Below are 57,671 nucleotides of genomic sequence, written 5' to 3'. Positions count from 1 at the left end.
CGTCAGTGGGTTCTTGCACCACCCAATGCGTCGCAATGTCGAGTGCGGCACGTAAGTCATTTTGTTCAAGGGCAATATTTAAAGCGCGTTGTTTAATGGTCGTGGAATTACTTTTAATCGCAAGGACCGTATAATTATGCAATGCCGTTGCATTATCTTGGTAGGCCAGTGCAAATTCGGCAATCATACTTTGTTGAATTGCATCATAATTAGATAGCGAAAATTCTCCAGCTGCTCTAAGATGAGCACTAGATGCCATGCTACCGACGAGTAAGAATGTGGTAGAATATTGCTTAATTCTCGCGCCGCTCAGTCGGCAATGTGTTTGACGCAATTTTTCTTGATCCAAGTATGCTTTTTATGACACCGTTATTGCACAATAGCATAAATTTAGCGAAATGATGATCTGATATGTCTTTCTTTGCATTGGGTGTCAACCATCAAACCGCCTCCGTAGAGTTGCGTGAACAAATTGCATTTAACCCTGAAAAGTTAACGCAACTGCTTGAGCAACAAGGCCAAAACCATGACTTAAATGAAATGGTGGTGGTGTCTACGTGTAACAGAACAGAAGTGTATGCTATGTCTGAAAACTCAGATATGGTATTAAACTGGCTCGCCCAAGCAAATGGTATAGATGTTAAACAACTGTTGAATCATGTATATCGTTATGAAAATGCGCAGGCCGTGACACACTTAATGCGTGTTGCAAGCGGTTTAGACTCACTTATGCTTGGTGAGCCGCAAATTTTGGGACAGGTTAAATCTGCACTGTCGCTCGCTAAATCGGCACATACCGTTTCCCCGCACTTAAACCGAATTTTTGAATATGCTTTTTATGCAGCGAAGCGTGTACGCTCGGAAACAGCCGTTGGCAGTCATGCTGTATCCATGGGCTATGCTGTTGCTCAGCTTGCTTTGCAAGTTTTTAGTAAACCTGAAAAGTTGACGGTCATGGTGGTTGCTGCGGGTGAAATGAATAGTTTGGTGGCAAAGCATTTGGCTGAAATGGGAGTCGCAAAAATCCTGATTTGTAACCGTACCCGTGAGCGGGCTGAAAGTTTGGCTCAGGAAATTGCACATCGGGTAGATGTTGAAATTATTGAGTTTGATCAACTGGCGAACAATCTTTCACGCGCAGATGTCATTTCTAGTTGTACGGGAAGCTTGCATCAAGTCATTCATTATCCAGATGTGAAGGCGGCCTTAAAAAAGCGTCGTTATCAACAAATGTTAATGGTGGATTTGGCTGTTCCGCGTGATATAGACCCGAAAGTTGAAAGTTTGGATGGCGTCTATTTATATGGCGTGGATGACTTGCAATCGGTGATTGATGAAAACCTTGCTCAGCGTCGTCAGGCGGCGGTTGAAGCTGAGGTGATGGTGAATCAACTGGCAACGGAGTTGGTGACACAGCAAAAAGTCAATCTAGCAGGCGAAACCATTCATGCCTATCGCGAGCAAGGTGAACGGTTAAGACAAGAAGAATTACAACTCGCATTAGCTCGTATTGCAAAAGGGGAACAAGCAGAACAGGTGATGCAGGATTTTGCACATCGTCTGACACAGAAATTACTGCATCCAACCTCGATTATGCTACGTGAAGCAGCTAAAGCTGAAGATCCAAGTTATTTTGAACATATGCAAAATTGTTTAAATGAGACTTTTGCTAAACGACGTAAAACTAAAAAGTAAATCCAAATACAAAAATCTAATAGGTTTAAGTAATTAGTCTTAAGCCTATTTTTTTGGTCAATTCAAAGAGTTTATGTTTTAAATTTCGTGTCTCAATTAATGAATTTGGGGCTTTAAGTTTAAGTTTTAAATATTTTTCTTCAAGCGACAGGGCATATTCGCTGGCCAGTTTATCGGCCAGTTCTGGTGTTTTGGTTAGTTCTTCAATGTTGGTGCGCTGCATAATATCGGCAATTGCATTGGCATAACGGCTACACGCACCCAAAACATAATAGGTTGCCAGTTCTTGGTCATCGGGCAAATCATCAAAGATGCCATCTAAGACTTGTAGCACATGTGCCAAAAGTTCATCTTCAGGTAGATAAGCGCGCAAGGTTTCAAAGTGAATATACAAAAACGGATGATGGATCAAAACGGCGAGCGCGAAGTCTTCATCTTTGGTGCGAATATTAAATGACAACGAGGCGTCGTTGCTAACTTGAGGCGTCCAACGGCGACCAAAACCGAGTTTTTCTTTAAAGGATTGGTTCAATAAATAACGGAAAGAGCCCGTTTTTGGCAATAAATCTGTCAGTTGACGCAACTCACTCATGACCTGACTTTTGCCTTCAGGACTACTGATGTCATGGTTCTGCGTCAGGTGGGCAAAAACAAAGTCTGAAAGTAGAGGAGCTTGTTGCAATAGTTTATTAAAGTTTTCAATACCTTCACGACGAATCAATGAATCAGGATCATGATCACTCGGTAAAACAAAAAACTTCAGTTCACGACCATCATTGAGTAAAGGCAACGCAATTTCTAAAGTACGACGTGCTGCTTTTTGTCCTGCCAAGTCACCATCGAAGGCGATGGTAATACGGTTGTTTTGCTTAAACAGAATATTTAAATGTTCGGTGTTACTGGCAGTCCCTAAAGTCGCCACGGCACCTGCGATGCCATACTGCTGTAGCGCAATCACATCCATATAGCCTTCGACCATTAGCCAGTCTTGAGCCTTTTGTTTGCGACCTTCATATAAACCATAAAGTAACTGGTTTTTATGAAATACCTCAGAGTCTGGTGAGTTGATGTATTTGGGTTTGATTTCGTCATTCAGGGCACGACCACCGAAGCCCACTACACGACCTTTGGCATCACGAATCGGGAAGATGACGCGGTCACGGAGTAAGTCAAAGTCCCGTCCACTGTCACTAGTACGAATCAATCCGAGTAGCTTTAAGCCTTCGATATCTTGCGGGAAGGCTTTTTCTAAGTGTTGCCAGTCTTCAGGGGCATAGCCTAAACGCCAATATGCAATAGTATCTCGACTGAGTCCACGTTGTTTAAAATACTGCTGTGCGGTACGACTATGTGGGAGTTGTTGTTCATAGTACTGTGCAATATTTTCTAATAGGTCGTATAAATTACCTTCTTGAACAGGGGCGGTGTTAAAGCCCTCAAAAGCTTCAAAATCTGCATAGCTCTCTTGGTAGTCCATGGACTGAAATTCAGCAAATGGATCATGTTCAACCTGAAATTCGGCTTGTGCAGGAGTACGTTCAACCTTAGCTTCCGTCGCTTCTACTTTGGGTTGTTCGACAGGTTTGGCTTCACGTTTATATACCAGTTTTTTCGAGTCACGATTGTCTTTAGGCAGTTCGATGCCTGTTTGACTCGACAAATCCTTCATCACATCTATAAAACTACGACTGTCGATGTCCATTAAAAAACGAATGGCATTTCCATTGGCCTGACAACCAAAACAGTGAAAATACTGTTTGTCACGGTAAACGTGAAAAGATGGTGATTTTTCCTGATGGAATGGACAACAACCTGAATAGGTACGACCTGACTTTTTAAGTTTCACCCGTTGACCAATCAGGTCGACAATGTCGGTCCGATCTAGAATTTGATCAATAGTATGTTGAGGAATAGCCATGTCGAGTCGTCAATCGCTGAAGTCTTTAGAAACGTGAAAAAAATAGAGAGATGGATGCTTTAAAAATGCAAAAAACCATCAAAGTTAAATTGTTTTGTATACCTTTTGAGCGTTTTGATCAAGCGAAAACAGCATAAAACAAAAGGGCAAGTATGATAACTTGCCCTTTGTAAAATAGCGAATATTTCAAATGAATTATTCAGCTCCAGTGCTTGCGTTGTCTGGTGTTTTAGGACGGTCGAGTAAACCGAAGCTGATGCGGTTGGTAAAACTGCGCTCAGTCATTTCTTTCGGTTGTTCAATTTTTTGCTCAGAACTATTTTGCTCTTCACGACCAAACACACCTAGAGTTGCACGGTTGATCCAACTTGCTTCTTTACGTGCTGCGCGTAAGTTTACTTCACCATTTGATTTTACTAAATTTGGATAATTCAGTTTGAGTACATCAATGTACTGTTGAGCGGTTTGTTTATCGCCCAATTGCGTATAAGAGTATGCCACTGTCGCTAAAGCTTCAGGTATTTGCGGGCTTTGAGGATAATGTTCAATCACCCATTGCGAACGCTCTAATGCTGCAACCCATGCTTTACGTTTGATATTAAAGCGTGCTGCATTCATTTCACTTTCAGCCAATTCATTGCTGATAAACTTCATACGCTGAGCTGCATCTACCGCATAAGTGCTTGAAGGATAGCGACGAATGAAATCTACAAAGTTTTGATAAGCAACTTTCAAATAACTCACGTCACGGTGTGACTGCTTTAAAGACGTATAGCGTAGTAAACCATCATAGTTTTGCTCCATATTGGCTACACCACGTACATAGTAGGCATAGTCCACGTTTGGATGTTGAGGGTTTAAACGAATAAAACGGTCAGCCAGTGCAATGGTGCCTTCATAATCTTTCTGCTGGAATTTCACATAGAGCAATTCAAGTTGTGCTTGTTGTGCGTATTCGCCTGTTGGATAGTATGTATCTATGGCTTCAAGGTGTTTCGCAGCATCGGTATATTGACCACTTTTTAGTGCTGTTTCTGCTTTTTGAATATAAACCTGTTCACTCGATTGTGGACCGGTATCTACCACTTCTTTCTTGGGATTGCTGCTACAGCCTACCATTGCCGATGCAATGCCAACCGTAAGAGCAAGCATTGTCATTTTATAATGTGGTAGCGACATAAAAATTCCTCTGTTAATGCGGGCAATGAGCTACAATTGCACTATTAAATCACTTTTGTTTGAATGATCAAATGACTCAAGCACAATCTTCCGATCCAAATTTCCCTGAAACTGATTTCAATTTACTTGAAGATTCTGAGGATGCAGATAACCATACTTCAAGCTCTACTGCAACACGTTTATCGTTGCAATTTCAACTGGATGAATCTTATCTCGGACAGCGTATAGACCAAGTTGCAGCACTGATTTGGAGCGACTTTTCGCGTGAAAAGCTCAAACAGTGGCTGAAAGAAGGCCATTTGTTGGTAAATGGTAACAGTGTCAAACCTAAATATAAATGTGAAGGATTTGAACTGTTAACCCTTGAAGTTGAACTAGAAGCACAAACTCGTAGCCTGCCTGAAGATATTCCACTGGATATCGTCTATGAAGATGATGACATTATTGTCGTGAATAAACCCGTTGGTATGGTGGTGCATCCAGGTGCTGGAAATTCATCAGGGACCTTGGTCAATGCATTGTTACATCACTATCCAAAATCGTCAGAACTGACTCGTGCGGGCTTGGTACATCGGATTGATAAAGATACGTCTGGTTTGTTGGTCGTTGCAAAAAACTTAGAAGCACAATTTTCACTGAGCAAGCAGTTGGCTAAAAAGTCGGTCTATCGCGTATATGACTTAATTGTATATGGCAATGTAATTGCGGGTGGTACGGTGGATGAACCGATTAAGCGTCACCCTGTGGATCGTGTCAAAATGGCGGTACTGCCAGGTGGTAAAGATGCAGTAACACACTATAACGTGAAAGAGCGCTTCCAACATTTCACCCGTATCCAAGCCCGTCTTGAAACTGGACGTACGCATCAAATTCGTGTGCATTTTAGTTATATTGGTTTTGGTTTAGTTGGTGATCCTGTGTATATGCCACGTGTACGTGTGCCTGCAGGTGCATCGGAGCTTTTAGATGAGACTTTACGTGGTTTCAGACGCCAAGCGTTACATGCAGCAGAGCTCGGTTTGAAACATCCTCGTACAGGGGAAGAAATGCTGTTTAAAGCGCCGTGGCCAGCAGACTTGGCGACCTTAGTCGATGTACTACGCACGGAAAATAAAGCTTACTGATTTATAGCTGAATCATCATAAGGACAGTATATGCAATTTGTTCAAGGACTTCCGGCAGGTGTTTTTGTGGGACAAACCCGTGTGCATCATGATCGTGCTTTAGAGACCACTCAAACTGAATTGCAAGGTTTTAATTTGGCTTTGCATGTACAGGATGATGCCGCACGGGTGCAACAGCATCGTATGATTTTGCTTGAAGAGTTTGCAGGCTATGGGGTCGATAAAATCACATGGATGACGCAAACTCACAGCACTATATGCCGTGTAGTGAATGAACAAATTGACTTTGATGCTCAAGAAGGGGATGGTTTGGTGACACGGCGAGCAAACCATGCCCTGATGATGATGACTGCAGATTGTTTACCCGTAGTTTTAGGCAATGCTGACGGTACCGAGGTTGGGAACTTACATGCAGGTTGGCGTGGGTTGGCGCATGGCATTATTGAAAATACCATTGCCAGTATGAACACTCAGCCGACATGGGCTTGGTTGGGTGCAGCTATTAGCCAATCATGTTTTGAAATTGGCGCTGAAGTTAAAGATGCTTTTTGCTCAAAATATGCTGCGCTTGAATCTGCATTTCAAACAGGTGAGCAAGCTGGAAAGTATTATGCTGACTTATATGCAATCGCAAAATTCATTCTAAAACAGCATGGGATTGAAGTAGTCTCTGGCGGTGATCAGTGTTCCTTTAGCCAGTCGGATGAGTACTATTCTTATCGACGTCATGCCAAAACTGGGCGTATGGCGACTTTTGTGTTTATGCAATAGTTTTGGCGTGTGATCAAGTGCTTGGCTGTTTTAATCCTTGTACTTACTCCCCACTCAGCGAGTGGAAGTGTTAAACTTAACTCAATTCTTTGCTCTTAAAAATTTCCATGTCTGTACCTGATCTTGTTTCTGTTGCACCTGTTCATGTGTGTGTGGTTTATCATAGCGCCTATGGTCATACGGCGAAAGTCGCTCAGTATATTGCACAAGGTGCAGAGCAGGCGGGTGCTGACGTGCATTTGATTTCTGTTGCTGCAGTACAATGGGACTTGTTAGATCAGGCCGATATTATTGTAATGGGTTGCCCAACCTATATGGGGAGTCTCACAGCGGCACTAAAACAGTTTATGGAAGATTCCTCTAAGCGTTGGTTAGCACGGGCTTGGCAAGGAAAATTAGCTGCAGGCTTTACCAATGGTGGTGGCTTAAGTGGCGATAAACTGGCGGTATTACAACAGATTAATCTATTTGCAATGCAACATGGTATGTTGTGGGCAGGTTTACCGTTTATGCCGACGGGACGTAGCCAACACGATATTAATCGGATGTCGAGCTTTTTAGGTTTGATGACTCAGTCAGACAATGCCAGTGTTGAAATAACCCCACCCGAAGGCGACTTGGAAACTGCTCGAAAGTTCGGAAAATATTTGGTTGAGCTAAAAGCGGATTATTAACAGTCCCAATAAGAAAAAACCTCCACATGGGAGGTTTTTTCTTACTTATGCATAATGCGGGCTTTATCGCGTTGCCAGTCACGGTCTTTTTCCGTGGCACGTTTGTCATGTAGCTGTTTGCCTTTCACTAAAGCAATTTCTAATTTCGCACGTGGCCCTTTCCAATAAGCAACAAGCGGAACGCACGAATAACCTTTTTGATTCACTGCGCCGAGTAACTTATCGAGTTCACGACGGTTCAACAGTAACTTACGGGTACGGGTCGCTTCAGGAACAATGTGCGTAGATGCACTGAGTAAAGGCTGAATCTGAGCACCGAACAGGAAAGCTTCGCCATTTTTAAAGGTAATATAACTCTCAGACAACGTCATACGACCTGCACGTAACGATTTCACTTCCCAACCTTGCAGTGACAGGCCAGCTTCAAATTTTTCTTCAATAAAATAGTCGTGACGTGCACGTTTATTTTGTGCAATCGTCCCACTGGTATTTTTTTTAACTACAGTTGCTTTCGCCATAATCAATTACTTCCAACAATGTACCTATTGTGCCTTAAAGCAGGGTTAAGGTGAAGTTTTTTCAAATTTATGGAGTTTCTTCACCTATAAAACAAGTTTTTGCTAAAATATGGCTCTACAAAATCAACAGAGTAAAAATGGATGTCTAAAACTCGCGTCATTTATCCGGGGACTTTTGATCCAATTACCAATGGTCATATTGATTTGGTCACACGTGCATCACGTATGTTTGATGAAGTGGTGGTTGCCATTGCCATTGGTCATCATAAAAACCCTGTCTTTAGTTTAGAAGAGCGTGTGAGCTTGGCCAAAGCATCATTAAGCCATCTTGATAATGTTGAGTTTGTAGGTTTTGATGGTTTGTTGGTGAATTTCTTCCGTGAACAAAAGGCAACGGCTGTGCTGCGAGGATTGCGTGCAGTGTCTGACTTTGAATACGAGTTCCAGTTAGCTAATATGAACCGTCAACTTGATTCACACTTTGAGGCGGTGTTTTTAACGCCGTCAGAGCAGTATTCATTTATTTCATCGACGTTGATTCGTGAAATAGCACGTTTAAAAGGTGATGTGACCAAGTTTGTACCACAAGCTGTGGTTGCAGCTTTTGAGCGTAAACATCAACAAGGTTGGTAGAGTGTCTTTATATATAACCGATGAATGCATCAATTGTGATGTTTGTGAACCTGTGTGCCCCAATGAAGCCATCTTCATGGGGGAGCTGATTTATGAAATCAATCCAGACTTATGTACAGAGTGTATCGGACATTATGATAAACCCCAGTGTCAATTGTTCTGTCCAGTGGATTGTATTCCGCTTGATCCTAATCATGCGGAAACTGAAGATGAGCTCATGGATAAATATAAAAAGCTGATTGCTCAAAAAAGCGCAAGCAATTAAGTCTAAGATTTGATACTATGCGCCTCGAAGTGAGCCAGACGATCGCTGCTGTGGAGATCTCCGTGATTGAAGCAGGGGAGGAAAGTCCGGGCTTCATAGGGCAAGGTGCCAGGTAACGCCTGGGCGGCGTGAGCCGACGGAAAGTGCAGCAGAGAGTAGACCGCCTTCATTATGGTTTCGAGCAATCGAAATCGGAGGTAAGGGTGAAAGGGTGCGGTAAGAGCGCACCGCATGGCTGGTAACAGTTCATGGCATGGTAAACCCCACCGGAAGCAAGACCAAATAGGGATCCTTTAGGCATGGCCCATGCTGGATCCGGGTAGGTCGCTTGAGCGTATGAGTGATTGTACGCCTAGAGGAATGATCGTTCTCGACAGAACCCGGCTTATCGGCTCACTTCAACAAATTTTGATCAATTAAGCGCGCAAGGTACTTGACGTACTGGTGAGAACACCACATAATGCGCGCACAGTTTACGGCTATGTAGCTCAGTTGGTTAGAGCACCGCACTCATAATGCGGGGGTCACAAGTTCAAGTCTCGTCATAGCCACCATTTTTATAGATCATGCTCTCAGCATGATCTTTTTTTTTGTGGGAAATAAAGGCTGTAAAACTGTTTTTATTGACTGGTTATTTCTGAAGTGGCTTTGTGGTTTGTTGTACTGTTATTTCGATATTTAAAGCAAAGCTGTGACTGCGGACATTTATGATCTTTTTAAAATTTCCCCTCGCAGTTCATGTTTTCAGGCGTTAAATTGATCTGCATCTGTAAGTTCTGAATGTGTTGCCAGTTGGCTTGATGTTCGGGCAATGCAAAAATTTGATGATCGACTAAATTGAGTTTTTTTAAAGAGATGTGCTGACTTGCACAGTAGCGTCCTTCGGCTCTTTCTAACGCTAAGTTTTGCTGTGCTGTTGGACTTAAGCGATCTGCGGTTAGTATTTGTTGTTGTCCTTTGGCATAGTTGACCAGTATCTCTCGGTCTTTTAGGCTAAAGAGTAGATTTGAGTTGATATAGGCCGCTACATCACGCCGTACACCGTTATAGTTGGTGATCATGGGGGAAATCAGCTGACAACTGCTCAATGCTACAGTGCTCAGGATGATGAAAAGACTAAAGTCTTTTTTCATTATCTTTCTCGTAAATATGTTTAAGTTAAATACAGCTTGCAGCATAAAAATAAGTTTAAAAAGAGTGGTTTGCTGAAAAATTGCTAGTTTAAAGTGTATTTGTTTATGGAATAACCATTTGTGTGTAAAAAGGGTTGACGCTTGTCTTTGAACTTTGCATAATGCGCGCACAGTTTACGGCTATGTAGCTCAGTTGGTTAGAGCACCGCACTCATAATGCGGGGGTCACAAGTTCAAGTCTCGTCATAGCCACCATTTTTATAGACCAAGCTCTCAGCTTGGTCTCTTTTTTTGTGTGTGAAAAATATATTTTTATTTTTTAAATGAAAAATAGCCCAAACATTTGTTTGGGCTGTTTTGATTGGGGGATAGCTTATACGCCAGCTTTCCATCCATTTACGATTGGGTAGCGACGTTCACGACTAAATGCACGTGAGCTGATACGTGGCCCAATTGCACCTTGGCGGCGTTTGTATTCATTGAAGTCAACCAAGCGAATCACTTTTGCAACCACTTCAGCATCAAAGCCTTTGGCAATGATGTCATCTTGGCTTGTATCTTCTTCGATATAAGCATACAAAATGGCATCCAGTACATCATACGGCGGTAAAGAGTCTTGGTCTTTTTGATCTGGACGTAGTTCTGCTGAAGGTGGACGAGTAATCACACGCTCAGGAATCACGGGCTTGTCCGAAATGCTGTTACGGTATTTCGCAAGTTCAAACACAATGGTTTTATACACATCTTTCAATACGGCAAAACCACCCACCATGTCGCCATAGAGCGTGCAGTAGCCCACAGCCAATTCTGATTTGTTGCCTGTAGATAGCACTAAATTACCAAATTTGTTTGATAAACCCATTAGCAGTGTACCGCGGGCACGTGCTTGCAAGTTTTCTTCAGTTGCATCCGCAGGGCTGTTGCCAAAGAACGGATAAAGTGTTTGCATAAAGCTGTTCACAATCGGGTTGATTTCAGCAATCCCGAAAGTTACCCCCATACTTTTTGCTTGTTCAGCTGCATCTTCTACACTGATTTGAGCGGTATAGGTATATGGCATCATCACAGCTTGCACTTTGTCTGCACCAATTGCATCGGCAGCAATGGCAAGAGTCAGAGCGGAGTCGATCCCGCCTGATAAACCAAGAATCACTCCAGGGAAACCTGAGCGCTGTACATAGTCACGGGTCGCCATCACTAAGCTTTGGTAAATCTCGGCCATAGTGTCTAGAGCAGGCGGTAGCGCATTGACCTTAAAGGCTTGTTGTTCTGCTTCATATTCCGCGAAATATAGGGCTTCTTTAAAGCTTTCTGCTTGAAGTGTAATAGAACCATCTTTAGCGATTACAAAGCTTGTACCATCAAAGATCAGGTCATCTTGACCACCGACTTGGTTCACATAAACCAAGTTGAGGTTCATTTGTTTCGCAAGGGCAGACATGGTTTCAATGCGATGCTGAGGTTTACCTACTTCGTATGGTGAAGCATTTAAAACCAAAGCCGTTTCAACATTCAGTTGTGCCAGTTGTTGTACGGTTGAAAGTGACCAAACATCTTCACAAATCAACACACCAAACTTATGTTCAAGATATTCAAAAACAAGGTGTTGATGTCCTTCAGTGAAGTAACGCTTTTCATCAAACACGCTGTAGTTTGGCAAGTTTTGTTTGTTATACACACCTAAAACCTGTCCATCTTTCATGACCGCAGCGGCGTTATAGCGTTGACCGTCTTCAGTTTGATTGACAAAACCAAAGACCATCACAATGTCTTTTACTGTTTTAAGTTGTTCAAAAACTTGTTGCGTGCGTTTGGTTAGGCTTGGACGTAGAAGTAAATCCTCTGCTGGGTAACCAATGCTCGAAAGTTCTGGAAAAATAATTAAATCAGCATTTTGTTTTTTTGCTTCATTGGCTTGTTCCACCATTTTCAGGGCATTTGCTTCGAGGTTGCCAATGTGCGGAGAGAACTGTGCAAGTGCAATTTTAAAACTTTTCATTTCCAACTAAATCCTATACCTATAGGGATATATACACGACGATTGAGTTTGTTATAGCTATAAGTTCAACGTAGTGCAATTGACGAAAAACAAATAGAAGTATTAATCAATAATAAGTGCGAATACTATATACGAAATGCGATTTTTTTTAAGGGATATTCTAAAAAAAATCCGTAAATGTCCTTAAAAAGAACAAATTATTCTAATGTCTTTATGGAGTGTGATTGTGTGGTTTCAACCGCTTTTACAAAAAATACAGCAAAAGTTTGAACTTAAAAACCGTCCTCTGACTGAAGCAGAAAAAAAGCTCGCGAGCAGTATTTTCGGGAACAGTCTGAACATGGATTCGGTTCGAATTATCGCACATCGAGCAGTGCTGCCGCATTATGCGATTAGCCCGAATGGACATGTCTATTTTAATATCAAAGACTGGTGCGAAAACTTTGCCGATCAACCGATTCATCAACAAGCTTGGTTGATTCATGAGCTGACGCATGTTTGGCAAATTCAGCAGGGACTCGCTGTAGTCCGTAAGGCGCTTTTTAACCGTCAATACCGTTATGCATTAAAACAAGGGAAGCAGTTTTTAAGCTATGGCATCGAACAACAGGCGCAAATGGTACAAGACTATTTTCTTAAAAAACACTATGGTGAAGAGTGCTCGGCCTATGAGCAGTGTATTCCCTTTGTGGCACACAAAGCCTCGTTCTGACCCCGATAGATAAATCTGTGGAGTGATTGTTAGACAACAGATTTTAAAGTCATAAATTGCAAATTATTTGAAGAAAAATGCCAGTGGCATAGGGGATGTGGGCTCTTATTTTGAATGCAAAGCACAGGTAAAAAATCGTGAGATTGAGCCTGAAAACGAGCTAAAAATAAGAAGGAATGTCCTATGTGTATCGCTCTTCCATTAAAAGGTAAAGCCAACCGATTTTTTGCGGGACCAGTATTCGATGCTGAAAAACAGTCTGCGATTATTCCGATTCGGCATATGAAATTTGACTTTGAAGCGGAGAAAATTGATCCCAAATTCTACCTAAATGCCGAGTTGGCCAGTGCTTACTTTGCATCACTCTCGATCTTTCTGACCTATGGTGAGGACTTGGTGATTGATACCGCCCGTTATCACCGCGATTTCCTCACTGACCCTGTATTAAAACAACGTGTGACGTCTTTGATCGGTCAGGAGGCACTGCATTCAAAGTTACATGAAGAATTGAACGATACTTTCAAACAGGTGGATTTGCCGGTTGGCATTTTTCGTTATTTAGCCGAAATCGTTTTTGACTACGGTTTTAACCGTTTACCACAACCGATGAAATTATCTTTGATGGCGGGCATTGAACATTTTACCGCAGTGCTGTCCGAATACATGATGAATCATGAAGAGATTTTCTTCGATTCTCAAGATGAAAAACAACGGGCGATTTGGATGTGGCACATGTTAGAGGAATCTGAGCATAAAGACATTGCGTATGATGTGTTTCAATCGCTTTCCAATAATTATGCTTTGCGTATTGCAGGCTTTTTTCCAGCGCTTATCACCATTTTACTGCTGATTTCTGTGGCGTCAGTTTTTGTCCCGTTTTATCGCAAACCGTCTAATTTGCTGAGTCTCAGTTATTGGAAGGATGTGCCGCGGAGTTTCAGTCTGTTGTTTGGGCTAAAACGGGGTGTTTATGGCAGTAGCTGGACGCATATTTTTGACTATTTACGTCCGAGCTTTCACCCGAATGATTATGATACCTCTGCATTTTTAGATTATTACAAAGAACGTTTACTGCATCCTGAAACAGGAGTGCTCACACCGTACTTCACCAAAGAATTTACTCCAGTACTGAAATCATAGAAGGTGGCGATGACATGGGACTGTTGAATAAAAAAAATAAACCAAGTCAAAAAGCCTACGCTGTCGTAACGGGTGCAGGCAGTGGAATTGGCCGTAGCTTTGCACTGGAATTGGCCAAGCGCGGTGGTGATGTCATCTGTGCGGATATTGAATTAAGCTCGGCACAAGAGACGGTAGATTTGATTCAGTCAATGACATCTTCGTCAGCCTATGCGGTGCATTGTGATGTTGGATTAAAAGAATCTGTAAACGCTTTGGCGGAGCAAGCGGAACAGCTTTTGGGACATCCTGTCACCTTGCTCATCAATAATGCAGGAGTTGGGCTAGGTGGTAGGTTTGATGAGGTGTCGCTGGAGGATTGGCAGTGGTGTATGCACGTCAACCTGTGGGGGGTAATTCATGGTTGCCACTACTTTGTACCCAAATTTAAACAGCAAGGTTTTGGTGCCATTATCAATGTGGCATCGGCAGCGAGCTATACCGCAGCTCCTGAAATGACAGCGTATAACGTGACCAAGTCTAGTGTTTTGGCACTATCGGAAACACTAGCTTCAGAACTTCATACTTATAACATTGCAGTCAATGTGCTGTGTCCAACCTTGGTGCCGACCAATATTATGAAGAATGGGCGTTTGCCGAGTCGCTATTCTGGACTGGCTGACACACTGCTGATGAACCATGCGTTTACCACCAGTGATGCTGTGGTCAAAAAAACATTAAATCGCTTAGATGCAGGCAAGCTTTATACCATTCCACAACCTGATGCCAAATTGTTTTGGTGGATGAAACGCGCATCGCCAAGCTTATACGTCAAGCTTTTAGGTCTGGGTTATCCACTGTTTAATCAAATCACAAAATAAGAACAGAGAAAAATGAATATAGAAATGCAATTAGAGATAGAGCAAGCAGATGTGCAAGAGCCGTCTGATCAAATGCAAGATCAAACGACAACGTCAAAAAGTGCGGAAGCTCAACCTAAGCAGGCTCGTAAAAAGGCTGTACTTAACCCTAAAGCCGTACATACATACGATACTATTGTTGTGGGTGCTGGGATTTCGGGCATTGCTGCGGCTTATAAAATGAAACAAGTCGGCTATCAGGACTATCTGGTATTAGAAAAAGCGGAGAGCGTTGGTGGCACGTGGCGTGATAATAATTACCCTGGCTGTGGTTGTGATGTACCTTCGGCGTTGTATTCATTTTCCTTTGCACCTAGTCATCAATGGAGCCACTTATTTGCGAAACAACCTGAAATTTTAAGTTACTTGGAACAGGTGGTTGAGCAGTTTGAGCTGCAAGACAAAATCCGTTTTCAGCATGAGTTGCTCAGCGCAAAGTGGAATGAAGAGGCGAGTATTTGGCAACTCAAAACCTCTCAGGGGGCATATCAAGCACGAACCGTGATTTTTAGCACAGGGCCGATTACAGAACCATCCTTACCTAACATTAAAGGGATAGCGGGATTTAAAGGAGAAATGTTCCATTCAGCCCGTTGGAAGAATGATTATAACTTAACGGGAAAGCGGGTTGCCGTGATTGGAACTGGCGCATCGGCCATTCAGTTTATTCCACAAATTCAACCGTTGGCGAAGGAGCTGATCGTATTTCAGCGAACTGCGCCGTGGGTTTTGCCCAAAGCGGATATGCAACTGAATGCTAGCGTGAAATCGCTGGTGGCCAAATTCCCGATGATTCAGCAAGGTTGGAGGAAGAGTGTTTCCAGTATTTTAAATGGGATCAACTTTGGGCTACGTCATCCTTCACTGCTTGAGCCAGTCAATTTTTTAAGCCGTCAATTATTGAAATTGCAAATACAGGATGACGCCTTACGTAAAGCTGTAACACCTAACTTTTCGATTGGCTGTAAGCGGCTTTTATTTGCCAACAATTATTATCCAGCACTGCAACAAGACAATGTCACGCTGTTGCCACAAGGTTTGGTTGAGATTGATGGGCAGACTGTCATTGCTGCAAATGGTGAGCGATTTGAGGTCGATGTCATTATCTGGGGAACTGGTTTTGAAGTGGCACACCCTCCGATTGGACAACGGGTATGGAATGCTCAAGGTGAGCGATTGGCCGACCTTTGGAAGGGCAGTTCTCCAGAAGCGTACTTGGGGACAAGTTTGGAAAATGTGCCGAATGCGTTTTTGGTACTGGGGCCAAATATCTTGGTGTATGACTCTTTTATTGGGATTGCTGAAGCGCAGATTCAGTACATTGTAGATGGTCTACTAAAAATGAAGCAGCAAGGCTTTAAACGTATGATGGTCAAGCGAGATGTTCTGCGTTATCACAATGCCAAGGTGCAAACTCATTTGAAAACCACAGTATTTAACCGAGGTGGTTGTTCAAGCTATTATTTAGATCAAAATGGGCGTAACTTCGCGGCTTGGCCGTGGTCCTTGGCTGAGTTAAAGCAACATTTATCTGCACTTGAGCTAAAACACTACGATGTTGTTAAAGCTTAGAGTAGCTTTATTAACAGTAAAATCGCCTGAATTTGCACAGACTGCGAATATTCAAATGATGTTATTGATACATTGTTGATTTGAATTACGCCATATAAAAAAACCACCCATGCGGGTGGTTTTTTATCTATCAACGCAGACCGAATTAACGGTTGATGTCGCGTTGAACTTCGCCAGTGTAAAGCTGACGAGGACGACCGATCTTGTACGGACCGCTGTGCATTTCTAACCAGTGGCTGATCCAACCAACAGTACGTGCAAGCGCGAAGATCACTGTAAACATTTCTGTCGGGATACCAATCGCTTTAAGGATGATACCTGAGTAGAAGTCTACGTTCGGGTATAAGTTACGTTTGATGAAGTACTCATCAGAAAGCGCGATACGTTCAAGTTCCATAGCAAGAGCAAGCTGTGGATCGTTGATGCCAAGCGCACCAAGAACTTCGTCGCAAGTTTCTTTCATTACTTTCGCACGTGGATCGAAGTTTTTGTACACACGGTGACCGAAGCCCATGAGTTTAACTTCTTTAGTTTTCACTTTTTCCATGAAGTCAGCAACGTTCTCTACAGTGCCGATTTCATCAAGCATTTTAAGAACAGCTTCGTTCGCGCCGCCGTGAGCAGGGCCCCAAAGTGCAGAGATACCTGCAGCGATACATGCGTATGGGTTAGCACCAGTAGAACCAGCTAAACGTACTGTAGACGTAGAAGCATTTTGTTCATGGTCAGCGTGAAGAGTGAAGATACGGTCCATTGCTTTAGCAAGGATAGGATCTACTTTGTAATCACGGTCTGCTGGAGTAGCAAACATCATGTACAAGAAGTTTTCAGCGTAGCTTAAGTCATTACGTGGGTAAACGAATGGTTGACCTACAGTGTACTTGTAGCTCCACGCAGCCAAAGTAGGTACTTTAGCAATTAAGCGGATTGCTGTAATTTCACGGTGATCAACATTTTCGATGTCTAAGTTGTTGTGATAGAACGCAGAAAGCGCACCAACTACACCAACCATGATCGCCATAGGGTGAGCATCGCGACGGAAACCATTGAAGAAACGGCTAACTTGATCGTGAACCATGGTATGGTTACGAACTTTAGCATCAAATACTTCTTTTTGCTCAGCTGTTGGAAGCTCGCCATTGAGAAGTAAGTAGCAAGTTTCTAAGTAGTCAGCTTTAGTTGCTAACTGGTCGATTGGGTAGCCACGGTGTAAAAGCACACCTTTGTTACCGTCGATGAAAGTGATTTTAGACTCGCATGCAGCAGTAGCCATAAAACCAGGATCAAAAGTGAAGTGACCTGCGGCCAATACATCCTTAACGTCGATTACATCTGGGCCCAATGTGCCGCTGTAAATTGGTAATTCAATTTCTTTGCCATCAAGCTGTAAAACGGCTTTTTTGCCAGTTGCTTCAGACATTCAATAGATCTCCTGTCCTGGTGAATGTTTTATCTGACTCGAAATACTCATCTTTTAATGCACGAATCAGACGGATTAAAAATTTGCTCTAAGAGTAGAGAGTACTGAAATTTTGTCAATTATACTTATGGATAAAATGATAACTGCCGAGTTTATAGTTAAGATTTAATCCGTTAAAATTTGCATAAAATCACAGCACCGACACACTATAATAAGTTAATTCATGGAGCAAGTGCATAAATAAAAAATGTTGCTGGTGGAATTGTAAGCAGTTTTATATTCAAAAAAGTTCTTTAAAAGAGTAAAAAATCAAGTTGCAGTGTATTTACATTTATTATGATTCTCGTAACTTACGATAAATTTTTTACTGAAAATGGTGCTTTATTACTCATTGTTAAAAACAATAAATTCACTCAAAAAAAATATTTATTTGTATAAAAAAACAGCTTATTTACCATTTCGAAAACGATATATCAGTCACTTTTTTTATTTAAATGCATAGGGTAATTTTGTTTTAATTAAAATTTATTACGAGATATTTCAAGCTTGTAAGATATTAATCCATTGCACCAACATCATGCAGATTTATACCATTATATTAAAATAAAATAATGAACATTTTATATAAAAATAAAAAATGATTAAAATAATGCGATGAAATTTGTGACTCATAAAGCCAAATTTTTTTTGTTCATCTTTAGTCTAAAGTTGTTTTTTGTCGGTTTGGAGAAGGATTGTTCTTATGAAATTTATGTTTAATTTATAAAAACCAATCATATAGCTTAATAAAAAGCATAGAAGTGGATTGAGAATGGTATTTTTACACATGTTAATGATTCTTATTTAAAGAATTTTTATGCAAAAAGGCAAAGGGCATTGTTTGTATTTTGACAGTTCACGTCTTATAATTCAGTGTCGTTTTAAGTTCAAACGCTATTTAATTTAGAGTTTTAAAGTAGCTGCTGAACAATGCCAGCTTTCCTTCGAATTAATTCCAACAAACTCCGGATGGAGTTTTTACTTACAGGATGCCCGCTGTGAAAAGCAACAGACCTGTCAATTTGTCCATGGGTCAAGTTTTAGAAGTAAACTTAAAATCCCCTGTGGCTATTGCATCAATCTTACACCGTCTATCAGGTGTCATCGTATTTTTACTCGTACCGGTACTTTTATGGATCTTAGACAAGTCTTTGTCTTCGCCTGAAGGTTTTGCTCAAGTTCAGGCTATTTTTAATAGCTTCATTGTGCGTTTTGTCGTATGGGTATTTGTAGCCGGCTTAATTTTCCACTTTATTGCGGGTGTTAAGCACTTACTTGCTGACCTAGGTTTTGCTGAAGAGCTACAAAGTGGTCGCATCGCAGCTACTATTTCATTGATCTTGTCTGCAATTGGTATCGTTGCGGCATTTGTATGGATTGTTATCTAATGAAAAGTGCTACTGGTTTAACGGGTTCAGGTTCTCGCGATTGGTTTATCCAACGTGTAAGTGCTGTCGTATTAGCGGTTTATACAGTTGTTGTTCTAGGTTGGATCCTATGCAATGGCGGTTTTAGCCATGAACAGTGGTACGGCTTTATGATGACAGCTCCAATGAAGATCTTATCTTTATTAGCCGTCTTATCTCTTGTTGCACATGCTTGGATTGGTATGTGGCAGGTATTCACGGATTATGTGACTACTCGCCAAATGGGTCCTTCAGCTTCAGGTTTACGCCTTGTACTGACTTCAGCAGTAATTATTGCTGTATTTGCATATGCGATCTGGGCAATCCAGATTTTTTGGGCGAATTGATAGGAAGAGATCATGGGCGCTATAACCCCTAAAGAAGATTACACAAATATTCCACACGAAACTTTCGATGCTGTCATCGTTGGTGGTGGTGGTTCTGGTATGCGCGCATCTTACCAACTTGCTCAAGCTGGTTTGAAAGTTGCTGTTTTAACTAAAGTATTCCCAACTCGTTCGCACACTGTTGCAGCGCAGGGTGGTATTGGTGCATCTCTTGGCAATATGCAAGAAGATAACTGGCACTACCACTTCTACGACACTGTTAAGGGTTCTGATTGGTTAGGCGACCAAGACGCAATCGAGTTTATGACGCGTGAAGCGCCGCAAGTGGTTTATGAGTTAGAACACTTGGGTATGCCATTTGACCGTAACGCAGACGGTACGATTTACCAACGTCCATTTGGTGGTCACTCTGCAAACTACGGTGAAAAAGCAGTGCCACGTGCCTGTGCTGCTGCTGACCGTACAGGTCACGCACTTCTTCACACGCTTTATCAAAGCAACGTGAAAATGGGCACTCAATTCTTTGTTGAATGGATCGCGCTTGATCTGATTCGTAACGAAGCGGGTGATGTTCTTGGTGTAACAGCAATCGACCAAGAAACAGGTAAAATTGCAGTATTCCAAGCCAAAGCAACATTATTTGCTACAGGTGGTGCAGGTCGTGTTTACCGTGCATCTACCAATGCTTATATCAATACGGGTGATGGCCTTGGTATGGCGGCTCGTGCAGGTATTCCATTGCAAGATATGGAATTCTGGCAGTTCCACCCAACGGGTGTGGCTGGTGCAGGCGTATTGTTAACTGAAGGTTGTCGTGGTGAAGGTGCAATCCTTCGTAACGATGCGGGTGAGCCGTTCATGGAACGCTATGCACCAACTTTAAAAGACTTGGCGCCACGTGACTTCGTATCACGTTCGATGGACCAAGAAATTAAAGAAGGTCGTGGTTGTGGTCCGAAGAAAGACTATATCTTGCTTGATATGACGCACTTGGGTGCTGAAACGATCATGAAGCGTCTTCCATCTGTATTTGAGATTGGTAAGAAATTCGCGAACGTGGATATCACGAAAGAGCCAATTCCAGTTGTACCAACAATTCACTACCAAATGGGTGGTATTCCAACGAATATCCATGGTCAGGTGGTTGTGCCTGAAGGTTCTGAAACTGAAGCATTTACAGCACATTATGATAAAGATAGCGATATCTATTCAACTAATGCGGGCGATCGTAACTTTACCAAGCCTGTGAAAGGCTTCTATGCAATTGGTGAGTGCTCTTGCGTATCTGTGCATGGTGCAAACCGTTTGGGTACGAACTCACTACTTGACTTGGTTGTATTTGGTAAAGCTGCAGGTGAACACATCATCGACTACGTGACTAAACACCACGGTGATGAATACCAACCGCTTCCTACGACTGTACTTGAGCAAACTGTTGCGCGTATCCGTAAATTGGATGACTCAACATCAGGTGAAAACGCTCAAGAAGTTGCAGATGCAATTCGTGACATCGTTCAAGACCATGCAGGTGTATTCCGTACGACTGCGCTTCTTGAAGAAGGTGTGAAGCAGATTCTTGCGATTGAGCCGCGTGTACGCAACATTCACTTAAAAGACAAATCTAAAGTATTTAACACTGCACGTGTAGAAGCTTTAGAAGTTGAAAACTTGTATGAAGTGGCAAAAGCGACATTGATTTCTGCTGCTGCTCGTAAAGAGTGTCGTGGTGCGCATACAGTTGTAGACTTTGAAGAGTCACCAGATCACCCAGCTTACCCGTATGGCCGTCGTGATGATGAGTGGATGAAACACACATTGTGGTTCTCTAGCGATAACCGTCTTGAGTACAAGCCTGTACGTTACAAGCCATTATCGGTTGCTGCAATTCCACCTAAACCACGTACATTCTAATTGGGAGAAGTAAGATGAGTAGAGGTACTCGTACATTTAATATCTACCGCTACGATCCTGATAAGGATAAAGCACCGTACATGCAAACGTTTAAGCTAGAGTTGACTGATAAGCACCGTATGTTGCTTGATGCACTTCTTGCATTAAAAGTTCAAGATGAATCATTAACATTCCGTCGTTCATGCCGTGAAGGTATTTGTGGTTCGGATGGTGTGAACATCAATGGTAAAAATGGTTTAGCGTGCCTTTGGAACCTAAACGATTTACCAGAAGTGATTACAGTTCGTCCTTTACCTGGGTTGCCAGTAGTTAAAGATTTAGTTGTGGATATGAATCAGTTCTACGATCAGTACAACAAAATTCACCCATTCTTGATCAACAACCAACCTGCGCCACCGAAAGAGCGTTTACAGTCTCCTGAAGATCGTGAACACTTAGATGGTTTATATGAATGTATTCTTTGTGCATGCTGTTCAACATCATGTCCATCATTCTGGTGGAACCCAGACAAGTTCTTGGGTCCTTCAGCGTTGTTGAATGCATACCGTTTCATCATCGACTCTCGTGATACAGCAACTCAAGAGCGTTTGGCTCGTCTTGACGACCCGTTCTCGCTCTTCCGTTGTAAAGGTATCATGAACTGTGTATCAGTATGTCCTAAAGGTTTGAACCCAACGAAAGCAATCGGTCACATCCGTAACATGCTTTTAGATGCTGCTGGTTAATCTTTAGACTGATATATTGGTCACAAAAAGCACACCCATGAGGTGTGCTTTTTTATTTTTGGTTAAAAATTTTTCTATTGCGTTAAATTTTTATGAAAAGACCGAAGTTGGCATTATTTTTGTTTGTAGTGTGCGACTTTTACTGGAAATGCACCAGATCAGTGAAAAGCACAGTGATTTAAAACAAATGTCATAAATAAGTGCAAGGATGAGTCTGCAAAAAAGTTATGAAGGTGTTAAGATGGGGCTTGTAAATGAGAGGGCATATTGAAAGATGGTGCTCTCTTTTCGTATGTGTTTTTTAGAGTAGACTTTGGTCTACGTTGAAACTCATTTTTATTTAAAGCACCATATATTAGATGAAATTTTGATATGTGTATTTCGCCAATTTATGAAAGGTATATGTCAAAAAAATCAATTGAAATATAGGGAGTATGCTAAAATTTTTGCACATTTATATTTAAAAAATGTGTGTTAAATATGTACATTAATTCAACATTTAAGCTGGACCAGAACGCGTATAAATGAGTGGATTAGTCGCTTTAGAAAAAATAATGTAAGGCTTTATTTTTTCTAAGTCGATTTGCAAAAAATTGCTCGGTTTTGGCCGGGTATGAATGAGTGATGATGCCGCTGAGGGCGTTATGATTCATTGTCACATTGGGTAATTCTAATGTAGTGATAACGCCTCATGGCATACGCCTTATGGGGACTAATGTCATGTTACCAATTTGACATTAATAATCATGGGGTTGCTTAAAAAGCATCCTGAAATGTTTTTGCAATAGGAAATGGGTCCACAAATGCAAGAAGTTGCTGACGCATTGCGTCTTGACACTGAACTTTCCGCTGATAGTGCAGCGTATATTGAAGAACTTTATGAGCAGTACTTGGCTGCACCAGACTCAGTAGAAGCTGACTGGCGTGCATACTTCGATAAATACCCGAAAGGTGATCAACCACACAGCAATGTACGTGAGCAATTCTTATTACTAGGTCGTAATTCAAGTCGTGTTCAAGCAGTGGTACAAAGTTCTGTTAGTACAGAACATGAACGTCGTCAAATTGGCGTACTACAACTGATCGCAGCGTACCGTAACCGTGGTCATCAAAAAGCAAAGCTTGATCCTTTAGGTTTAGCAAAACGTGAAATCGTACCTGATCTTGACCTTGCGGCACACGGCTTAACCCAATCTGATTTTGATACTGTATTCAATACAGGTAATCTTTTGATTGGTAAAGACGAAGCAACTTTAGGTGAAATGGTTCAAGCCATGGAAGCGACGTATTGTGCTTCGATTGGTGCAGAATACATGCACATTGTTGATACCAAAGAAAAACGTTGGATTCAACAACGTCTTGAAGGTGCACGTGGTCAATTCAATTTTACAGCAGATCAGAAAAAACACGTATTAGAACGTTTGACCGCTGCTGAAGGCCTAGAAAAATTCCTTGGTAATAAATACGTCGGCGCAAAACGTTTCGGCGTGGAAGGTGGTGAATCTTTTATTCCAATGGTTGATGCTTTGATTCAGCGTGCAGGTTCTGTAGGTTGTAAAGAAGTAGTCATTGGTATGCCACACCGTGGTCGTTTGAACCTTCTTGTAAACATTATGGGTAAAAACCCAGCAGACCTATTTGGTGAGTTCGAAGGTAAGAGCTTACATAAAAAAGGTTCTGGCGATGTGAAGTACCACCAAGGTTTCTCTTCAAACGTAATGACTCCAGGTGGCGAAGTTCACTTGGCATTGGCGTTTAACCCATCGCACTTAGAAATCGTTGGCCCTGTGGTTGAAGGTTCAGTACGTGCACGTCAAGTTCGTCGTAAAGACATTGGTGGCGATGACGTATTGCCAGTCATTGTTCACGGTGATGCTGCATTTGCAGGTCAAGGTGTGAACCAAGAAACCTTCCAAATGTCACAAACACGTGGCTATACAGTGGGTGGTACGGTTCACATTGTGGTGAATAACCAAGTTGGTTTCACAACATCTGACCCACGTGATGCGCGTTCTACAGAATACTGTACGGACATCGCGAAAATGATCCAAGCACCGATTTTCCATGTGAACGGTGATGATCCTGAATCAGTATTGTTTGTTGCGCAATTGGCACATGACTTCCGTCACACTTTCCGTAAAGACGTTGTCATTGACATGTTCTGTTACCGTCGTCGTGGTCACAACGAAGCGGATGAGCCAGCTGCAACTCAGCCAATGATGTATCAAGTCATTAACAAGAAAACGACAACCCGTGCATTGTATGCAGATCAATTGGTTCAAGAAAGCATATTAGACCGTGCTAAAGCAGATCAAATGGTAGAAGACTATCGTTCTGATCTAGAAGCAGGTAAGCATGTTGCCAATGCGTTGGTACTTGAGCCAAATACAAAAATGTTTGTAGATTGGGCACCGTACTTAGGACATGACTATACAGACGTATGGGATACCACATGTTCTGAAGACCGTCTAAAAGAACTGGGTCGCAAAATGCGCGAGCTTCCAGAAGGTTTCGTGATGCAGCGTCAGGTTGCAAAAGTGATTGATGATCGCTTAAAAATGCAAACTGGTGAAATGCCATTGAACTGGGGTGCTGCGGAAACTTTGGCTTATGCATCTATTTTAGATGATGGCTATTTGGTTCGTTTGACTGGTGAAGACGTAGGTCGTGGTACTTTCTCACACCGTCATGCAAAACTGCATAACCAAGTTGATGGTTCGACTTATATTCCGCTTTGCCATATCAAAGAAAACCAACCACGTACAGCGATTTATGACTCATTATTGTCTGAAATGGCGGTGTTAGGTTTTGAGTATGGTTATGCAACGACTCTGCCTAAGAGCTTGGTGATTTGGGAAGCACAATTTGGTGACTTCGCAAACTGTGCACAGGTTGTAATTGATCAGTTCATCGCATCAGGTGAAACCAAGTGGGAGCGTGTATGTGGTTTAACGCTACTTCTTCCTCATGGTTTTGAAGGTCAAGGGCCAGAGCACTCATCTGCACGTTTAGAGCGTTTCTTACAGCTATGTGCTGAAGACAACATGCAAGTGATGACACCGACTACACCTGCACAGATTTTCCATGCTTTACGTCGTCAAGCGATTCGCCCAATTCGTAAGCCAATGATCATCATGTCACCGAAGTCTTTGCTTCGTCACAAGCTTGCAACGTCTACTTTAAGTGAACTTGCAAATGGTACATTCCAAACAGTGATTGATGAAATCGACAACATCAACAAAGCAGACGTAACACGTTTAGTGCTTTGTGGTGGTAAGGTTTACTACGACTTGCTTGAGAAACGTCGTGAGCAAGAGTTGAATAACACTGCAATCGTTCGTATTGAACAATTGTATCCATACCCTGAACAACGTATTGCTGAAGTTCTTGCTCAATATCCAAATGTGAAAGATATTGTTTGGACCCAAGAAGAGCCGAAGAACCAGGGCGCTTGGTTATTCATTGCACCGCGTCTATATGATGATGTAATGAAATCTGCGAAACCAGTACGTATCAGTTATGCAGGTCGTGAAGCTTCTGCTGCACCGGCTTGTGGTTCACCATATTTGCATGCAAAACAACAAGCTCAGCTCGTAAATGACGCTTTAGCGATCGTAGCTGAATAACAGGAGATTCTTAGTAATGGCAACCGAAATTAAAGCACCGGTATTCCCAGAGTCAGTTGCTGACGGAACAATTGCAACTTGGCACAAACAACCAGGTGAAGCAGTATCACGTGACGAAGTGATTTGTGATATTGAAACTGACAAAGTTGTTTTAGAAGTTGTTGCTCCTGCTGACGGTACAATTGCATCCATCATTAAAGCTGAAGGTGACACTGTTCTTTCAAACGAAGTGATTGCAGAGTTTGAAGAAGGTGCTGTATCTGGCGCGGCACAAACTGAAGCTGTTCAGTCTGAAGCGAAAGTGGAAGTTGCTGCTGCACAAACTCAAGCAGGTGCTGCGCCTGTTGTTGAACGTGCTCAAGTTGCTGATCAAGCACCAGCAGTACGTAAAGCATTGACTGAGTCTGGTATTCCAGCAGCAGATGTTGCAGGTACAGGCCGTGGTGGTCGTATCACGAAAGAAGATGTAGCAAATCATCAAACTAAACCAGCAGCTCCAGCTGCAGCGCCTTTAAGTGTTGCTGTGGGTGAGCGTGTTGAGAAGCGTGTTCCGATGACACGTCTTCGTAAGCGTGTTGCTGAGCGTCTACTTGCTGCAACTCAAGAAACTGCAATGTTGACTACGTTTAACGAAGTGAACATGAAGCCAATCATGGAAATGCGTGCACAATATAAAGATGCGTTTGAAAAGCGTCATGGTGCTCGTCTTGGCTTTATGTCTTTCTTTGTTAAAGCAGCAACTGAAGCACTTAAACGTTATCCAGCGGTTAATGCTTCAATTGATGGTGATGACATTGTTTACCATGGTTACTATGACATCGGTGTAGCAGTATCTTCTGAGCGTGGTCTAGTTGTACCTGTGCTTCGTGATACAGACCGTATGAACTATGCTGAAGTTGAAAATGGTATCCGTGATTACGCTTATAAAGCGCGTGATGGCAAATTGGGTATCGAAGACATGACTGGCGGTACGTTCACGATTACCAATGGTGGTACATTCGGTTCATTATTATCTACTCCGATCTTAAATACGCCTCAAACAGCGATTTTGGGTATGCATAAAATCCAAGAGCGTCCAATGGCTGTCAATGGTCAAGTAGAAATCTTACCGATGATGTATTTAGCGCTTTCTTATGACCACCGTCTAATTGATGGTAAAGAAGCGGTAGGCTTCCTTGTAACAATTAAAGAATTGTTAGAAGAACCAGCTAAATTGATCCTTGACCTTTAATCTAAAGAATAAAACATGGGCTTAGGGCGATCCTCTAAGCCCATTTTTGGAGATAAACATGTCTCAACAATTTGATCTTGTTGTAATTGGTGGCGGCCCTGGCGGTTATGAAGCAGCGATTCGTGCTGCGCAGCTTGGTTTCAAAGTTGCGTGTATCGAAAAACGTGTACACAAAGGTAAACCATCTTTAGGTGGTACTTGCTTAAATGTGGGTTGTATCCCTTCTAAAGCATTGCTTGATTCTTCACATCATTATGAAGATACACTCCATGGCTTAGACGTTCATGGCATCACAGTTGAGAATGTACAACTTGACCTTGCTAAACTTTTAGCGCGTAAAGATAAAGTTGTAGATAACTTGACAGGTGGCGTTGCTCAATTACTGAAAGGTAATGGCATTGAATGGTTACAAGGTACTGGTAAATTACTTGCAGGTAAAAAAGTTGAATTCGCACCATTAGATGGCGGTGAAGTACAAGTTTTGGAACCTAAATTTGTCATTTTGGCAACGGGTTCAGTTCCTGTAAATATTCCAGTGGCTAAAGTTGATGAAGATCTTATCGTAGATTCAACGGGCGCATTAGAATTCCAAGAAGTTCCTAAACGTCTTGGTGTCATTGGGGCAGGTGTTATTGGCCTTGAACTTGGTTCAGTATGGCGTCGCCTAGGTTCTGAAGTTGTTGTATTTGAAGCAATGGATGCATTCTTACCAATGGCTGATAAAGCGTTGGCAAAAGACTACCAAAAGCTTTTGACTAAACAAGGTTTAGATATCCGTATCGGTGCAAAAGTTTCTGGTACTGAAATCAACGGTCGTGAAGTGACTGTTCAATACAACCAAGCGGGTGAAGACAAAACTGAAACTTTCGATAAGTTAATCGTTTGTGTAGGTCGTAAAGCTTATGCTGAAGGTTTATTGGCTGAAGACTCAGGTATTAAGTTGACTGAGCGTGGTCTAGTTGAAGTAAACGATTGGTGTGCAACGTCTGTTGACGGCGTATATGCAATTGGTGACTTAGTCCGTGGTCCAATGCTTGCGCATAAAGCAATGGAAGAGGGTGTAATGGCGGTTGAGCGTATGCATGGTCATGCTGCTCAAGTAAACTATGACACCATCATTTCTGTGATTTATACTCACCCTGAAGCGGCGTGGGTTGGTTTGACTGAAGAACAAGCCAAAGAAAAAGGTCACGAAGTTAAAACTGGACAATTCCCATTTGCTGTAAATGGTCGTGCTTTAGCTGCGAATGAATCTGCTGGTTTTGTGAAGTTTGTTGCAGATGCAAAAACTGACCGTCTATTAGGTATGCATATCATTGGCCCAGGTGCTTCTGATATTGTTCACCAAGGTATGATTGCACTTGAGTTTGTATCTTCTGTTGAAGATTTACAATTGATGACTTTTGGTCATCCTACTTATTCAGAAGTGGTTCATGAAGCTGCACTAGCAGTGGATGGTCGAGCGATTCACGCAATTCAGCGTAAACGCAAATAAGATAAAAAAAAGAGCGACTACGGTCGCTCTTTTTTGTTTCAGGTGGTTGTCTTATTTTGCAGAATCATCTAAAAATAAAGAGAAGAAGTTTTTTAAAAAATCCAAAATGTTTACTGTGATAGTAAACAGCTTCGGTGCAACAAAAAGTAAATAAGTAGTAATAAAAAGGTTAGTCGATGAATTTACATGAATATCAAGCTAAAGCGCTATTGAAAAAGTATGGTATGCCAGTCCAAGAAGGCGTACTCGCAACCACTCCACAAGAAGCAGTTCAAGCCTTTGAACAAATGGGCGGCAAGTTTGCTGTAATGAAGGCACAAGTGCATGCAGGCGGCCGTGGTAAGGCAGGTGGTGTAAAAGTTGTTAAGTCAGCAACAGAAGCTGCAGAATATGCAAAGAGCATCATCGGGACCAACCTCGTTACCTATCAAACAGATAGCCATGGTCAACCTGTCAACAGTGTGCTTGTCGCGGAAGATGTTTATCCTGTAGAGCGTGAACTGTATTTAGGCGCTGTGGTTGACCGCTCAAGCCGTCGTGTGACTTTTATGGCATCGACTGAAGGTGGTGTTGAAATTGAAAAAGTTGCAGAAGAAACCCCAGAAAAAATTATCAAAGTAGAAGTTGATCCTTTGGTTGGCTTACAGCCTTTCCAAGCACGTGAAGTTGCATTTAAGTTGAATTTGAAGGATGGACAAGTAAATCAATTCGTCAAAGTGATGTCTGCGGCATATCAAGCCTTCATTGAAAATGACTTTGCTCTTTTTGAAATTAACCCACTTTCAGTACGTGAAAATGGCGATATTTTATGTGTAGATGCCAAAGTTGGGATTGACTCAAATGCTTTATATCGTTTGCCTGAAATTGCGGCGCTACGAGATAAATCGCAGGAAAATGAACGCGAGTTAAAAGCATCTGAATTTGACCTGAACTACGTTGCACTTGAAGGCAACATTGGGTGTATGGTCAATGGTGCAGGCCTTGCGATGGCCACTATGGACATTATTAAACTTTACGGGGGGCAACCTGCGAACTTCCTAGATGTGGGTGGTGGCGCAACCAAAGACCGTGTAATTGAAGCGTTTAAAATTATTTTGGCAGATACCTCTGTGCAAGGGGTGTTGATTAATATCTTCGGTGGAATTGTACGTTGTGACATGATTGCTGAAGCGATTATTGCAGCGGTTCAAGAAGTAAATGTAACTGTGCCTGTGGTTGTTCGTTTAGAAGGGAACAATGCTGAATTGGGTGCCAAATTACTTGATGAATCAGGTTTAAAACTTATTTCTGCAAATGGTTTGTCAGATGCCGCAGAAAAAATCGTTGCTGCAGTAAAAGCGTAAGGAGTATCAATATGAGCGTATTAATTAATAAAGACACCAAAGTATTGGTACAAGGTTTTACAGGTAAAAATGGTACTTTTCACTCAGCACAAGCGCTGGATTATGGAACAAAAGTTGTTGGTGGCGTAACACCTGGTAAAGGTGGCACAACGCACCTTGATTTACCTGTATTTAACACGATGAAAGATGCAGTTGCTGGTACAGGTGCAGATGCAACTGTGATTTATGTCCCAGCTCCTTTTGTCTTGGATTCAATTATTGAAGCAGTGGACTCAGGTGTTGGACTGATTGTGGTGATTACCGAAGGTGTGCCAACTTTAGATATGCTCAAAGCTAAGCGTTATCTTGAAACCAATGGTAATGGTACGCGTTTGATTGGTCCAAACTGTCCAGGCATTATCACACCAGGTGAATGTAAAATCGGGATTATGCCAGGTCATATTCACCAATCTGGTAAGATCGGAATTATCTCACGTTCTGGTACCTTGACCTATGAAGCGGTTGCACAAACGACGAAACTTGGTTTAGGGCAATCAACTTGTATCGGTATTGGTGGTGATCCAATTCCAGGGATGAACCAAATTGATTGTTTGAAACTGTTCCAAGACGATCCGCAAACTGAAGCAATCATTATGATTGGTGAGATTGGTGGTACTGCTGAAGAAGAAGCAGCTGAATATATTCAGTCTCATGTGACTAAACCTGTCGTTGGTTATATCGCAGGTGTAACAGCGCCGAAGGGCAAACGTATGGGACATGCTGGAGCAATTATTTCGGGGGGTAAAGGGACTGCTGAAGAAAAATTCGCGGCATTTGAAAAAGCAGGAATGGCTTACACGCGTAGTCCCGCAGAATTAGGCTCTACAATGTTACAAGTACTTAAAGAGAAAGGTTTGGCTTAAGCACAGACTTAAAGCTTTAGAGAATCCCCAAAATTGGGGATTTTTTTATTATTTCATAGACATATCTAATAGAGTCCCGTAAAAAATCTCCGTTTTTCTTACATTTTTCATGACGAAAATTGGTTGGATTTCACTTACTACGAAAATACAATGTGATTGAAGTCACATAATTTAATTATGTGGTGATCTTTATTTACATAGTGTGAAAAGTATATGAATTATAAAAAGCCAATATGGATGATTTGTATTTTAGCTAGCACTTGCCCTGTAACACTTTTGCAAGCAGCAGATAACATTGATCAACTCCGAGAAGAGAGTGTTGTTTTGATTCGATCAGGTCAAGTTGATCAAGGTCTTGAACGGTTAAGGGCTTTATTGGCACAACAACCACAAAATCAAAAGCTCATTGCAGACTATATGGTCAGTGCCTATGCGCATCAGAAAGTAACTGCATCAGATCTAGCCCATTTACAAGATATTAGTGTTCAACGTTTTCCTGAATATGCATGGTTAAGTGTTGTGAAGGCTCAGCGTGATTTAAGACAGTTCAATACCGCTGCAAACTGGGCTGAAATGTTTTACCAACAGAGTAAACAACAGCAATGGTTAGTGTGGCAAGTTGTATTAAATGCAGAGGCTGGACAAACGGTTCAAGCAAAAAAATTACTGGCACAAGTCAAAACAGAACAGCTCAGCCCTGACTATTTAGCACAAATGTCATATGCCTACCGCGTTCTGAGTATGCCGGTTGAAGCATTGGAAAGCTCAGAGGCAGCACTGAACCAACAGGTCAATCCTGATCTACAAGAGCAATATGTTTTAGCCCTGATGGTGAATAGTGCTTATGTTGAAGCTGAGGAATATATTCAAAGTCATGGTTTAAATGAATTACGTCCAAACTTGCGTCATAGTGTAAAGCTTAATGAGTTTTCTCAACGTATCCAAAATGCAATTCAGTCCCAGCGTATGTTGACCTATCGTGATCAAGGTATGCAAGCCTATAACAAGCTTGATCAAGTGATTGCGGCAATGCAGCGTTATGAAACTGAGTTACCCGAAGATCAGGCGCTTCGTCGCAAGTTTTATTATGACTACAGCTATGCTTTAAATGCACGACAAGCATCTCATGAGGTTTTAGCTGAATTAAAAAAAGTGAATTTGCCAATTGCGGATATGCCTGCTTATGTACGTCATGCTGCAGCAGACAGTTATTTGAGATTGCGTCAGCCTAAGCAAGCGGAAGTGTATTATCGCAGTTTATTATTAGAAAAAAATTATCCTAATTACGACGTCTATGCAGGTTTGTATTATTCTCTGATTGAACAAGAAAAGTTTAAGCAAGCTGATCAGTTGATTGTTCAGATGGATCATTTATTACCGACTTTTAAATACAGCAATGCAAAAGGTGTAAATAGAACTACACACGATGACCGTTTTGAATATTTGGGTTTAAAAGGTCTGAACTATGCCTATCGTAACGAACATGCCAAAGCTGAACATTATTTTGAGCAGTTGGTGGCACAAGCACCTAATAATGTGAGTTATCAAAACAATCTTGCTTTAATTCAGCGTTGGCGAGAAAAACCAAAACTATCTGAAAGTAACTTATCCCAACTACAAGGGGTAGAGCCGATTGATCAGGCAACGCGTATTAACCATATGCAAAATAATCAAGCTCTTGGAAATATTCAGGCTTGGCGTGCTCAGAATGCAGATTTAATGCAACGCTCACCTTTAGATACAGGGGTTCGACTTAGCCAGAAAGAGTTGAATGACCGTAATCGACCAACTATTCAGCACCAAAGTATGCTTTCAAAAAGCAAATCTGACAGTCGTGACTTACTTGGGCAGTTAAAAGGTTCGCGTGAGCGCGAGCATCAAACGCGTCTGAATAGCCCTTGGTTTTATGATAACTATCGTGCTTATGCTATGCAGGACTATCGTTGGTCTGAGTTTGATGACGGCAAGGTGAAAGATAATCGGATTGGACTTGGACTTGAATGGGCATCAAAACGAAAATCAGCAAGTATTGCATTATCGCAGACTACAAACGGAGATCGTCTAGGTGCTGAACTACAATGGTCACAGTGGTTGAATGATCATTGGAACTATCATTTGGCTTATAACAGCCAAGCCGATATTCCCTTACAAGCTATACGCAATGGTGATGAAGGACAGTCTTACAGCTTGGGTTTTGATTGGCAGCAGAATGAGTCTCGTAAGGCAGGGGCAACTTATCAACTGACGGATATTGATGATAACAATACGCGCCAAGAAGTGGCTGCCTATTTTAGGCAACAGATTTATCAAGCACCACATCATATTACGCAAGCCATTTTACGGGGCTATTACGGTCAAAATGATGATGTCCGCGTGGATTATTTTAATCCTGAGTCGAATTACAGTTTAGAAGTCGGCTTAGAGCATGAGTGGATGACATGGCGTCATTATGATCGCCATTTTAGTCAGCACTTTGAAGCAAGTGTAGGGACGTATAAGCAAAAAGACTATTCGGCAGAAGCAATTTATAACATTTATTACCAACATGATTGGCAACTGTCGAGAACATGGAAGCTCAATTACGGCATAGGTTGGGGAATCCATCCTTATGATGGTGATTCTGAGAAACGTACTTATGGGGTGATTGGCTTTGAGGGGCGCTTCTAATGAAAAAATTCATCAATATATTAATCGCAATGAGTTTAACGGGAACACTCTTTGTTCCAAACCTTTCATATGCAGAATTGCAAAAACCTAAACAAATTAAATTACAAGATAATCAGTTTGTGACTTTAACTTTTCATGATGTACGGGATGATGTTGCAAAAAGTGGTGATCGTGATGTGTACGCGATTAGCACCAAAAATCTGGCGCAGTATCTAGAATGGATACAGCGTGAAGGATGGCAGCCAATTCGTCTAGAAGATATTTGGCTGGCAAGGCAGGGGAAAAAAATATTACCTAACAAGGCTTTACTATTAACTTTTGATGATGGGGCATTGAGTAGTTATAACCGGGTTTTTCCACTGTTAAAGCAGTATAAAATGCCAGCAGTATTTGCAATACCAACCAGCTGGATTAATGGTAATACCAAAGATGCCTATGAGGCATACGGTGTAGGCAACTTAATGACATGGCCACAAATGCGTGAAATGGCTGCATCAGGTTATGCTGAATTTGTATCTCACTCTGATAATTTACACCGTGGCATTTTGGCGAACCCACAGCAAAATATGGAACCAGCAGCCATTACTCGTCAATATTTTGAAAAACAAAAAACTTATGAAACAGAGGCTGAATATCGCAGTCGAGTGGTTGCCGACTTAAAAAAATCAAAACAGGTATTAGATCGTGAGCTGGCTATAAATAGTCGCGCTATTTTCTGGCCTTATGGTGCAGTCACTGCGGAAAGTGAAGAATTGGCAGCTAAAGCAGGCTTACCGATGTCTTTTAGTTTAGGTAGTGTTGCTCCTCTGGCAGACTCGGTAAAAACATATCAACGTGCTTTGATTATGGATAACCCAACACCTGAAATGATTAATCAGGAAATGTTGGAGTTTTTGAATTATGTCCGAGCACCTTATAAGCAGCGGAAGAGTTTTTTGCGTTTTGATTTAGCAGAAATGCAATCGGTCGATAATGAGCAGTTTAATCAGAAACTCGGACAGTTATTGGATCGTGTCGATGGTTTAAAAACCAATACCTTGATTCTTAAAGCCGTGTCAGATAGCAACGGTGATGGAAAAATTGATGCTGCATATTTCCCCAATCGGCAGTTGAAAATGCAGCAAGATATGCTGAATCGTGTGGTATGGCAGTCACGGACACGTATTGCTAACCGTGTTTATGCCGAGCTCCCAATCAGCTTGGAAACTGAACAGAATGTAGACCTTGCGATGTTGACGGCTGACTTGGTAAAGAATAATAGCTCGATTGAAGGGTTAATGTTGGATACGGGTTCGATGCTAGACTGCGCGATCGGTCAGCAAAAATGGACTCCTAATTGCGAAGCTCAAGTAAATCGCGTCTTCAAAATCAAAGAGCGAACCAAGGAGCAGGCAAAGTACTATGCCAATATCAGTAATAATTACCAAACAGCGCTGAAAGTTAATTTAGAACAAACCCAGTTAGACGGTTTAAAGCCTTTATTAGACTATACCTTAGAGTATGCAGATTTTCTTTATGTTGAGCTAGATCCTATCCAACAACCAGAGGTATTTAATGCCTTTGTTAAACAACTTAAAACTTTGAATGAAAAAGAGCAGCAGTATTTGATTGCGAGCTTTAATGTCCCAACTCCGCTTAGCACCCAACAGGTAAAACAGCTCAAAAAGAGTTATCAACAACTGAGAAGTTTAGCGATTCAAAAAGTAGGTGTAAATAATTACAGCTTTAATCTTGCGGAGGTGATTCATCAAAATTTTTATCTTGAGCTGAGTTTAAATAGCAGCCCATTGAATTACCGCGATCCATTTACTCAAAAAGTTTTGGAGAAAAAATAATGCAATGGTTATTTAATTTAAGATTTAGCGACTACTATTTTGGTTTTGCATTTTTATATCCACTCTTTATGGCTTGGCTATGGATTGCAGGCGGAATATGGTTCTATTTAAAACGTGAATATCGGGAGAATGATGTTCCACAACCAAGTGAGCATGCCTGTAGTATTTTGATTCCTTGTTTCAATGAAGAAGATCAAGTTCGAGAAACCATTAAATACGCTATGCAAACGCAATATCCTGACTTTGAAGTGATTGCGATTAATGATGGCAGTAGCGATAAAACTGCTGAAATTCTAGATGAGTTACAGCAAACCTACTCACGTTTACGTGTGGTGCATCTGGCTGAAAACCAAGGAAAAGCTTATGCACTAAAAGCGGGAGCTATGGTCAGTCAGCATGAATATCTGATTTGTATAGATGGTGACGCTTTATTGCACCCACATGCTGTGCTATGGATGATGCACCATTTAACACGATTTCCACGTGTGGGGGCTGTGACGGGGAACCCTCGAATTATCAACCGTTCAAGTATTTTAGGCAAAATTCAGGTCGGTGAGTTCTCATCTATTATTGGTCTCATTAAACGTTCACAACGGACTTATGGTCGGATCTTTACAGTGTCTGGGGTATTGGTCGGATTCCGTAAAACTGCTTTGGATCGTATTGGATACTGGCGTGACGACATGATTACTGAAGATATTGATGTGTCATGGCGTTTGCAATTTGACCATTGGGATCTGCACTATGTGCCAAATGCACTCGGCTATATTTATATGCCAGAGACCTTTATTGGCTTATGGAAGCAACGTTTACGTTGGGCGCAAGGTGGAATAGAGGTCTTATTGGCCTATAGCAAACAAATGTTTAACTGGCGTTTACGCCGTATGTGGCCAGTCGCGATTGAGTCTATGATCAGTATCCTCTGGGCCTATGTGATGTTCGGTATCATTATTTTATATCTCTACGGTTTGTTTTTTCCATTACCTGGTGAGTGGGCGATTCAGTCCTTTATCCCGCAGTGGTATGGGGTAATTTTAGGGGTTACCTGCCTTATTCAGTTCTTTGTCAGTTTGATGATTGATAACCGATATGATCGTGGTCGTATTTTGAGAAATTATTTTTGGGTGATTTGGTATCCACTGTTCTTTTGGCTGTTAACCATGATGACAACGGTTGCTTCTGTACCGAAAACCTTATTGAAAACGCAAAAGCGTGCTCGATGGGTGAGTCCAGACCGTGGTTTTAGAGGAGAGACCAAAGATGCAAAAAACTGAAAACTTTAAAATAATTACTGATGAAAACTTACTAGACATCCCTAGCTATATAGACCGACCAGAATATGTTCGAAATAAAACAGCAGGTTATAGTCTGTTGGCGCTTGGGTGGATCACTTGGATGTGGTTGTTTTTACCATTACTCACAGTTCTGTTTTGGTTATTTGAAGGAAGCTTGGTTTATGAGCAATTGATTGTGGCAGAAATGCCACGGAAGCCCTTGAATCTGTTTCATTTAACAGGGTTGATTACGTTTTTCATTCTGTGTCTGTTTATTTGGGCGAGTTATAATTGGTATCGGTTTCATAATAATGAAAAGCGCTTATTTCCGAGCAATGTCATGCCATCTGAACTTGCGCATAGTTTTCGTGTCAGCACGACAGATATTAAACGTTTGCAATATGCAGACAACATTACCTTACACTACAGTGAGGATGGTGAACTGACTACTTATGATCTAAATGATCAGGCGAAAACACTGGATTCAAAGCCGCTGCGTGTGGATGTTGTTGTACAAAATCATCTGGATAATAACCAAAATGCTTAACGCCGTGTTGTTTAAGTAACTGCATGGTTTCAGCGAGCTCAGCGCTGGAAATTTTCTGATTATTTTTCCAGTTGATGGCTTGAAGTTCAAAAATAGTACGATCCAAGTTTGGGTCGTATTTTTTGGCCTGAGCAATCAGGTCCAAGTAAAATTGACGATGATTCGGACTGTCCTCCATATAAGGCATCGCCATAATTGCATTATAGTCATAATAGGCTAGGGTACTGGCTTGGGATTGACTAAACCACTGTTCGCTCTTTGGATTGAGCACAACTGGTGCATACATGTTACGAGCGGTGAGTAAATTTGGCTGCTGTTTTCTTAAAACTTGGCTTAAGCCCGCTGCAAACTGGTCCAAATAAGCAGTTTTATACTGTGCAAATTTAAACTGTTCAGGGTGCTTTGGATCACGGAGCATAGATAGATCTTTAAATCCCCATACTTCATACATTTTTTCGGCTACGATAGATACATCTTCATGATCATTAAGGGTTATGTCGTCATGGTACAAAATGCCGTCGACTTTATTTCTGCTTATAAAATCATTGAATATCTCAGTAACCAATTTCATATTCTGAGGCTCAAAGGGGCTGATACGAATATAAGCATTTGATACTTTTTGACTATTTTCCACATATTGTAATTGGTCTTGTCGAGGAAATTCCCATGCTATGAGAGGAAACCATGCATAGACTTGCTTTACCTGAGTTTGTTGTCGAATTTCGCGCAAAACTTGCGGGAATAAATTATCACGCGTTGGAATATGTCTATTTTCAAAATAAACTTGGTCTGCCGAACCGTTAGCATCAGGATCAGCAAAGGCTTGTAAAAAAATAGTATTTGGTTGGATCTGTTGTATACGCGCAATTAATGCTTGGATGTTTTGCTGTTGTTGGGTTTTATCTGGATCGAAGACATAGTCTAAATCAATATGCATAATACGCATTTGATCTATTTTTGTTGCGGTAGAATGTTGAATATTTTGTGCTTGATACTCCGCAACAATGGTATCTATTGGGTGATTTTTGATCAGAACGGGAGGTGTTGGTTGATGTATGACATTACATGCGAACAGGGGCAGTATGGTTATACAGGTGAGTAATATGTTCAGTTTTTTATGCTTTAAAAAATAAACCATGGTGTTTCATGAAAAACAGAGTATGAATAAATACTGTAATCGAAAAGCCAAGCGTGAGGGGCGTTTTTATGTATGCTTGTGTGAGCTTAAATTTGTAGGTAGATTAAACCGTAAGGCATTAGAACTCTTGCAAAAGTTAAAAAATGATCATTCATTGGCAATAAAATAAGTGTTGAACATCACTTCTCTCTTGTTGAAAAGGTTAGAATGAAGGCGGATTCTTCCTATAAATCCTCTCTCTAGCCCTTTCCTTTACAAAGGAGAAGGAACTTTCATTGTGATTTCAATACAGCTCAAAAAATGAATGATGCAAGAAATCCATTGTATGGCCATAAGCTGCTAAAGCTGTTGAACAAAAACAGTGAGGATTGCAGCTAAAGCCAATGTCATGGATATTTCGTATTGCTTGCGATCGCTATTTTATTGAATGGCTGTGTTATATTCTTTATTTATATACTAATTTTTCGTAGAACAGTATTACAGATGTTGAATTCCATTCATTTGTGCTTTTGTCGTTTTTTATTGTTGTTATGGTTACCGATTAATACGGCCTATGCTAAAAATGAAGATGTCTATTTGGTTGAGTTTATGGGCGATGAAATCTTTCATCATTATCAGGACTTAGCGGAACAACATGAAGAAGAAGAAAAAAATTATACACTGATGAATAATGATTTTTATGAGAATGAGTATATCCGAGTATTTAACTATACAGCCTACAATGTAGATAGTTTGAGCCATAAATTAGGGACTGGAGAGTTTCATAGTTCTGATTTGGATGCGCTTAGCATTTCATTTGGTTATGGTGTTGAAATTAAGGTTAACAAAAGAAATAAAATTGGATATGAGTACCTTTCAAGTTTTCCCTATGATCGCGGGCAGTTGATACGGATTTTTTGGGTGCGACTGTTTTAAAGATTGCGTGTGAATACAGAGTGTAGCTCAAATAGGTTCAGCATATTCTCAATAAGAATGCTTGCATAGGCTCCGTATAGGAGACTTTAAACATCAAAAATATGATGTTAGGTTTCGGCCAAACAGTGCTTTAATTTCAGTAGGGATGAGGGCAGTTTGGAATTTAAATCAGATGTTTAGTGGATTTTTTAAAATGTCTGTTTCCCTCTTTTAAGCGATAAAGCTGTGATAACGGAATAAAAAACGCGACCCATCGTCGCGTTTTTTAGATATGAAAATTTATGCACTTTTTACATTTTGTGGTTTTAAACTTTGGGTTAAGCCATTAATGTCACCGCCTTGAATCCCTAGTTCATTCATTAAACTATCAATCAAAGGTGCTTGAGTGCGATAGCGTAGGGCACTGTTTACCACCTGATCGGACAGTGCTACAGAGGATTGTTCTGTGCCATCTGCGGATGTTGATGATACTGTGCCTACATTTCCTAAGCCATTGACTTGTAAGATCTTAATGTCATCAATGTTTTCCATTGGTTTAACGCTTTCACGAATGATTTCTGGTAAGTATTTCAATAGCGCCAAACGAATTTGCATTTCCACCTGTTCAGGGGACAGTACATTGTTGGCTTCATTCACTGCACGTGTACCATCGGCATCGACTTGGTATTGTTTTTCCATCGCCTGCGCTAAAAGAATTTTGGCATCTGATTCACCTTTAGCTTTTAAGCGAGCTTGCTCGGCTTGAGCTTCTGCTGCAATACGAACTGCTTCGGCATCATCTGCAGCGGCTTGTTTACCTGCTTCAGCAGCCACGGTAATCGCAATTGCATCTTTCTCAGCGGCTTGTTTTGCAGCGACCAATTCAACAGCTTTTTGACGCTCAGCACGTTGTGTTTCACGGACTGTAATCACTTCTTCTTCAGCTTTAACCGCTTCAGCACGAGCACGGTCAGCAGAGGCTTTGGCTTCGGATTCTTCACGCGATTTTTCAGCAATTGCAATGGCACGAGACTGCTCTGCAAGTTCAATAGTTTTCTTCTGTTCAACCTGAGCTTGTTCAATAATTTGTGATTTTTGAATATTTTGACTTTCTACATCTCGTGCAGCGCTGATGCGTTTTAGTTCAACTTCACGTTCAGCTGCAATACGTGCCTCTTCTGCTTCACGTTTTTTCACAGCTTCTTGAGAAGCAATCTCGGCCAGTTGTTCTGCACGACGAACCGCAATTTCACGTTCTTGTTGTAGTTTTGCGTATTCTTCTTCGCGTAAGATCTGCAAACGTGCTTGTTCTGCTTCTAGGTTTTTGGTTTTAATGGCAAGGTCAGCATCTTGCTCGATGTGATTTCGTTTACGACGGCGGTCTTCAATGGTTTCAGTTAGCTTGGTTAAACCCTCAGCATCGAAGGCATTTTGCGGGTTAAAATATTTAAAGCCTGTTTGGTCTAGACCTGTTAAAGACACAGTTTCAAGTTCTAAGCCGTTTTTATGCAAGTCTTCAGACACCACTTGTTGTACTTTTTGCACGAAATCTACACGTTTTTCATGTAACTCTTCCATCGCCATTTCTGCGGCAACGGCACGCAGTGAGTCGACAAATTTACCTTCGACTAAGTTTTTTAACTCATTCGGCGACATGGTTTTTTGACCCAAGGTTTGCGCGGCAATTGCAATCGACTCAGCCATAGGCTTTACACGAACATAGAATTCTGCCATCACGTCGACGCGCATACGGTCACGAGTAATTAGTGCTTGGTCATCGGCACGACGAACTTCTAAGCGCAGGGTATTCATATTGACAGGGATAATTTCATGTAGGACTGGTAGTACAATTGCACCTCCACCTAAAATGACCTTTTCACCACCAAAACCAGTACGAACAAAAGAAATTTCTTTGCTTGAACGACGGTATAAACGGGCAATAATAATGCCGATAATGACGAGGGCAGCAAAGATAATCCCTGCAAGAATAAGAATGTTATAGAGATTGTTTGTGAGCATAATGATCTCGATTTTATTTAAAGTTATAAATGAAGAATTAAAAAGTGACTAAACGGAAATGGCCTTAAAGCCAATATGGGTTTTTTGGGTCAAAATGACTTCTTGACCTTGTGAAAAATGAATATCAGCTTCGGGTTCAACCATAATATAGTGGGTTTGTCCAAATTGGTCTTTTACGCGTGCCTGCGCAGGCGAGTTGACTTTCGCTTCTCCCAAAACAATCAAAGCTGTGCGACCAATCAGCTCTTCACTATAAATGGCTGTGGTTTCATCTTGAGGTAAAATCTTGGCAATCAGCATTGCACTATAGCGAATGAAAGGCATCGAGACGACAAGACAAAGTGGTGCGATAATCCATGCACTAAAATATGTGGCAGTGAAGCTCTGAATTATGGATTGCAGAATAAAGCCAGTTAAACTATATAAAGTCAGAAAGATAATCAGCCAGACCAATAAAGGAACACGACCGATAAAGAGCCAGTCTAATAAAGCATTCAGCCAGCCCTGATCAGCATCTAAAGCAATATCAACATCTTTAGACGTACTGAGATCATCGGGTAAGAATTGGTCGAGTAAACCTTGTGAACCTCCACCAAAAACCAATAAAATCAGTTCCAGAAGCCCCAATAGAAACATGAGGCATAAACAAATGCTAAAAATTAAATTAGAAGGGTGAGTAAATAATTCCCACATTTGAAAGATTCTCTATTTTTATGCTGTTGTCTGTTAAGTATAAATTTTTAAACAAAATTGTATTAAAACTGAACTTTAGCATAGCACCCAAATTAATGAATGTCTAAGCGAGTTACAGCATAAATTGGCAAGAGTTTGCATGTTGTTTTATAAAATTCAGACAAAAAAATACGCAATGATTGGGGTTTTCATTGCGTAGAACTACGAATCTGTTGTTACACAGTTTCGGTAAAAAGGAGAAATGTTATATCTCAGAGGTTAATCTAAGCTATGAAGTTATAATAATCGCTGAGGACGGTTATTTCATGAGTATTCACGTTAAGTACTGTAAATTTAGGTTAACAAGCGACGTAAAATGTCACTTTTAAGTTGAAAATAGCTTATTTTACATTCAAAAAAAGCCTTTCTCAAAGAGAAAGGCTTTTAGTTGCTCATTGAAACGTATTTTAATTGCGAATCACTTTAGAAGTGAAATACGCCTAAACCAGATTTCACTTCATCTAAAGTTTGTTGCGTAATGTCGCGACATTTGTCTGTGCCTGTTTTCAAAATATCCATGATGTAATCAGGATCTTTTGCAAGTTCCATACGGCGTTCACGAATTGGGGTAATCAGTTCCTTCAACACGCCTTCAAGGCGTTTTTTCACAGTACCATCACCTAAGCCACCCCGACGATAATGTGCTTTGAGTTCTTCAACTTCTTCTTTGTTTGGATCAAAAGCATCTAAATAAGTAAATACAATATTGCCTTCGACTTGACCTGGATCTTCAATACGTAAGTGGTTCGGGTCAGTGTACATTGCATTAACTGCTTTTTTGATGTCTTTATCTGATGCATCAAGCACAATCGTATTACCCAACGATTTAGACATTTTGGCTTTGCCATCAAAGCCTGGTAAACGGCCTACGTTCGAAAGTAGCGCTTTACACTCTGGAAGTAATTCTTGACCAATTTGGCGGTTTAAACGACGCACGATTTCATTGGTCTGTTCGATCATTGGAATTTGGTCTTCACCCACAGGTACAACCGTTGCTTTAAATGCAGTGATGTCTGCTGCTTGTGCAACTGGGTAGCATAGGAAACCCGCTGGGATATCACGCTCAAAACCACGCATCTGAATTTCAGATTTGATCGTGGGGTTACGCTCTAAACGAGATACGGTCACAAAGTTGAGATACAACATGGTCAGTTCATTCAGTGCAGGTAAGCTGGATTGCACACAAATGGTGGTTTTGGTTGGGTCAATACCCACGGCTAAGTAATCAGTAGCAACTTCAATAATATTGCGGCGTACTTTTTCAAAGTTATCAGCATTGTCTGTGAAAGCTTGCGCATCTGCTAAGAGTAAATGCTGATGGTGAGAATCCTGTAAACCTACGCGAGAACGTAAAGATCCTACAAAGTGCCCTAAATGAAGTTGTCCCGTTGGACGGTCGCCTGTCAAAATCACAGGACGGTTGTCTTGATTACTCATTACTTATTTCCAAAGTCGTCTTAGCGACATGCTATTTTCAAAGAATGCAGACATTGTACGGCATAATCTTTTTGAATGTCAGTGTTAAAAAAATGGGAGCGAAAAAAATATAAAATTCAGGCAAATTTCAAAAAACAAATATTCAAAAGGCTAAATCACAGATTAAAATGTCAAAATTCTTAAGATGGATAAAAATAAATGGCGAGTAGCTTATTAATATTACTAGACGATATTGCCACGATATTAGATGACGTTGCTGTCATGAGTAAAATGGCAGCGAAGAAAACAGCAGGGGTTCTTGGTGATGACTTAGCTCTAAATGCGCAGCAGGTGAGTGGAGTTCGTACTGACCGTGAGTTGCCTGTAGTTTGGGCGGTGGCCAAAGGCTCATTTATTAATAAACTGATTTTAGTCCCTGCTGCGCTGTTGATTAGTGTGGTTGCCCCGTGGTTGATTACGCCTTTACTTATGATTGGTGGTTTATTTCTATGCTATGAAGGGGTGGAGAAAGTTTTACACAGCCTGCATCATAAAAAAGCCAAAACTGAAGAAGAAGCCAGTCATGAAATAGCAGCGATTGAAACGGATTTGGCAACTTTTGAAAAAGATAAGGTCAAAGGGGCGATTCGTACCGACTTTATTTTGTCGGCAGAAATTGTGGTAATTTCATTAGGAACTGTAGCTGCTGCTACTTTTTCGACCAAAGTCATGGTGCTATCCGTAATTGCTATCATTATGACAGTAGGGGTATATGGTTTTGTCGCAATGATTGTCAAAATTGATGATTTGGGATTGTATTTGACTGAACAGGCGTCTTCTGTGAAGCAAAGTATTGGTCGTGGTTTATTGGCTTTTGCACCGAAGTTGATGAAGACTTTGACCATTGTGGGAACGATCGCGATGTTTTTGGTGGGGGGGGGCATCATTTCGCATGGTGTGCCTTTATTACATCATTTCACTGAAGGTTCAGTGGATTATGCTGAACATATCCCAACTGTGGGTAGCATCGTAGGTGCATTGACACCAACATTGATAAATCTGGTGATTGGTTTTGTGGCGGGTTTGATTGTTTTAGCTATCGTAAGTTTGATTAAAAAAGTTTGGCCGACGTCAAAAAAGGCATAAACTGAATCAGTTAGGCATGAATTAGAAAAAGGAAGCGTGCTATGCGTTGGAAGGGACGTCGAGTCAGTAGTAATGTAGAAGATCGTCGCGGTGGTGGCGGTGTTAAAGCAGGTGGGATCAGCATCTTAGGGTTGATTGTGGCATTTGTGGCATGGAAGTTTTTGGGCGTCGACCCACAGCAGGCGTATCAAGCCACCAAGCAAGTGACGGCTCAAACGGGAACATCTGAAACTCAAGGTTTGGAGAATCCGACACCTGACCAGCAAGAGGCTATTGAATTTGTTGGGACAGTACTGGCAGATACCGAGGACACGTGGAGCCAAGTGTTCCAACAGCAGTTAGGGCAGCAATATGTCCCACCGAAGTTGGTGATGTTTTCTGGCGCGGTGAATTCAGGTTGTGGTACTGCTCAATCTGCGATGGGACCGTTTTACTGCCCTGCAGATCAAAAAGTATATATCGACACCGCTTTCTTTAAAGATATGCGTACGCAGATGGGGATTGGTGGTGAACAAAACCAAACCGAACTGAACCGTCAAGACCAAGCGGGTGACTTTGCTCAAGCTTATGTCGTCGCGCATGAAGTCGGGCATCATATTCAGACGCTTTTGGGTATTTCTGAACAGGTGCAGCAGGCACGTGCGCAGGGTTCACAAACTCAAGGCAATGCTTTATCAGTACGCCAAGAGTTACAAGCTGACTGTTTAGCGGGTGTCTGGGCGCATCATAATAATCAACGTACTCAGTTCTTAGAACAGGGTGATATTGAAGAAGCCATGGATGCTGCAAATAAGATTGGCGATGATTACTTGCAAAAGCGTGCAACTGGTCAGGTTGTGCCAGATAGCTTTACCCATGGAACCAGTCAGCAACGTATGAAATGGTTTGAGACAGGATTCAAATCTGGCCAGCTCAACAGTTGTGATACCTTTAATCAGGCAATTTAAGCTATTTGTAATAAAAAAGGCGATTAAACGCCTTTTTTATTTCGATATATTGGATTTTTATCGGTTTAAGAATTGTTTAAAGTTTCGTGCAACACGCACGCTTACATAAAGTGCGATGAGTGCAAATAGCAATACACCAAAAATCACATACTTTAAGTTACTCACATCGGCACGGTAAAATTGTTGAATCTGCTCTGCTGTGTAACGCAACGTTTTGATTTGCTGAGTACTAGTGTCGAGATAACTGACTTGTTGGATATAATTAAACGGACCTGCTTTGAAAAGTTCAATGGATTGAATTTGACGGGTATGTTGTTCGTTGTAGTCATCCACACAAATGTCAGTTAAATAATGATCGCAACTGAGTTTAGCAATATAGCCTTGATTCGCCACATGCAAATAAATATGCTCATCTGGGGCTTTATTATTTGAAAGTAAAACCAAAGTTTGCTCAGGGCTAGAGTTCATTTTAAAACTTTGTGCTGCGGCAAAATTCTGGTCTGCTTGCCAGATATCTTTGCCTTTAGCAAAACAAGTCAAAAACAACGCAAAAGTTGTTAAGAAAATAATCAGTGCGAAGAACATTCGAAAGACTGTTTTAAAGGTGAATGGCATAGGAGATCAAACTTTAAAAATGGGGAAGATCACGCATAAAAGACATGCATCGGCACTATGTTAATTCATCATCAAAAGAAATGTTAAAAAAATTATTTTTTTCGGGCTTGGGATGTAAAAATGATTAGAATATTTTGACGAAGCATGTTTATGGCATCATTATTTATGGTCTAAATAAGGATCTAAAGTCGTAATCAGCCCCACCGCCCAATTTGGAAGTTCAATGGGAAATTATTTTTTTCTACAAGTTTTTACCGTTATTTTTGCATTATCTATTGCAACCACTATTTTTAATAAACGTATTTTAGGTTTTCCCCAAGCCATCGGCGTGCCGATTGTTTCTGCTATTTTTGTCTTTATTTTGCAGTGGGGTGCAAGTCTGCTAAGTGGCAATCAGTTTATAACCATCAATATTCATAACATTGAAGATGCTGTACGGCACATTGATTTTTATGACTTTCTAATCAATGGTGTGATCTGCTTCATTTTGACCTCATCCGCATTGAAGTTCAAAGTTTCAGATTTACGTAGTCATTGGAAACCGATCAGTATTTTAGCCAGTATTGCGCTGGTATTGTGTGCCGTGTTCTTTGGGGTGGCGCTCTATGGTTATCAGTTCCTGATTGGGCAGCATGTCGATTTATTGGTACTTTTACTGTTGGGTGCCGCATTGGGTGCAACGGATCCGATTGGGATCAAAGGCGTGCTCAGTTCTATACGTGCACCACATCATTTAATGGTCAAGCTCGAAGGCGAATCACTGTTTAATGATGCGATGTGTATTGCCTTGTTTATGACTTTATTAAATGTCTTACAAGGTGAAAACTTTACTGTTATAGGTGTATTACAGACCTTACTCTATGAAATTTTTGTCGCTGTTATTATTGGTTGGGCATTTGGTTTAGGAATTCTGCGTTTACTGCGTGGTAAGCACGAAATGGAATCCCTCATTTTAACCACAGCACTCTTGGCTTGTGGTTCGTATTTGGTTGCATTGTTTGCGCATGCCTCAGCACCGATTGCATGCGTTATAGGTGGTTTGATCGTAGGGAACAAGTGGAAAGAAATTTTACAAGAACGTGAAATACGTGAAGTAAACCATTTTTGGCATACGGTTGAAGGGATTATTAACTCGTTCTTATTTACCTTAATTGGTTTGGAACTGTTTATTTTAGATCTCAGTTTTAGTTTGATCTTTGGTGGCATCGTCGCTTTTATTATTCTGCATGCTTCACGTTTTGCAGCCAACTATTTATCTTTTGCTTTTTTCCCATCTTTCCGTAAGAAAAGCTATAACGGTAGTTTGGCTATTCTGTCATGGGGTGGGGTGCGTGGGGGAATTTCTCTAGCGCTGATCTTAGCTGTTGCCAACGTACCTGAGTTGAGCGAATACAGCAGTATCCTGATCGGCTATACCTTTATCGCAGTGTTGCTCTCAGGGGTTGTTTGTGGTTTGGGATTACCGGCAGTTATGAATGCTTTTTACTACAATCCGAATGAGGAAAAGACTGGTTTTAAGGGCTGGTATCAACGATTATGCAATAGAATGAACCGTAAAGGGTTTAAATACATCATAGGTGAAGATACGCAAGGCAATGAAACTATTATCGTTTATCAGCCAGAGGCCTTGATTGATATCAAAGCCGATGATGGTATTGCAGCAGTGCATAATCCTGAGCGAGTCCAAGAAGTGAAACGTTTGGAAAGTCCTGATAATTTTTAGTTATTTGGCTGTACTAATACCATAATTGAGACATAGATGTTCTTTTATACATTTAATAGATGATGAAACGTATTGAGTTTCATTTATATCAAGCATTTTCAGAGAATATTAAATTTCAATGAAAATGCTTTTTTGTTTGATTACTTTTGATTTGGGACAGAAATGGATTAGATGCAGTATGCGTGTAATGGTTATTTGACTGTATTAGAGCTCTTACAAAAGTTAAAAAATGATTATTCACTGGCAACAAAATAAGTGTCGAAAGTCACTTCTCTCTTGGTGATAAGGTGAGGATGGAGGGATATTCTTCATATAAATACTATCTCTAGCCTTGCCCTTTAAAAAGGAGAGAGAACTTTCATTATGATTTCAATACAGCTCAAAAAACGACTTATGCAAGAACGCTATTAATCTGCTCGTATTGTGGATGGTGAGCCGTAAATATAAGGATGAGTAAGAGAATAAAAAGATGGTATGTGAAACGAACTAAATGACACAATCGAATAAAGTGGCACTTACAGGGGTGTAAGTGCCAAATCGAGTTATTCTGTTACTTCTACAGTCACGCTATAGGTGTAGGTTTGAGCGGCAGGTTGTTTGGTACTGTCTGGGCTTGCTTCTGGATAGGCTGTCGTAATTAAATAAATACCAGCTTCATTAAATTTAACATCCACTTCACCTTTAGCATTGGTTTTTACAGGTGGTTGGTCGCGTTTTGCATTTGGTTGGTAACTACTTGCACCTTTAAATACATCAACCTCTAAGTTAGGAACGGCTTTGCCATTCATCAAAACTTGTGCTTTTAATGATTCGCCTGTAAATAGCTCATTAGGATGAGTTAAAAACTTAAACTCAAAACCTTTGTTTTCAACATTCGGGATTGGGCTTGGTTTGCCTTTCGTCACAAAACTTTCAGCAATATAGATATTGGTTGTTTGTACGGTTTTTGCATTTGCAGGAACTTGGTCTTCCGCAACAAAACGAGGCGGCTGATTTGCAGGGGCTTGTTGAGGGGCTTTTTGTTCAGTATTTGCTGGCGGTTGTTGCATTGGTGCTGCATTTGCAGGACGTGGTGGGCGTACACGTAGCCAATGCCCATCAACTAAAGCGTATTTGGTTGGGTTACCCGTCGCCTCTTTTGTACGAATCCGATAGGTGCCGTCGTCGTTTAAATTGAACTCAGCGATATTAAATTTTTTCAGTTCTGCTGCGGCGTTGATTGATTCAGTTTTACCATTGGGATTTGTAACTTGATAACTGGTTTTGAAGTTACGGCTTGGAACAAAGAATTTTTCTACAGTGATACTACTTTGGAAACTTACACTATCAGATTTACTATCAAATACTTCTGGCAATAAAAAAGGGCTAGCGGTATGAGCAAAACTTAATGTTGGTAGCGCAGACAGTAATGCAATCGTAATGAACTGACGCATGAGACTTCCTTATAAAGATAAATAAGCAAAAATGGCAAATATTTGTGACAATTTACTTGATAACGAGTATCAATTTCAATATTATTTCGATAAATTTTTAATCAGCCATCTGAAAAAATAGATGATCAATTAAAAGTTATTTCCCTTGTTTGTGTAGCGTCTAAATTTTGATTGATCTTATTGATTTTACTGAAAATATGGTCAGTATTTAAACTGTGATATCGCTAAACACCAGATGAGCATTAAGATAGAGTTAAGAACATTACTTTAAAATTTATACAGCACTAAATTTGAAGTAAGTCTTGGAGCATGGAACCCCTAGTATGTCATCAACTCAACAACTTTTCCGCCCAGTACAGATAATCTTCCGTTTATCACCGTTGATGGCAGCGTTGGCTGTATTCATGTCACCAATCACAGCGATTCAAGCCAATGAGCAAAGTCTCAGTGAGAATGTGATACAACAATCAGAGTCAGTTCAAGCCCCAAGTTATCGTTTCCATCAAGATCATGTGCTAGGCACTTCTTTAGATGTTGTGGTTACGACATCTCAGCAACAAGATGCAGAAAAGGCATTACAAGCGATTCAGACAGAAATTGCTCGACTTGATCAAGTTCTCTCGGTTTGGCGTGATGATAGTGAAATTAGCCAATTAAATCGTGAACACCAAATTTCGGCTTCATCTGAGCTTTATGATGTTGTCGCAGCTTGTGAACAATGGCGCAGTGCAACGTGTGGCGGCTTTGATGCACGTTTGGGGCAATTGACCCAGCTATGGGAACAAAGCAATCAAGTTCAACGTTTGGATGACAATACTCAAGAATCATTATTGCGTCAGTTACAAACTCAGAGTATTGAACTGAATCCTGTAACCAAGCAGATTAAAACACCATCAGCAGTTAAAATCGCACCTGATGCTTATGCCAAAGGTTATGTGATTGACCGTGCTTTGTTGGCGGCAAAACAAGCTGTGCCACATTTACAAGGGATTCTGATTGATATTGGTGGTGATATGCGTATTTGGGGGCAATCACCTCAACAAGCAGGCTGGAAAGTCGGCATACAAGACCCGAATGAACGTTTTGATAATGTTGCGCCAACTCAGGTACTCAACCTGAAAGATCAAGCAGTGGCTTTTAGTGGTCAAGGCTATCGTGGATTCGCAGATCAATCACATTTGTTAAACCCATACACAGGGCAACCGATTCAGAACGTTGAACAATGTGTTGTGGTTGGACAATGTGCTGCTGATTCAGATGCATTGGCAACGGCATTAACCGCAATGCCTGCGCATGAAGGCATGCAATTGATTGAGCAATTGGTGGGTTATGAGGCTCAACTTGTTGCAACAGATGGTACACGTTATCAAAGTTCAGGCTGGTCATCATTATTAGATGCCAATCAACCTGCTTTAATGCGTCATGTTGCAGCGAATGGCGCAGCAACCGCTTGGCCAAAGGGCTATCAAGCTCAAGTAGAAGTGAATATTCCAAAGATCGCAGTAGATAACTACCGTGCACCTTATGTTTCAGTTTGGGTCACGGACAGTGATAAAAAGATTGTGCGTACACTGGCTGTTTGGGGTAAAGATGAGAAGTGGATTAACTCTAACTATGTTTGGTGGCGTCGATATGGTCGTCAAATGCCAAACCTAGATGCAGTTGCAAAACCTTCACGTCAACCAGGACAATATAAATTGGCATGGGATGGTAAAGACGAAGCGGGTAAAATGGTGAATGCGGGTAAATATATCATTCATATTGAAACCTCGCGTGAACATGGTGATCACTCTTATCAAACCATTGAGTTGAATGTCACACCAAAATCAGCGACACAAACGCTTCCTGCTCAAGCAGAAATTGGTACAGTTAAACTGAATTTCCAACGTGGTGCTTAATTTCTAGCATCACTCCATCTATGAGGCTAGTCCCTTGTATCAACGCCGCGATTTTTACCGCCATGCACGTTATGTGCATGGTTGGCTTTCTGCCTTTGCCTTTATCGTTTTGATCTTCTTTGCTGCCACAGGTCTATTTCTCAATAACCCTGATTGGTTTAAATCAAAGAATGAAGAGCAGACCACCACATTCACTTTGCCGCCAACACTGGTTGAGTCTCTGCAAAAACAAGAGAACCCAAGTCAAAGTATTGTTGAATATGTTCGTACAAAACAACCTTTGATTGGTCGTTATAAAAGTAGCGAAGTGATGGATGGTGAAGTGATGATTCGTCTCGAAAGCCCAGCAGGTTCAACAGATCTATGGGTATTGCTCGACAATGGTGATGTTGAGATGACGCAGAAACCAGCCACTACTGTTTCACTATTGAATGATCTGCATCGTGGAAAAAACGTTGGAACAGCTTGGCATTGGTTAATTGATATCAGTGCAATCATCATTATTTTATTATCGTTGGCAGGCTATATTCTGTTCCTGACCATTAAAACCCGTTTAGTGACGCATCTGCTTTTAACAGCATGTAGTTTATCGGCAATTATTTTGCTCATTTGGTCTGCTATTTAAGGTGAAAGGATGACTCAAGCTGTACTGACGATTATTGTGATATTGGCAATATTATTGAGCCTACATCTTTTTATAATCGTTTGGTTGTTATGGCAACAACGTCATGCTAAGCAAAAAGCGAATCAAGATCACCCTGCTTATTTAGTGGTGTATGCCAGTCAATCGGGACATGCTGAATCTTGGGCAAAGCATACGACTGAGCAATTACGTTTAATTGATCATCACACTACAATTCGAAATATTCAAGAATTGAGCATTGCTGACTTGATGCAGCATCAACGTATTTTATGGGTAGTGAGTACTTATGGCGAAGGGGATGCACCTGATGCAGCTCAGTCATTTGTCCATAAAATATTGTCCCAATCTTTAGATTTATCGCATTTATCATTTGCAGTGCTTGCATTGGGCGATAAACGCTATGCGAATTTTTGTCAGTTCGGACAAACATTGGAACAATGGTTATTGAAGCAACAAGCACAGACTTTATTTCCGACGGTTCTTGTGGATCAACTCAATAGTCATGATTTAGAACAATGGTTACTGGGCTTGGAGCAGTTAACCACCACTCAGTTTTCAGCGCTATCCATTGAAAAAGAGAGTGTGGAATTAAAATTTGCTCATCGCCAATGCCTGAATAAAGGCAGTATTGGGGACGCAATTTATAAAATTCAGTTGAGTTTCGAACAAGATTTGGTTTGGTCGTCAGGTGATATTTTAGAAATTCAATGTGAAAATAATACGACTGATATTCACGATTTTTTAGTAGCACAACAGCAAAAAGATGCAGTGGATTTCATTCCTCAACTACGCCGCTTAAATTTAAGAAAATTACCACCTAGAGCCTCGCTTCCATTTGCAGAATGGATTACACAATTTGAATCTCTAGCTCAGCGTGAATATTCGATTGCGAGTTTGCCTGAAAATGGTTTAATCGAATTGGTGGTGAGGCAGCAACAGACTGAATCAGGTTTAGGTTTAGGTTCAGGTTGGTTGACGGTGGGGTTGGAGCAAGATCAATCACTGCAAGCCAATATTCGTCATAATCCAAGTTTCCACTTAGCTCATGATGAGCGACCACTGATTTTAATTGGCAATGGTACGGGAATCGCAGGTCTAGTTGCACATTTACGCCAACGTGAGCATTGGGGATATAAAAACAATTGGCTCATTTTTGGTGAAAGACAGCAGCAGTTTGATCATTTATATCAAACAGAAATTCGCTATTGGCAGCAGCATGGTTTTCTGGATCAGGTGGATTATGCTTTTTCACGTGATCAGGCTGAAAAAGTCTATGTGCAAGATTGTCTAAGAACACAATCAGTTCACTTACAGACATGGATTGCACAAGGCGCAGCGATATATGTCTGTGGTAGTTTGCAAGGAATGGCGAGTGGTGTGGATCAAGTCCTCAAAGAGATTTTAGGGTATGAACACGTAGAACAGCTTAAGCAGCAACAGCGTTATCAACGCGATGTGTATTAAGTCTTTCGATTAGTCAGGTTGGGCTAAGACTAGTGCTTTAATCTTGTCAGCTTTCTCAAAATGATTCAGTCGATGTTCGATGATCCACCAATGAGCAGCTTCCATTAAGCGTTCAGGATCATCATTTTTATTGGCAAAGAAAGCATAAAAAGAAAGTCCGACGTTACTGCCTTTTTTTGCAATTTTTTCATCGCAGACCTGTAGGATTTTGGCTTTAAGTTCGGCTCTCATATTATCCTCTAAGCACTGATGAAAGTAGGATGCAGATCATAGCATTCCCAATATCAGGAATTTTCATAATTCGATTTTTAATACCTAGCTTGAAATCTAAAAAGCCAACTATAAGAATAGCTGGCTTGTGTTGATCAAGAATAAACCTAGCAGAGAAATTTAGAACTTCTTCTCTAGAGAGAATTGGAAACTAGGCATGCCTTGGTTGGTTCTTGCTTGATATAAACTGCCGTCAGACTGATTGGTCAATCGTTCTTTATAATCTGTGCTTAATACATTGTTTAGATTCAAACTTGCTGCCCAACCATCAGTAAAGCGTTTAGTTGCACTTAGATCTACACCAAAACGTTCATTGGTGGTTCGATCATAAGGTTGACCATCTAAACCGCGAGTGAATTCAGGTGTATAGCTCACATTGATACTGGTAGAAAGTTGCCAAGGCTTAAAGTTATAAGATAAACCTGCGCTTGCGTTGTAGGGGGCAACATCACTCACTAAACGTTGATTGTGTTGCTCATCTTCGACTTTGGCACGGATAGTTGACACTTGCCCATTCAACATAAATGAATGACCTGCATCTGTTTGTTTCAACGCATAACGTCCAGAAAGTTCAACACCATAGGTCGTTGCTTCATTTTGGTTTTGTGGACGTTCAACATAGCGAGCGCCTTCAAGTGCAATCACTTTTTCGATGTAGTCTTTAATTTCACGGTGATACGCCGTTAAGCTAACACCACCACTCGCTGAATCATATGCTAGTGTTGATTCAGCAGCACGGGTTTTTTCTGGTTTTAGGTTTGGATTTCCACCACGATCTGGGTTGTTTAATGAACCCGCATCGCTATCTGTAGAGACTGTTACATTGGGAATGAGGCGGTCTGTCTTTGGACTGCTAAACGCTTGGCTGAGATTAGTTTGAATCGACCATTGTTCAGTCAAGTCAAAACGGTAAGCCAGTACAGGGCTTAAATGCTGATCTTGATAATCGACCAAACCTGAACGATTTAACCATTCTTGGCGTGCGCCTAAAGTAATGGTTTGCCGATCAGTGAAACGCCAGCTTCCCTCAGCATAGAGGGCATAGCGTTGTTCATCTAAGCTTTCGCTGACATTGCTCTCTAGATTATTACTACGTAGGTCAGTACCAAATTTAATTTGACGATCTGGGTCTAATTTACGCATACCATCATAAGCTAAACCATATTCATGAATGGTTTCATCGGTATAAATGGTATTTTGAGGTGAGCGTGTGAGTTGAGTTTCGGTTTGGCGTTCAGCAGATAATTTGATTTTATCGCTGAGATCTTTGTCTTTACGTTCATAACGCGTGTTTAAACGAATGCTATCATTTTTATCATCTTGAGTTTGATTGGTAGAAGAACCTTCTATTTTCATGTTGCGATAGGATAATTCAGCAATCAATTTTTGTTGATCATCAAGCTCATATTCTAAACGTGGCATAAACATCTGCATGGTACGGTTAAGAGTACGTAATTGCTCTCGCGTTTCAGTTGCAGTTTCAGTTTTAGTAAGCGACGTATTATCAACCCACATTTGATTTGCAGCAACACTATATGACCAAGCATTGTCACGGCCATCGGCTTGGACACTGATTTTCTGCTCACTCTTAGATTGTTTTTCAGAGTTTTCATACTTGCCATAACCGACTTTGACTGAACCGCTTAAGCGATTATTCAGAGGTTCTTTTAGAATAATATTGATCACGGCTGATGATGCAACGGAAGCTTGGGCAACACTTGGTTGCTTAACCACTTCAATGCGTTCAATCATTTCAGGGGTAAGGGTATCAATAATAGACATTCCACCACGAGGCCCCCCTTGTACTGGCTCACCATTAATTAGAAATGTGGGACCAGCACCACCGCGAAAACGCATTCCAGAAGCACCACCACCACCGCGAGGATCTTGCCCAGGTGTTGGAAGCTGAAAACCTGCAGAGCGGCGTAAAGCATCCATGACCGATTGATCGCCATATTGCAGCATTTCATCTCGGGTAATGACTGTTTTGGCTACAGCACTAATATCATCATCTTTTTGCTTTTGTGGCTCTTCATCCGCTTTAAAAGAGAGTGTGGGTAAAACTTTGGGGGTCGATTCATTATCAGGGGGAACACTTGTATCAAGTGCAAATATGGATGAACTGATACTGAGTAATGTAGAGCTAAGTATGCTCAGCTTTCCATAGTAGAACGGATGTCCCATTAAAATACCCCAAAGAAAAATCAAATTATTTTGTATGTATCGTAGTGTAAAATTATGTAGAAAAATGCAACTTTTTCTAAAATAATTATAGTTGCACACGAATTTTTAGAAAATTGTTATTCGTGACTTTATGGTGAGTTATTTTTAGTCGTCAAAAAAGGATAGGTCTGCATGGCGGAGGCGATAGTTAAAGAATTGGCACCCATGATTTTTCAAGTGATTGCCCAAATTCCGTATGGTCGTGTAGCGAGTTATGGACAAATTGCACGCTTAGCAGGCATCCCAAAACATGCACGTTTGGTGGGCTATGTGCTGAAACATATGGATGCAGACAGTAGTTTGCCTTGGTATCGGGTCATCAACTCACAAGGGAAAATTAGCCTAAGTAAACTCAATGATCAGGGACAGAATATTCAAGCACAGTTACTTACGGCAGAGGGTATTTTAGTGATTGGGGATAAAGTGAAAATGAAAGAGTTTCAATGGAATATTTAAAATAGACATGCTCTACCTCCGTGGAAGTAGAGCATTTGATATATTACTGACGAACAACTAAAACAGGAATGTGCGCTTCACCTAAAACACTTTGCGCAACGCTACCTAGGAATAAACGCTTTAAACCTGTACGACCATGAGAGCCGATCACAATCAAATCTGCCTTAGATGTTTCAGCTTCTCTGATAATTTCACGGTGAATCACCTGACCTTCAAGTAGTTTTGCTTCAACAGGAATATCGAGATCACTAAATTTAGCTGCTGCTTCCTCTAATGTTTTCAAAACAGAAGTACGCGCACGTTCAATTAAGTCATTGGTTTGAGTTGCAGAAATATATTCAGCAGCAATATAAGGGTCAAGTGCAAGCACCTGAACGACTGTAATTTTACCGCCAAATGCTTTTGCAAGTTCAGCCGCTTGCGCAACTGCTGCATATGAAGTTTCGGAACCGTCTACTGGGACTAAAATGTTTTGGTAAGCCATTGTTGTTTCTCCTTATTATCCACTCTGATTATGTACAAACTGCTGTTCTAATGTATCACTGTTCAAATACAGCCCATACCTTGATATTAGCTGTATTTTTTAAAGAATAAAACCTAGTAATTTCATACGGATATTTGTATATGAAATGCTAATTTTTCACTTCTAAATTAGCATAAAAGCGCGTGAATAATAATCAATTTAACACTAAAGTTGAATGTAAATGTAGCGTTTAGGAAACATAGGCTTTGTCTAAAAAATAGCATATATTTATGAATAACTTACTACTTTATAAATACAATGACAGATACGAATCAACTGAATTGGCAACGGACAAATTTAGAGAATGTTGAAACTGCTTGGGAGGGTGATCTTTGGGATCGTAAGCGTTTGGGTATTCAACTGACGAATTATGTTGATCGTTTGCAGTGTGGGGCTGTACTCGCTTTAGATGCCCGTTGGGGTGAAGGAAAAACGTGGTTTGTAAGACATTGGCAAACACATTTAGAAGATAAAAATCATAATGTGATTTATTTGGATGCATTTGCAAATGACTATTTAGATGATCCTTTTTTAGTTGTGACTTCAGAAATTACAAATACTTTAAGTAAAGATAAAAAGACCAAAAGAAAGGTTAAAAAACTCATAGATTTATCCGCATCTGTAGGAACAGCATTGTTGCCATCTTTACCGAAAATTGCATTAACGCTTGGGCTTCATTTAGTTGGGGCTGGTTTTTTAGGTGGAATCTTGCAGCAAGGTTATGAAAATGCGCAGGATGAAATAGATAAATTATCAGATGAGACGAGTGATCGAATTAAAGAAAGTATTCAAGAGAAAATTGCAGGTCATGAAGCTGAAAAGAAAACTTTAGAAGAATTCAAAAAACATCTAGCTCAAACAGTTGAAAAGTTAGACAAACCACTAGTTTTTATTATTGATGAACTTGATCGTTGTCGTCCTGATTTTGCAATTCGTTTGATTGAGCGTATTAAACACTTTTTTGATATTCCTAAAATTGTTTTTGTTTTAGTGATGAATAAGCCACAATTGCTACAATCAGTTAAAAGTTTTTATGGCTATGATTCAGAAATGAATGGAGATTACTTAGAAAAATTTGTTGATTTCACAGTCCATTTACCAACTAGTAAAGATGCTTATGATTTTGAAGAA

General features: G+C 40.9%; 48 protein-coding genes, 2 tRNA genes and 1 other RNA gene (1 of these 51 running past the window's edge). 35 read left to right on the top strand and 16 right to left on the bottom strand.

The features are described from left to right. Window positions 1-334: the beginning of a tetratricopeptide repeat protein gene (locus tag DPG01_RS05135; RefSeq protein ID WP_110974403.1), read on the bottom strand. It extends 1,376 nt beyond the left edge of the window; the window shows 334 of its 1,710 coding nt (coding positions 1-334); its start codon is at window positions 332-334; its stop codon lies off the left edge, out of view. A gap of 77 nt (window positions 335-411) precedes the next feature. Here DPG01_RS05135 and hemA point away from each other — a divergent pair, with 77 nt between their 5' ends. Further along, window positions 412-1,695 carry a glutamyl-tRNA reductase gene (hemA, locus tag DPG01_RS05130; RefSeq protein WP_110974376.1) on the top strand — a complete coding sequence of 428 codons (1,284 nt, stop codon included), beginning with the start codon at window positions 412-414 and terminating at the stop codon, window positions 1,693-1,695. A 25-nt stretch (window positions 1,696-1,720) separates the two neighbouring features. Here the strand turns inward: hemA and DPG01_RS05125 are convergent, their stop codons facing one another. Continuing rightward, window positions 1,721-3,613, bottom strand: coding sequence for a DNA primase (locus tag DPG01_RS05125; RefSeq protein WP_110974375.1), 1,893 nt, complete (start codon window positions 3,611-3,613; stop codon window positions 1,721-1,723). A gap of 195 nt (window positions 3,614-3,808) precedes the next feature. Then, entirely contained in the window at window positions 3,809-4,792 is a 984-nt protein-coding gene (locus DPG01_RS05120; RefSeq protein ID WP_086208094.1) for an outer membrane protein assembly factor BamD, read from the bottom strand. A gap of 71 nt (window positions 4,793-4,863) precedes the next feature. Here DPG01_RS05120 and rluD point away from each other — a divergent pair, with 71 nt between their 5' ends. The 3 genes from rluD to DPG01_RS05105 all read left to right on the top strand — a co-directional run bounded on the left by rluD (window position 4,864) and on the right by DPG01_RS05105 (window position 7,361). Further along, window positions 4,864-5,916 (top strand): 23S rRNA pseudouridine(1911/1915/1917) synthase RluD, encoded by a 1,053-nt coding sequence (gene rluD / locus DPG01_RS05115; protein WP_086208093.1) that lies wholly within the window; start codon window positions 4,864-4,866, stop codon window positions 5,914-5,916. A 30-nt stretch (window positions 5,917-5,946) separates the two neighbouring features. Beyond that, window positions 5,947-6,687, top strand: coding sequence for a peptidoglycan editing factor PgeF (gene pgeF, locus DPG01_RS05110; RefSeq protein ID WP_110974374.1), 741 nt, complete (start codon window positions 5,947-5,949; stop codon window positions 6,685-6,687). Window positions 6,688-6,794: 107 nt separating this feature from the next. Beyond that, window positions 6,795-7,361, top strand: coding sequence for a flavodoxin family protein (locus DPG01_RS05105; protein ID WP_058870093.1), 567 nt, complete (start codon window positions 6,795-6,797; stop codon window positions 7,359-7,361). A gap of 41 nt (window positions 7,362-7,402) precedes the next feature. On the opposite strand, the gene smpB is transcribed toward DPG01_RS05105, so the two are convergent. Continuing rightward, window positions 7,403-7,879, bottom strand: coding sequence for an SsrA-binding protein SmpB (gene smpB, locus DPG01_RS05100; protein ID WP_004695532.1), 477 nt, complete (start codon window positions 7,877-7,879; stop codon window positions 7,403-7,405). Window positions 7,880-8,020: 141 nt separating this feature from the next. On the opposite strand from smpB, the gene coaD reads away from it, so the two are divergent. From coaD to DPG01_RS05080, 4 genes are all read left to right on the top strand, one after another. Then, a complete protein-coding gene (coaD, locus tag DPG01_RS05095; RefSeq protein WP_058870092.1) occupies window positions 8,021-8,512 on the top strand; it encodes a pantetheine-phosphate adenylyltransferase in 492 nt (163 codons plus the stop codon). A 1-nt stretch (window position 8,513) separates the two neighbouring features. Then, window positions 8,514-8,777: a YfhL family 4Fe-4S dicluster ferredoxin gene (locus tag DPG01_RS05090; RefSeq protein ID WP_004695536.1), complete on the top strand. Its 264-nt coding sequence runs from the start codon at window positions 8,514-8,516 to the stop codon at window positions 8,775-8,777. Between the two features lie 26 nt (window positions 8,778-8,803). After that, an RNA gene (gene rnpB, locus DPG01_RS05085) (RNase P RNA component class A) lies at window positions 8,804-9,181 on the top strand. A gap of 73 nt (window positions 9,182-9,254) precedes the next feature. Beyond that, a tRNA-Met gene (locus DPG01_RS05080) sits at window positions 9,255-9,331 on the top strand. Between the two features lie 162 nt (window positions 9,332-9,493). On the opposite strand, the gene DPG01_RS05075 is transcribed toward DPG01_RS05080, so the two are convergent. Continuing rightward, window positions 9,494-9,910: a hypothetical protein gene (locus DPG01_RS05075; protein WP_110974373.1), complete on the bottom strand. Its 417-nt coding sequence runs from the start codon at window positions 9,908-9,910 to the stop codon at window positions 9,494-9,496. A 178-nt stretch (window positions 9,911-10,088) separates the two neighbouring features. On the opposite strand from DPG01_RS05075, the gene DPG01_RS05070 reads away from it, so the two are divergent. Further along, window positions 10,089-10,165, top strand: a tRNA-Met gene (locus tag DPG01_RS05070). Window positions 10,166-10,283: 118 nt separating this feature from the next. Here DPG01_RS05070 and DPG01_RS05065 read toward each other — a convergent pair. Continuing rightward, window positions 10,284-11,909 (bottom strand): NAD+ synthase, encoded by a 1,626-nt coding sequence (locus tag DPG01_RS05065; RefSeq protein WP_110974372.1) that lies wholly within the window; start codon window positions 11,907-11,909, stop codon window positions 10,284-10,286. A gap of 205 nt (window positions 11,910-12,114) precedes the next feature. On the opposite strand from DPG01_RS05065, the gene DPG01_RS05060 reads away from it, so the two are divergent. The 4 genes from DPG01_RS05060 (at window position 12,115) to DPG01_RS05045 (ending at window position 16,232) form a co-directional block, all read left to right on the top strand. Then, the gene (locus DPG01_RS05060; protein WP_086208088.1) at window positions 12,115-12,621 is read left to right on the top strand and encodes a type IV secretion protein Rhs; all 507 of its coding nucleotides are present in this window, start codon (window positions 12,115-12,117) and stop codon (window positions 12,619-12,621) included. A gap of 183 nt (window positions 12,622-12,804) precedes the next feature. Then, window positions 12,805-13,761 carry a metal-dependent hydrolase gene (locus tag DPG01_RS05055; protein ID WP_110974371.1) on the top strand — a complete coding sequence of 319 codons (957 nt, stop codon included), beginning with the start codon at window positions 12,805-12,807 and terminating at the stop codon, window positions 13,759-13,761. A gap of 14 nt (window positions 13,762-13,775) precedes the next feature. After that, window positions 13,776-14,621: an SDR family NAD(P)-dependent oxidoreductase gene (locus DPG01_RS05050; protein WP_110974370.1), complete on the top strand. Its 846-nt coding sequence runs from the start codon at window positions 13,776-13,778 to the stop codon at window positions 14,619-14,621. An 18-nt stretch (window positions 14,622-14,639) separates the two neighbouring features. Beyond that, window positions 14,640-16,232 carry a flavin-containing monooxygenase gene (locus tag DPG01_RS05045; RefSeq protein ID WP_110974402.1) on the top strand — a complete coding sequence of 531 codons (1,593 nt, stop codon included), beginning with the start codon at window positions 14,640-14,642 and terminating at the stop codon, window positions 16,230-16,232. 145 nt (window positions 16,233-16,377) lie between these two features. Here the strand turns inward: DPG01_RS05045 and gltA are convergent, their stop codons facing one another. Beyond that, window positions 16,378-17,652, bottom strand: coding sequence for a citrate synthase (gltA, locus tag DPG01_RS05040; RefSeq protein WP_004695551.1), 1,275 nt, complete (start codon window positions 17,650-17,652; stop codon window positions 16,378-16,380). A 1,028-nt stretch (window positions 17,653-18,680) separates the two neighbouring features. On the opposite strand from gltA, the gene sdhC reads away from it, so the two are divergent. From sdhC to pgaD, 13 genes are all read left to right on the top strand, one after another. Beyond that, window positions 18,681-19,079: a succinate dehydrogenase, cytochrome b556 subunit gene (gene sdhC / locus DPG01_RS05035; protein WP_086208085.1), complete on the top strand. Its 399-nt coding sequence runs from the start codon at window positions 18,681-18,683 to the stop codon at window positions 19,077-19,079. Then, window positions 19,079-19,444, top strand: a complete 366-nt coding sequence (sdhD, locus tag DPG01_RS05030; RefSeq protein ID WP_086208084.1) for a succinate dehydrogenase, hydrophobic membrane anchor protein — start codon at window positions 19,079-19,081, stop codon at window positions 19,442-19,444. The genes sdhC and sdhD overlap by 1 nt, the downstream gene beginning before the upstream one ends. A 12-nt stretch (window positions 19,445-19,456) precedes the next feature. After that, on the top strand, window positions 19,457-21,355 hold the full coding sequence (gene sdhA, locus DPG01_RS05025; protein ID WP_086208083.1) for a succinate dehydrogenase flavoprotein subunit: 1,899 nt from the start codon (window positions 19,457-19,459) through the stop codon (window positions 21,353-21,355). A gap of 14 nt (window positions 21,356-21,369) precedes the next feature. Then, window positions 21,370-22,080, top strand: a complete 711-nt coding sequence (locus tag DPG01_RS05020) for a succinate dehydrogenase iron-sulfur subunit (protein WP_086208082.1) — start codon at window positions 21,370-21,372, stop codon at window positions 22,078-22,080. Window positions 22,081-22,883: 803 nt separating this feature from the next. After that, window positions 22,884-25,706 carry a 2-oxoglutarate dehydrogenase E1 component gene (locus tag DPG01_RS05015; protein WP_086208254.1) on the top strand — a complete coding sequence of 941 codons (2,823 nt, stop codon included), beginning with the start codon at window positions 22,884-22,886 and terminating at the stop codon, window positions 25,704-25,706. 16 nt (window positions 25,707-25,722) lie between these two features. Further along, window positions 25,723-26,937, top strand: coding sequence for a 2-oxoglutarate dehydrogenase complex dihydrolipoyllysine-residue succinyltransferase (odhB, locus tag DPG01_RS05010; RefSeq protein WP_086208081.1), 1,215 nt, complete (start codon window positions 25,723-25,725; stop codon window positions 26,935-26,937). 58 nt (window positions 26,938-26,995) lie between these two features. After that, window positions 26,996-28,432: a dihydrolipoyl dehydrogenase gene (gene lpdA / locus DPG01_RS05005; protein WP_110974369.1), complete on the top strand. Its 1,437-nt coding sequence runs from the start codon at window positions 26,996-26,998 to the stop codon at window positions 28,430-28,432. A gap of 176 nt (window positions 28,433-28,608) precedes the next feature. Beyond that, window positions 28,609-29,775, top strand: a complete 1,167-nt coding sequence (sucC, locus tag DPG01_RS05000) for an ADP-forming succinate--CoA ligase subunit beta (RefSeq protein ID WP_110974368.1) — start codon at window positions 28,609-28,611, stop codon at window positions 29,773-29,775. Between the two features lie 11 nt (window positions 29,776-29,786). Then, window positions 29,787-30,677 carry a succinate--CoA ligase subunit alpha gene (sucD, locus tag DPG01_RS04995; RefSeq protein ID WP_110974367.1) on the top strand — a complete coding sequence of 297 codons (891 nt, stop codon included), beginning with the start codon at window positions 29,787-29,789 and terminating at the stop codon, window positions 30,675-30,677. Window positions 30,678-30,890: 213 nt separating this feature from the next. Further along, window positions 30,891-33,344, top strand: a complete 2,454-nt coding sequence (gene pgaA / locus DPG01_RS04990; RefSeq protein WP_110974366.1) for a poly-beta-1,6 N-acetyl-D-glucosamine export porin PgaA — start codon at window positions 30,891-30,893, stop codon at window positions 33,342-33,344. Further along, window positions 33,344-35,179, top strand: coding sequence for a poly-beta-1,6-N-acetyl-D-glucosamine N-deacetylase PgaB (gene pgaB / locus DPG01_RS04985; RefSeq protein ID WP_110974365.1), 1,836 nt, complete (start codon window positions 33,344-33,346; stop codon window positions 35,177-35,179). The genes pgaA and pgaB (DPG01_RS04985) overlap by 1 nt, the downstream gene beginning before the upstream one ends. Then, window positions 35,179-36,453: a poly-beta-1,6-N-acetyl-D-glucosamine synthase gene (gene pgaC, locus DPG01_RS04980; RefSeq protein ID WP_110974364.1), complete on the top strand. Its 1,275-nt coding sequence runs from the start codon at window positions 35,179-35,181 to the stop codon at window positions 36,451-36,453. Before pgaB (DPG01_RS04985) ends, pgaC begins: the two co-directional genes overlap by 1 nt. Next, a complete protein-coding gene (gene pgaD / locus DPG01_RS04975) occupies window positions 36,440-37,000 on the top strand; it encodes a poly-beta-1,6-N-acetyl-D-glucosamine biosynthesis protein PgaD (protein WP_086208074.1) in 561 nt (186 codons plus the stop codon). Before pgaC ends, pgaD begins: the two co-directional genes overlap by 14 nt. On the opposite strand, the gene pgaB (DPG01_RS04970) is transcribed toward pgaD, so the two are convergent. Beyond that, window positions 36,900-38,138: a poly-beta-1,6-N-acetyl-D-glucosamine N-deacetylase PgaB gene (gene pgaB / locus DPG01_RS04970; RefSeq protein ID WP_110974363.1), complete on the bottom strand. Its 1,239-nt coding sequence runs from the start codon at window positions 38,136-38,138 to the stop codon at window positions 36,900-36,902. The genes pgaD and pgaB (DPG01_RS04970) overlap by 101 nt on opposite strands. A 483-nt stretch (window positions 38,139-38,621) precedes the next feature. On the opposite strand from pgaB (DPG01_RS04970), the gene DPG01_RS04965 reads away from it, so the two are divergent. Next, window positions 38,622-39,053, top strand: coding sequence for a hypothetical protein (locus tag DPG01_RS04965; protein ID WP_110974362.1), 432 nt, complete (start codon window positions 38,622-38,624; stop codon window positions 39,051-39,053). A 279-nt stretch (window positions 39,054-39,332) separates the two neighbouring features. On the opposite strand, the gene DPG01_RS04960 is transcribed toward DPG01_RS04965, so the two are convergent. From DPG01_RS04960 to trpS, 3 genes are all read right to left on the bottom strand, one after another. Then, window positions 39,333-41,051, bottom strand: coding sequence for a flotillin family protein (locus tag DPG01_RS04960; RefSeq protein ID WP_110974361.1), 1,719 nt, complete (start codon window positions 41,049-41,051; stop codon window positions 39,333-39,335). 48 nt (window positions 41,052-41,099) lie between these two features. Continuing rightward, the gene (locus tag DPG01_RS04955) at window positions 41,100-41,744 is read right to left on the bottom strand and encodes a YqiJ family protein (RefSeq protein ID WP_086208071.1); all 645 of its coding nucleotides are present in this window, start codon (window positions 41,742-41,744) and stop codon (window positions 41,100-41,102) included. A gap of 462 nt (window positions 41,745-42,206) precedes the next feature. Continuing rightward, entirely contained in the window at window positions 42,207-43,220 is a 1,014-nt protein-coding gene (gene trpS / locus DPG01_RS04950) for a tryptophan--tRNA ligase (RefSeq protein WP_086208070.1), read from the bottom strand. 198 nt (window positions 43,221-43,418) lie between these two features. Here trpS and DPG01_RS04945 point away from each other — a divergent pair, with 198 nt between their 5' ends. After that, window positions 43,419-44,345, top strand: coding sequence for a DUF808 domain-containing protein (locus DPG01_RS04945; RefSeq protein ID WP_110974360.1), 927 nt, complete (start codon window positions 43,419-43,421; stop codon window positions 44,343-44,345). 41 nt (window positions 44,346-44,386) lie between these two features. After that, entirely contained in the window at window positions 44,387-45,292 is a 906-nt protein-coding gene (locus tag DPG01_RS04940; RefSeq protein WP_110974359.1) for a neutral zinc metallopeptidase, read from the top strand. Window positions 45,293-45,349: 57 nt separating this feature from the next. On the opposite strand, the gene DPG01_RS04935 is transcribed toward DPG01_RS04940, so the two are convergent. After that, the gene (locus DPG01_RS04935) at window positions 45,350-45,907 is read right to left on the bottom strand and encodes a hypothetical protein (RefSeq protein WP_110974358.1); all 558 of its coding nucleotides are present in this window, start codon (window positions 45,905-45,907) and stop codon (window positions 45,350-45,352) included. Window positions 45,908-46,130: 223 nt separating this feature from the next. On the opposite strand from DPG01_RS04935, the gene DPG01_RS04930 reads away from it, so the two are divergent. Next, the gene (locus tag DPG01_RS04930; RefSeq protein ID WP_086208066.1) at window positions 46,131-47,630 is read left to right on the top strand and encodes a cation:proton antiporter; all 1,500 of its coding nucleotides are present in this window, start codon (window positions 46,131-46,133) and stop codon (window positions 47,628-47,630) included. Between the two features lie 542 nt (window positions 47,631-48,172). Here DPG01_RS04930 and DPG01_RS04925 read toward each other — a convergent pair. Then, a complete protein-coding gene (locus DPG01_RS04925; protein ID WP_110974357.1) occupies window positions 48,173-49,063 on the bottom strand; it encodes a DUF4198 domain-containing protein in 891 nt (296 codons plus the stop codon). 323 nt (window positions 49,064-49,386) lie between these two features. On the opposite strand from DPG01_RS04925, the gene DPG01_RS04920 reads away from it, so the two are divergent. The 3 genes from DPG01_RS04920 to DPG01_RS04910 are packed head-to-tail and all read left to right on the top strand — an operon-like array spanning window position 49,387 to window position 53,068. Then, entirely contained in the window at window positions 49,387-50,961 is a 1,575-nt protein-coding gene (locus tag DPG01_RS04920) for a DUF2271 domain-containing protein (protein ID WP_110974356.1), read from the top strand. Between the two features lie 34 nt (window positions 50,962-50,995). Continuing rightward, complete coding sequence (locus tag DPG01_RS04915) at window positions 50,996-51,586, top strand: PepSY-associated TM helix domain-containing protein (RefSeq protein ID WP_086208063.1); 591 nt, start codon at window positions 50,996-50,998, stop codon at window positions 51,584-51,586. Between the two features lie 9 nt (window positions 51,587-51,595). After that, window positions 51,596-53,068, top strand: a complete 1,473-nt coding sequence (locus tag DPG01_RS04910; RefSeq protein WP_110974355.1) for a sulfite reductase subunit alpha — start codon at window positions 51,596-51,598, stop codon at window positions 53,066-53,068. Window positions 53,069-53,077: 9 nt separating this feature from the next. Here DPG01_RS04910 and DPG01_RS04905 read toward each other — a convergent pair whose 3' ends face one another. Both DPG01_RS04905 and DPG01_RS04900 read right to left on the bottom strand, forming a co-directional pair. Further along, window positions 53,078-53,299 carry a DUF6500 family protein gene (locus DPG01_RS04905; protein ID WP_110974354.1) on the bottom strand — a complete coding sequence of 74 codons (222 nt, stop codon included), beginning with the start codon at window positions 53,297-53,299 and terminating at the stop codon, window positions 53,078-53,080. Window positions 53,300-53,458: 159 nt separating this feature from the next. Then, a complete protein-coding gene (locus DPG01_RS04900; RefSeq protein ID WP_110974353.1) occupies window positions 53,459-55,522 on the bottom strand; it encodes a TonB-dependent receptor plug domain-containing protein in 2,064 nt (687 codons plus the stop codon). Window positions 55,523-55,693: 171 nt separating this feature from the next. On the opposite strand from DPG01_RS04900, the gene DPG01_RS04895 reads away from it, so the two are divergent. Continuing rightward, on the top strand, window positions 55,694-56,017 hold the full coding sequence (locus tag DPG01_RS04895; RefSeq protein ID WP_110974352.1) for an MGMT family protein: 324 nt from the start codon (window positions 55,694-55,696) through the stop codon (window positions 56,015-56,017). 43 nt (window positions 56,018-56,060) lie between these two features. On the opposite strand, the gene DPG01_RS04890 is transcribed toward DPG01_RS04895, so the two are convergent. Then, window positions 56,061-56,501 carry a universal stress protein gene (locus DPG01_RS04890; RefSeq protein ID WP_086208058.1) on the bottom strand — a complete coding sequence of 147 codons (441 nt, stop codon included), beginning with the start codon at window positions 56,499-56,501 and terminating at the stop codon, window positions 56,061-56,063. Between the two features lie 297 nt (window positions 56,502-56,798). On the opposite strand from DPG01_RS04890, the gene DPG01_RS04885 reads away from it, so the two are divergent. Next, window positions 56,799-57,671: KAP family P-loop NTPase fold protein (locus tag DPG01_RS04885; protein ID WP_213065992.1), on the top strand; the 873-nt coding region annotated here is incomplete at its 3' end.

It is taken from the genome of Acinetobacter sp. WCHAc060042 (assembly GCF_003231195.1).
GTDB lineage: Bacteria > Pseudomonadota > Gammaproteobacteria > Pseudomonadales > Moraxellaceae > Acinetobacter.
Note: the sequence above shows the minus strand (reverse complement) of the source record. Positions and strands in the feature narration are given on the sequence as shown.

Excerpts from the sequence above, each read along its gene's own strand:
- hemA (WP_110974376.1), top strand. The coding sequence starts at position 412 with ATGTCTTTCTTTGCATTGGGTGTCAACCATCAAACCGCCTCCGTAGAG.
- DPG01_RS05125 (WP_110974375.1), bottom strand. The coding sequence starts at position 3,613 with ATGGCTATTCCTCAACATACTATTGATCAAATTCTAGATCGGACCGAC.
- DPG01_RS05120 (WP_086208094.1), bottom strand. The coding sequence starts at position 4,792 with ATGTCGCTACCACATTATAAAATGACAATGCTTGCTCTTACGGTTGGC.
- rluD (WP_086208093.1), top strand. The coding sequence starts at position 4,864 with ATGACTCAAGCACAATCTTCCGATCCAAATTTCCCTGAAACTGATTTC.
- pgeF (WP_110974374.1), top strand. The coding sequence starts at position 5,947 with ATGCAATTTGTTCAAGGACTTCCGGCAGGTGTTTTTGTGGGACAAACC.
- DPG01_RS05105 (WP_058870093.1), top strand. The coding sequence starts at position 6,795 with ATGTCTGTACCTGATCTTGTTTCTGTTGCACCTGTTCATGTGTGTGTG.
- smpB (WP_004695532.1), bottom strand. The coding sequence starts at position 7,879 with ATGGCGAAAGCAACTGTAGTTAAAAAAAATACCAGTGGGACGATTGCA.
- coaD (WP_058870092.1), top strand. The coding sequence starts at position 8,021 with ATGTCTAAAACTCGCGTCATTTATCCGGGGACTTTTGATCCAATTACC.
- DPG01_RS05075 (WP_110974373.1), bottom strand. The coding sequence starts at position 9,910 with ATGAAAAAAGACTTTAGTCTTTTCATCATCCTGAGCACTGTAGCATTG.
- DPG01_RS05065 (WP_110974372.1), bottom strand. The coding sequence starts at position 11,909 with ATGAAAAGTTTTAAAATTGCACTTGCACAGTTCTCTCCGCACATTGGC.
- DPG01_RS05060 (WP_086208088.1), top strand. The coding sequence starts at position 12,115 with ATGTCTTTATGGAGTGTGATTGTGTGGTTTCAACCGCTTTTACAAAAA.
- DPG01_RS05055 (WP_110974371.1), top strand. The coding sequence starts at position 12,805 with ATGTGTATCGCTCTTCCATTAAAAGGTAAAGCCAACCGATTTTTTGCG.
- DPG01_RS05050 (WP_110974370.1), top strand. The coding sequence starts at position 13,776 with ATGGGACTGTTGAATAAAAAAAATAAACCAAGTCAAAAAGCCTACGCT.
- gltA (WP_004695551.1), bottom strand. The coding sequence starts at position 17,652 with ATGTCTGAAGCAACTGGCAAAAAAGCCGTTTTACAGCTTGATGGCAAA.
- sdhC (WP_086208085.1), top strand. The coding sequence starts at position 18,681 with ATGCCCGCTGTGAAAAGCAACAGACCTGTCAATTTGTCCATGGGTCAA.
- sdhD (WP_086208084.1), top strand. The coding sequence starts at position 19,079 with ATGAAAAGTGCTACTGGTTTAACGGGTTCAGGTTCTCGCGATTGGTTT.
- sdhA (WP_086208083.1), top strand. The coding sequence starts at position 19,457 with ATGGGCGCTATAACCCCTAAAGAAGATTACACAAATATTCCACACGAA.
- DPG01_RS05020 (WP_086208082.1), top strand. The coding sequence starts at position 21,370 with ATGAGTAGAGGTACTCGTACATTTAATATCTACCGCTACGATCCTGAT.
- DPG01_RS05015 (WP_086208254.1), top strand. The coding sequence starts at position 22,884 with ATGCAAGAAGTTGCTGACGCATTGCGTCTTGACACTGAACTTTCCGCT.
- odhB (WP_086208081.1), top strand. The coding sequence starts at position 25,723 with ATGGCAACCGAAATTAAAGCACCGGTATTCCCAGAGTCAGTTGCTGAC.
- lpdA (WP_110974369.1), top strand. The coding sequence starts at position 26,996 with ATGTCTCAACAATTTGATCTTGTTGTAATTGGTGGCGGCCCTGGCGGT.
- sucC (WP_110974368.1), top strand. The coding sequence starts at position 28,609 with ATGAATTTACATGAATATCAAGCTAAAGCGCTATTGAAAAAGTATGGT.
- sucD (WP_110974367.1), top strand. The coding sequence starts at position 29,787 with ATGAGCGTATTAATTAATAAAGACACCAAAGTATTGGTACAAGGTTTT.
- pgaA (WP_110974366.1), top strand. The coding sequence starts at position 30,891 with ATGAATTATAAAAAGCCAATATGGATGATTTGTATTTTAGCTAGCACT.
- pgaB (WP_110974365.1), top strand. The coding sequence starts at position 33,344 with ATGAAAAAATTCATCAATATATTAATCGCAATGAGTTTAACGGGAACA.
- pgaC (WP_110974364.1), top strand. The coding sequence starts at position 35,179 with ATGCAATGGTTATTTAATTTAAGATTTAGCGACTACTATTTTGGTTTT.
- pgaD (WP_086208074.1), top strand. The coding sequence starts at position 36,440 with ATGCAAAAAACTGAAAACTTTAAAATAATTACTGATGAAAACTTACTA.
- pgaB (WP_110974363.1), bottom strand. The coding sequence starts at position 38,138 with ATGGTTTATTTTTTAAAGCATAAAAAACTGAACATATTACTCACCTGT.
- DPG01_RS04965 (WP_110974362.1), top strand. The coding sequence starts at position 38,622 with ATGTTGAATTCCATTCATTTGTGCTTTTGTCGTTTTTTATTGTTGTTA.
- DPG01_RS04960 (WP_110974361.1), bottom strand. The coding sequence starts at position 41,051 with ATGCTCACAAACAATCTCTATAACATTCTTATTCTTGCAGGGATTATC.
- DPG01_RS04955 (WP_086208071.1), bottom strand. The coding sequence starts at position 41,744 with ATGTGGGAATTATTTACTCACCCTTCTAATTTAATTTTTAGCATTTGT.
- trpS (WP_086208070.1), bottom strand. The coding sequence starts at position 43,220 with ATGAGTAATCAAGACAACCGTCCTGTGATTTTGACAGGCGACCGTCCA.
- DPG01_RS04945 (WP_110974360.1), top strand. The coding sequence starts at position 43,419 with ATGGCGAGTAGCTTATTAATATTACTAGACGATATTGCCACGATATTA.
- DPG01_RS04940 (WP_110974359.1), top strand. The coding sequence starts at position 44,387 with ATGCGTTGGAAGGGACGTCGAGTCAGTAGTAATGTAGAAGATCGTCGC.
- DPG01_RS04935 (WP_110974358.1), bottom strand. The coding sequence starts at position 45,907 with ATGCCATTCACCTTTAAAACAGTCTTTCGAATGTTCTTCGCACTGATT.
- DPG01_RS04930 (WP_086208066.1), top strand. The coding sequence starts at position 46,131 with ATGGGAAATTATTTTTTTCTACAAGTTTTTACCGTTATTTTTGCATTA.
- DPG01_RS04925 (WP_110974357.1), bottom strand. The coding sequence starts at position 49,063 with ATGCGTCAGTTCATTACGATTGCATTACTGTCTGCGCTACCAACATTA.
- DPG01_RS04920 (WP_110974356.1), top strand. The coding sequence starts at position 49,387 with ATGTCATCAACTCAACAACTTTTCCGCCCAGTACAGATAATCTTCCGT.
- DPG01_RS04910 (WP_110974355.1), top strand. The coding sequence starts at position 51,596 with ATGACTCAAGCTGTACTGACGATTATTGTGATATTGGCAATATTATTG.
- DPG01_RS04905 (WP_110974354.1), bottom strand. The coding sequence starts at position 53,299 with ATGAGAGCCGAACTTAAAGCCAAAATCCTACAGGTCTGCGATGAAAAA.
- DPG01_RS04900 (WP_110974353.1), bottom strand. The coding sequence starts at position 55,522 with ATGGGACATCCGTTCTACTATGGAAAGCTGAGCATACTTAGCTCTACA.
- DPG01_RS04895 (WP_110974352.1), top strand. The coding sequence starts at position 55,694 with ATGGCGGAGGCGATAGTTAAAGAATTGGCACCCATGATTTTTCAAGTG.
- DPG01_RS04890 (WP_086208058.1), bottom strand. The coding sequence starts at position 56,501 with ATGGCTTACCAAAACATTTTAGTCCCAGTAGACGGTTCCGAAACTTCA.